The organism is Micromonospora sp. NPDC047557 (assembly GCF_043205095.1).
Taxonomy (GTDB): Bacteria; Actinomycetota; Actinomycetes; order Mycobacteriales; family Micromonosporaceae; genus Micromonospora.
Window position 1 is genome coordinate 283,663 of the sequence record NZ_JBIDDK010000001.1, and the last position, 56,918, is coordinate 340,580.

A 56,918-nucleotide genomic window follows, 5' to 3' on the forward strand; every position below is an offset into this window, starting at 1 on the left:
AACAGCGCACCGACCACGCGCGACTGCTGTTGGAGACGACCGACCTCACCGTCGACCAGATCGCCCACCGCTGCGGCTTCGGCACGACGGCCGCCCTACGCCAGCAACTCCACCAACGCATCGGCGTGGCCCCGTCGACCTACCGCCGCACCTTCCACCCCCGCCCCGAGCTGATCGAAACCTGAGCCGCCGCCCGCTGACTGCCAGCGTGCCCGGCTGCCCGCCGCAGACCCGCCCGCCACCGCACGCCCAGTCACCGCACCGCCGCTGGCGCACGCCCAGTCACCGCGTGCCCGCCGCCGCACGTCCGCCCACCGCACCGCCGCACGCCGCCGCGCCCACCCGCTCTAATGCGGGCCGGATACGCGAGTCCTTCCGGGGGCATTACTGCGATGAGCGATATACCTGTAAGTCATAAATATGACTCACAGGTATATCGCTCATCAGACCGAGACGCCGGAGGCCCGGCCACGCCGGACAGCGTGCCTGAACCCGGGGGCGCAGCGAACGGCGCCGCTCAACGGACAGCGCCGCTCAGGTGCGGAGCAGGTGCAGTTGGGCCTGGTGCTTCGGCAGGTGCACACGGGTGTGCAGGTCGAGGGTGCGGGACCAGGGCAGCGGCTCGTCGACGATGAGGTCGAAGCCCTCGCGGAGGTGCGTCTCGACCGGGGTCTCCGCTGCCAGGCCGAGCTGATCGACCAGCCCGCACAGCCGATCGCTGGTGCCGTGCAGCAGTGCGGTCAGGCCCCGCAGACCACCCTGCTCGGCGGCGAGCGCGTCGAGCTGCGGACGGTGGATGTCCTCTTCCAGCTCGTAGTAGGCGAATGGCGACCCGGCCAGCAACGCCTCGGTGGCCTGGATCATCAGCTCGTCGTTGGCGACCAGATGCGCGACGATCTGCTCGGCGCTGAGCTGCCCCTCCGGAGCCGGACCGAACTCACCAGCGTCGACCTCCGCGAACAGGGCGCCGTAAGCCCGCCGCAATCCCCCGCTCTCCATCCCCCCAGTCAACCCGCCCCGCCGGGAGTTAGCGGCGGGATTGGCGGGAGCGGAGGTAGTCGCTGACCACGTACTCGCCCAGGTCGTCGGTGTCCGGGGTGAACATGCGACCCCGGCTGCGCCGGGCCACCGCGTCGACGAAGCGGCGCAGACCCGGGTCGTCGCCGAGCATGAACAGGTTGAGGGTGGCGCCGTAGCGGCTGAGCTTGTCCACCTCGCGGACGGTCGCCTCGATCGTCTCCGGCAGCGGCGGCCAGTGGAACAGCGCCTCGCCGTCGTCCGGGTCCAGGTGGGCGGTCGGCTCCCCGTCGGTGACCACCAGGACCACCGGCTCGGCGTCCGGATGGCGGCGCAGGTGCCGGGCGGCCAGCCGCAGCGCGTGCTGAAGGTTCGTGCCCTGCTCCAGGTCCGGCTCCACCGCCGCCAGCTCCTGCTGGGTGAGGGTCATCGCCTCCCGGCCGAAGCCCACGATCTGCAGGGCGTCCTGTGGGAAACGGGTCTCCATCAGGTGCGCCAACGCGAGCGCCGTCTGCTTCATCGGCCCCCAACGGCCCTGCGAGATCATCGAGTACGACAGGTCGACGCAGAGCACCACCGCCGCGGACGCCCGCTTCTCGGTCTCCACCACCTCGAAGTCGTCCACGGCGAGCTGAAGCGGAACTGTCGGACCAGCTCGGCGGACCGCCCGGGTCAGCGTGCGGACCACGTCCAACGGCTGCTCGTCGCCGTACTCCCAGGGGCGGGACGCGCCGCTGACCTCGCCGGCGGCACCCGCCGAGCGTAGGTCGTGCTGACCGCGCGGCCCGGCGGTCAGCTCGGCGAAGACCCGCCGCAGCGCGGTCCCACCGAGGCGGCGCAACGCCTTCGGGCTCAGTGTGAGCCCGTCCGCGTCCCGGCTCACCCAGCCCTGCCGGCGCAGCTCCCGCTCCAGCTCACGCAACCGGCGGACGTCGTCGGCGGCGTCGCGGCCCAGCGTCCGGGCCACCGCGTCGACGTCCACGTCGTCCAGCGTGGCCCCGGGGTGTTCCTGGTCGAGCTGGTCCAGGAGGTCGTCCAGCTCGCCGATCTCACCCAGTGCCCCGGCCGCGTCGGCGTAGTCCAGCGGCTGCTCGCCCCGGACCCGCTCGCCACGCCCCCACCGCAGATCCGGTCGCAGCGCCCGCAGGTTCGCGTCGAGCGCGGACAGCTCCCCGGCGAGACGGTCGCCGAGTGACTGCTGCATGAGGCCGGCCAGCTCGGCGCGCTGCCGCTCGGAGAGCGAGTTCATCAGCCGCTCACCGGCCGCCGAGCGACGGGCCAGCACGTCGATCAGCTCGTCAACCGTCTCCGGCCGCTCCGGGAAGAAGTCACCGTGCCGGCGCATGAACTCGGCGAACGCGTCGGTGGTGTCCTCCGCACGGCCGTGCCGGGCCAGCAGGTCGTTCAGGTCCCGCATCATCTCGGCGAGTCGCTGCTGCGCCGCCGGATCGGCGGACGCGCGCACCGCGTCGCGCAGCCCGGCGAACCGCTGACCGAGGACGTCGTCGCGGAGCTGGTCGAGGATCTGCTGGTACGAGCGGCGGGCGTCCTCACTGGCCCACTGGTAGCCGGACAGCTCCTCGACCGCCCGCGCGGTGGAGCGGGGCAGGTTGTCCAGCACCGACTCGGCGAACCGCGCGCCGTCGTCGTCGCGGCCCCGCAGCTCGTCGCGCTCGGCGGCGAGCGCTTGGTCGAGCAGCGCCTGAGCCCGGGTCACCGCGCCGTCGAGATCGCCACGGCGCAGCGCCTCGCGGCGCAGCCGTCGCGCTCGGGCGGCCAGGTCGTCGAGCCCGCCACGCCCCTGCGGGCCACGGCGCAGCAGGTCGCGCAGCGCCTCCCGCAGGCTGCCGCCGGCCAGCACCTCGGCGCCGACGGCGTCCACCGCCTCACGCACGTCGTACGGGGGTGCGAGCGGGTCGGGCCCGCCGTTCCACTGCCCGTACCGGAACCGGTTGCCGGCCATGGTCAGCCCCGGCCGCCGTAGACGGTACGACCCGAGTCGGTCACGTCCTTGCCGAGCCGGCGGGTCAGGTGCAGCCCTTCCAGCACGAACTCGACGGCGGCGGCGGCCTCCTCCGGGGTGGGCGCGTCGCCCAGACCGAGCCGGTCCAGGACCTTGGCCAGGCCGGGCACGGTGCCCACCTGGCGCAGCAGCTCGGTGGAACCGACCAGCTCGCCGGTCTCGATCGCCGTCCCGTCCTCGACCAGGGCGGTGAACCCGGACAGGTCCAGGCCGGCCAGGTGGGCGCGGAACGTCTCGGCGGTGGCGGTCCGCAGCAGGTGGGCGAGGATCTCGATCTCCCGTCCCTCCTCGCCGCTCTCGAACTCCACCTTGCCGCGCAGTGTGCTGGTCACCGACACCGCGTCGCCGACCCGCGCCACCGCGGCCTCGGGCCGACCGTCCGGGTTGCCGGAGGCGGCGAGCAGGCCGGCGCGACGCAGCGCGGCACCGGCGACCGTCTCGGCGGCGGCGATCGCGAACCGGGCGGAGACGCCGGAGCGCGGGTCCACCGACGGGGACTCCCGCACCGCGCGGGCGAACCGGGCCAGCACCTCCAGCACGTGCTCCGGGACGGTGGCCACCAGGTCGGACTCCTGGCGGATCAGCGCCAGCTCCAACTCCAGGTCGACCGGGTAGTGGGTACGGATCTCCGCGCCGAAGCGGTCCTTGAGCGGGGTGATGATCCGGCCCCGGTTGGTGTAGTCCTCCGGGTTGGCGCTGGCCACCAGGAGCAGGTCCAGCGGCAGCCGCAGCTGGTAGCCGCGGACCTGGATGTCCCGCTCCTCCAGCACGTTGAGCAGCGCCACCTGGATCCGCTCGGCCAGGTCGGGCAGCTCGTTGACGGCGAAGATGCCCCGGTTGGTACGCGGCACCAACCCGAAGTGGATGGTCTCCGGGTCACCGAGGGTGCGTCCCTGGGCGATCCGGATCGGGTCGACGTCACCGATCAGGTCACCGACGCTGGTGTCGGGGGTGGCGAGTTTCTCGCCGTAGCGCATCGATCGGTGCAGCCAGCCGATCGGCAACTCGTCGCCGGCCTCGGCGACCTGGGCGACCGACGCGGGGGTGAGCGGGTGCATCGGGTGCTCGTTGAGCACCGAGCCGGGAATGACGGGGGTCCACTCGTCGAGCAGCCCGCCCAGCGCGCGGATCAGTCGGGTCTTGCCCTGGCCGCGCTCACCGAGCAGCACCATGTCGTGCCCGGCGAGCAGAGCCCGCTCGACCTCGGGCAGGACGCTGTCGTCGTAGCCGACGATGCCGGGGAAACGGGTCTCGCCGGAACGCATCCGGGAGAGAAGGTTGTCGCGGAGTTCCTGCTTGACGGTGCGGTACTGGTGACCGGCCGCGCGCAGCGCGCCGAGCGTGCCGGGCAGGTCGGCCGGTGGAACCGGGATTACCGGGGTAGGCGCAGTCACCCGAGTAACGCTAGCTCACATTCGCGGGGGCACCCCGGGCATCGAGGGGCACCCCCACTGCCACCCTCAGCCCCGTCCGCAGCGCCCGCAGGCTCCCCGGCGGCGCAGGTGGTACGCGTAGGTTGCCGCCGCGAGCGCCACGCCCCACAGCGGCCAGAGCAGCATCGGCGCCCCGGTCAGGCTGACGCCGCCGCCGGTGAGTTCCCAGAACCTGGGGTTGCTGAGCAGTCCCAGGCTGGCCGCGGTCACCGCGATGGCGACCAGGATGGCCGGCACCACGGCCAGCAGCACCGGCACCCGGCGACCGGCGAGCCCGACCATCCAGCGCGGGAACCGCTCGCCCCAGCCCTGCACCAGCCCGAGGGTGAGGATCGCGCCGACGGTGGCGAACGCGGCCAACCCGAACCCGGCCCAGACCATCCCGTTGTCCTGCATCTCGGTCAGGAACTCCCGGGAGATGCCGAGCGGGATGCCAGCCGCCCAGGCGAACCGGGTCGACGCGTACGTCAGGGGGATCGCCGCCGCGATGCCGGCGGCCCACCGACCCCAGCGCGCGGCGGCGGCCGGGGTGGTCCACCCCCGGTCGGTGTCGTCCCGCCCACAGCCGACGCAGGCCCCGGCGGTGCGGCGCTGCCAGACGAGCACCGCTCCGGCCAGCAGCAGCCCGCCGGCCAGCGCGGCGAACCGGCCGAAGAGCGCCCAGTTGAAGACGTCGGAGTAGTCGACCGGCGGCCAGCCGAACGGCGCGCCGACGATCAGGATCGGTAGGTAGCCGAGGACGATCAACACCCGCGCGTCCGGGACGACCACGGCGAGTCCGAACGCCACCGCCCAGCCGTAGCCGGCGAGCAGCGCCCGCAGCGGACCGGGCGGGCGGACCGCCGGGCGGCTCATGGCCAGGGCGGCCACCGCGGCGGTGAGCAGGACGCCGGCGAAGAGCGGGGTGGCCAGGTCCACCGGCACCAGGCGCAGCAGGTTGACGTCGCCGCCGTGCGTGTCGTTCGCGCCGAACGGGTAGCCGGCGCCGGTGAGCGTGCTGACCAGGGCGAGTACGCCCCACAGGCCGAGCCAACCGGCGGCCAGCGGGGCGAGCCGGTCCGGCCAGCGGGAGTCGGAACGGGGTCGGGATGCAGTGATCGTCGTCATGCTCTCAGCCTCGACCGACAGCCTGTCGAATCCCTCCCGGCCGGCGGTGAACCCGCTCCCCCGGGTGGGGGACCGATCAGCCGGACGGAGTGACGAAGCCGGACTCGTAGGCGGCGATCACGGCCTGCGTGCGGTCCCGGACGCCCAGCTTGGCCAGCACGTTGCCGACGTGCGTCTTGACCGTCTCCACCCCGACCACCAGGTGCGCGGCGATCTCCGGGTTGGACCGGCCGGTGGTCATCAGCCGCAGCACCTCGGCCTCCCGCTCGGTGAGCCGGGCGGCACGCAGTCGGTCGCCACCCGCCGGCCCGTACGCCCCGACAAGCTGGCGGATCGCGGCCGGGAACAGCAGCGACTCACCCGCCGCGACGACCCGGACCGCCTCGACCACCTCCGCCGGCCGGGCCCGTTTGAGCAGAAAGCCGGAGGCGCCGGCGCGCAGCGCCTCGTAGACGTACTCGTCGTTGGCGAACGTGGTGACCACCAGCACCCGGGGCGGGTCGGCGGAGGTGGCCAGCAGGTGCCGGGTGGCCTGAATGCCGTCGATGCCGGGCATCCGCACGTCCATCAGCACCACGTCCGGGCGGTGCCGGGCGACCAGGGGCGGTACCTCGGCGCCGTCGGCGGCCTCGGCGAGCACCCGCAGGTCGGGTTGGGCGTCGATGATGGCCCGCAGCCCGACCCGGATCAACTCGTCGTCGTCGACGATCAGCACACCTGTGGTCATCGCGCGTCCTCGTAGGGCAGGCGGGCCCGGATCAGCCAGCGGTCGCCGTCCGGTCCCACGGTGAGTCGACCGCCGAGCAGCAGCACCCGTTCCCGCATGCCGTCCAGACCCCGACCGGACCGCCCCGTGTCGGCCCGGTCGGGGCGGCTCATCGTGTTGACCAGTTCCAGCTCCAGCGCGTCCGGCCGCAGGTCCAGGCGCAGTGTCACCGGCCCGTGGCCGTAGCGGGCGGCGTTTGTCAGTCCCTCCTGGACGATCCGGTAGCCCTCCCGGGAGACGATCGCGGGCAGTCGCGCCGGGTCGCCGACGCGCTGCGCGTGCACGGTCAGCCCGGCCGCGCGGGTGTCGGCGACCAGCCGGTCCAGGTCGGCGAGGGTACGTTGCGGCGCCGCCGAGGGGCGGTCGCCGCCGGTCTCGCGGAGCAGCCCGAGCACGTGGTCCAGCTCGTCCATCGCGGTCCGTCCGGCCTCCTCGATGGCGGTGAGCGCCCGCCGGACGAACTCCGGATCGCTATCGAGCACCTCGCGGGCCGCGCCGGCCTGGAGGGTGGCCACGGTCAGCGCGTGACCGACCGAGTCGTGCAGTTCCCGGGCCAGCCGGTTGCGTTCGGCCAGTCGGGTGGCCCGCGCTTCCAGCGCGGCGATCCGTTCGGCCTGCGCGGGGCCGAGCAGCACCGGCGCCATCGAGACGGCGAGCGCGCCGAGCCCGGCGACGGCGTAGCCGAGGCCGACGAGCAGGGCCACCCCGGTCAGCGTCAGCCAGCCGCTGTCCCGTCCGTCCAGCGGCCCGAACCGCTCCTGGCTGGTCAGCTCGGCGCCCACACCGAACTGCTGGGCGATGAACGCCAGCGCCATCGGCAGGGCACCGAACAGCGCGATCATCACCAGAGCGCCGATGATGAGGTGCGTGGCGATCCAGAGCGCGCTGCGCAGGCGGCTCTCCCGGTCGCCGCGGCGCCCCGGCGCGGGGTCGGGCAGGTCGACGCCGAGCAGCGCGCGTGCGGCGGCGATCTCCAGTGCCCGGCTGCCGTCCAGCAGCAGCGGCACCACGGCGATCAGCGCCGCGATCACCAGGAGGGCGTACACCAGTGGGCGGGGGATCGTCGAGTCGGTGAGCAGTTGCGCGAAGGTCACCGCGAGGACCCCGTACGGCAGCGCCAGCACACCACCGAGCAGCAGGAACACGCCGCGTCGCCAGGTGCTGCCGGCCACCAGCGGGGCCAGTGCCGCGCGCAAGGTCATGCGGTCATTCTGCTGCCGTCACCCCGAGGTGCGACTCCCCCGCACCGGGGAGATCTCAGCGGTGGTCGGCGACGTACGCCTGCGGGTCCTTGTCGCGGAACGGCAGGTCGCGGCCGTTCTTGTGCTCGCCGTAGAAGGTCAGCCAGCGCTGGCCCAGCTCGGCGCGCAGTTCGAAGCTGGCGTGCCGGCGGAAGTCGGGCAGCGCCTCGTCCTCCTCCTCGGCGAGGTGCTCGCTGTTCTCCCGGCGGGCCGTGCCGACGGCCTCCCACCAGGGCTTCGAGCCGACCGGGTGCAGCTTGGACTCGGCGATGGCGTCCCGGATCTTGTTGTGGTCGCCGATCGCGTCGGCGGTCTCGTCCTCGCCGTCGTCACCGTGCTTGACCAGGTGCGGGTAGAGGATCGCCTCCTCCGCCTCGGCGTGGATGTCCAGGTGCAGGGCGAGTGCCTCCCAGATGGCCAGCAGCTCCTGCTCGTCGCGGGCGTCGTCGAGGCGGGCGAAGCCGCGCCGGAAGGAGGCGTGGTCGTCCAGGATCAGTGCGGTGATGTCGTCCACTGTGCTCATTTCTCCGTCGGGCCGGCGATCCGGCTACGCAGCATCCGGGGCACCGCGGCGAGCCCGGTGACCGGGCGGAACCGCTTGGCGGCCTCGGCCAGCGCCGCGTACTCGTCGTCGGTGAGGTCGAGGTCGGCCGCCGCGGCATTGCGTTCCATCTGTTCCACGCTCGACGCGCCGGGAATGGCCAGCACGTTCGGGTGACGCAGCAGGTACGCCAGCGCGATCTGGCTGGGAGTGGCGTCGTGTGCCTCGGCGACCTGGCGCAGCGTGTCGATCAGGACGGCGCCCCGCTCCAGGTTCTCCGGCAGGAAGTACGGGTTGGCGCGGCGGACCGCCCCGGTCGGCGGGTTCTTCGCGTCGTACCGGCCGGACAGGAAGCCCTGCGCCAGCGGGCTGTACGCGATGACGACCCGGCCGGTCTGCCGCGCGTACGGCAGCAGGTCCTGTTCGGGCGCGCGGTCCAGCATGCTGTAGCGGACCTGGTTGCTGAGCACCCGCCGGCCGAGTGCGGCCTCGGCGACCTGCCAGCGGCGCAGCCCGTAGTTGCTCACCCCGACCTCACCGACCAGCCCGACGTCCTGCAGAGCCCGCATACCGCGCATGGTGGTGTGGTCGGCGACCAGCGGGTTGGGCTGGTGCACCTGGTAGAGGTCGATGCTGGTGACGCCGAGGCGGGCCGCCGAGGCGACCGCCCGCTGCTGCACCACCGCGGCCACCGGCAGCACGGGGAAGATCTTGCTGGCGACCATGACCTTGGGCCGGTCGTCGCCGAGCGCCGCGCCGAGGATCCGCTCGCTGCGCCCGAACCCGTAGATCTCCGCGGTGTCGAAGACGGTCACGCCCAGCTCGACGGCCCGTCGGACGATCTGCGCGGCCCGCTGCTCGAAGTCGGGGCCGTAGCCCCACTCACGGGAGCCGAACTGCCAGGTGCCGAGGCCGATCTTGGAGAGCGGTTTGGGGGTGTCGAGGGCGATGAACCGCATGGCCTCGAAACTACCCGGTTGTCCCGGTTTCCACGCCCGATCCCCGGCACCACTGGCCGGAGCTACGCTCATGATCGTGACCTACCTCGCCGCGGATGACCGCTACGACACCATGACCTACCGGCGCAGCGGACGCAGTGGCCTGCGGCTGCCCGTCGTCTCCCTCGGGCTCTGGCACAACTTCGGCCCGGACCGCCCGTTCGACCGCCAGCGCGACATCGTCCGACGCGCCTTCGACCTGGGCGTCACCCACTTTGACCTGGCCAACAACTACGGCCCGCCGCCCGGTTCGGCCGAGGAGAACTTCGGCCGGCTGCTCGCCACGGACCTCAAGCCGTACCGGGACGAGCTGGTCATCTCCAGCAAGGCCGGCTACCTGATGTGGCCCGGCCCGTACGGCGAGTGGGGCTCGCGCAAGAACCTGATCTCGTCGCTGGACCAGTCGCTGGGCCGGATGGGCCTGGACTACGTCGACATCTTCTACTCGCACCGCTTCGACCCGGACACCCCGCTTGAGGAGACGATGGGCGCGTTGGACGCGATCGTCCGCTCCGGCAAGGCGCTCTACGTGGGCGTCTCGAACTACAACTCGGAGCAGACCGCGCGGGCCGCCGCGATCCTGCGCGAGCTGGGCACGCCGCTGCTGATCAACCAGCCGTCGTACTCGATGCTCAACCGCTGGACCGAGGCCGACCGCCTGCTCGACACGTTGGAGGAGGTCGGGGCCGGCTGCATCGCGTACAGCCCTCTCGCTCAGGGTCTGCTGACCGATCGCTACCTGGGTGGCATCCCGGCCGACTCGCGGGTGCGCACCAGCGTCTTTCTCAACGAGAGCGACCTCAGCGACGAGAAGATGGCCACCATCCGAGGGCTCGGCACGGTCGCCGAGCGGCGCGGCCAGTCCCTCGCGCAGCTCGCGCTGGCCTGGGCGCTGCGCGACCCGCGGATGACCAGCCTCATCATCGGTGCGAGCAGCGTCGAGCAGTTGGAGACCAACATCGCCGCGGTCAACAACCTCGACTTCACCGCCGAGGAGCTGGCTGAGATCGACCGGCTGCTGAGCTGAGCGTCGTCGGGTCGAGCGGCGGGCCGGATCACCAGATCCGGCGCCGCCCGGCCCGGTGGTTGCGGACCTCGCACTGCCGTCCCACCGGCGCCGCCGCGCCGCGTCGTCGCCGGCCCACGCCGACCAGGGCCAGGACCAGCACGACGGCGGCACCGGCCAGCACGGGCCACCGCGCGCCGAGGTCGGTCACCGACGCCACCGGCACGCCCGGGTCGGCCGCCGCCGCCACCGCCGCCGGGTCGGTGGCGGCCGGCTTGCTGGCGGCGGTACGCGGAGCAGCCGGGGCGGCCTTCGTCGCGCTCTTCGTCGCGCCGCTCCGCGCCGTGCGAAACACGACATCCGAGCAGGAGTAGTAGGTGTCCGGGGTGTTCGAGTTCTGCCAGATCGTGTAGATCAGGTGCCGGCCGCTGCGGTCCGCCGGCAGCCGGCCCGCCAGCTGGTACGCCCCGCCCCGCACCGGCGGGTCGGTCCGGGTCAGAAACGGCCGCGACTCCAGATCCGACCAGGTCAACGGCTTGCGGGGGTCGTAGTCGGGCTTGGTGACGTAGAGCCGGAAGGTGCCCCGGTGCTCGATGGTCGTCCGGTATCGGAAGGTGAACGTCGCGCCCGTGGTCAACTCGGTGCTCGGCCAGTCGGTGCGGGGCAGGTCCAGCCCCCGGTACGCGGACAGCCCACCGCTGCACAGCTCACCGTCCGGGATCCGTTCCCGGTCCCGACCGTTGATGGCCGAGACGCGTACGTTGTCCCATTCCCGGACCGCCGCGCCCGCCGCCACCGCCGCCCGACAGGCCGCACTGGCGGCGTGCCGGCCCTCGGGCCCACAGGCCGCCGCCCGGCTGATCGGGTCGGTGGGGGCGCCGTGCGCCCAGGCGGGCGCCGCGCCCAGCGGTGCGGTCGCCACGGCGACCAGCACGGCGGCGAGCACTCGACGCACGCTCATGGCTTGACCTCCCGCGCAGTGGTACGGACGCGGGACGCCAAAGGTTCGACCGCTCGGGGCCCGGGAATCGCCGGGTGGGCCTCGGCGTTTCGATAGGCGGTACGGATTTCAGGCCAGACCCCCAGGCCGAGGAGGCAGACATGAAGGTACGTAGCTCGTTGCGTGCGCTGAAGCAGAAGCCGGGTTCGGTGGTGGTCCGTCGTCGCGGCCGGGTGGTCGTGGTGAACCGCGCGAACCCGCAGTGGAAGAGCCGTCAGGGCTGATAAACCCTATATCGTACATATAGCCAAGAACGCCCCGACCGGAAGGCATCCGGTCGGGGCGTTTTCGCGCGCCCCCGCAGGTCGGTGGAGGCGGCGAAGGCCCAGGGGATCCATGGCCGGTGAGCGCGGATCGGTGCTCGGGGCGGATGCCGCTCGACGGGCCGCATCCGCCCCGGCACTGCTTACCGCACGACGTACGCGCGGATCACGGTAACCGTGGCGGTGTTTCCCGTGCGGTCGGTGGCGGTCGCGCGCAGCGAGACGTGACCGCCTGCCGGGTTGATCACCCGCAGCGTCCGTCGGTCGGCGCTGACCGGGGCGGGCCGCCAGGTCTTCCCGTCGTCCACCGAGAACTGCGCGGTGAGCGTGCGGTTGGCGGTGGCCGCCGAGCCGGCCAGCGGCGTCACGGTGACCGGCACGGTGAAGGCGCCGGCCGGCGCGGCGTTGTTGCTGTCCAAGGGCGGGCTGAACCCGACAGTGGACAGCGGCAGCCGGGTGTCGCCGTTCGCCGAGGAGAACGTCCACGCACCGCTGACCGCAGTGCTCAGCCGGTGCGGCGCCGGACTGGTGGCCGACATCTCCAGCCGGTAGTCGCGTCGCTCCGGCGGCACCGTGAACGTGCCGTCCAGGGATGCGGTCTCGCCGACCAGGGCACCATCGGCGTACAGGGCGGTCCGCGCGTTGCCCGTCAGGTATCGCTGGCCCCAGTGTCCGGAGCCCTCGCCGAACAACGGGATGCTGGCCCCGATCGTGTCGTCCTTCCGGAAGACGGTGTCGAAGTCACCGTCGGCGACACCGGGATCCAGGGGCGCGAAGACGGCCCTGTTCCAGTCCTGCTGGTAGACCCGACCGGCCGTGAACGCCTGCGCCGGTCCGGCCGTCTGCGTGATCCGTTCCGGCCCGTACTCCGGGTCGGTCTGCACCTGCTGCTCGAAGGTGGTGCTCCACTGCACACCGCCCTGCGTGCCGAGATATTCGGTGCGCTCGAACGGCAGCGAGAATGGCAGGCCGACCGTGCCGCCGTTGACCGTGCCGACGACCGGCCAGTTGTACTTCGCGCCGGTGGCGCCGTCGGCCTCGCGGGCGTAGCGAGCCTTCACCGTGGCCAGCTCGGCCGCGGTGACCTGCTTGTCGAAACCGGTGTAGAAGACCCCTTGGCGGGTGTACGAGGTCTCGTACGTGTAAGGGCTGTCGCGGAACCCTTCGGCGTCGTTCTTCCACCTGGCGAAGACGCTGGAGATCGAACTTTGGAACCCGGTCAGCGCCTGCGCGGAACCGATCTGGCCGACGTACAGGTCGCCGGGTACCACGGATTCGCTCGTAAAGCCGGCATTCCGCGCCGTCCAGTACGCGTCGACCTTGGCCGTGGCCTGCCGGGCGTCCGCGCGTGGAACCCTGATGGTGACCGGACGGGCCGCACGGGCGTCAAGGGTCACGGTCCTCGTGGCGTCGGCCACGAAGCTGGTCTGCACCAGCATTGTGGTGTCCGCCTGGCCGTAGACATTGCCGATCAGGCCGTACGTGCCCTTTGGCAGCCGCACCGTCTGCGCCTCCTCGCCGTCGAAGAGCTGGTACGAGCGAGGGGTGTCCTGCCCGATGAGCAGGTCCCAGTAGTTGCGGTTCAGCAGCCCGTCCCGGTCGAGGTGGCGGAACGTGATGTCGTAGCTCTCCACCTCGCGCTCGACCGCCGTCGGGGTCTCGACCCGGACGCCGCCGGGGGCGGTGGCCACGACCCGGGCGCTCCGGATCCCGTCCGGACCCCCGACGCGGGTGTCGGACGTGACTGTCGTCGTCGCGGTCCCGCCGGCCGGCACGGTCAGGCTGGACGCGGCGACCGTGAAGGTGTCCGCGTCGCCCTCGACGGCCACGGCCAGGGTGACCGGCGCGGTTCCGCCGTTGCGGTAGGTGAGGGTCCTCGTGACAGGCGTGTCGTCGGTGTGCGGCCACTCCTGCTCGCCGAAGCTGACACTGCCCTCGTCCACCGAGATCGTCTGACGCACCGCCCGGGCGACGTCGAGCCGCCCTGCGCCCTGGCCGAACACGTCGATCCCCTCGCCCGGTTGCGCGGCGCCCATCAGCAGCGTCTTGCGCTGACGCGATGACCAGCCGGGGTGCTGCTGGGTGACGATGGCGGCCGCGCCGGCCACCATCGGCGCGGCCATCGAGGTGCCCGACAGGCTCGTGTACCGGTCGGAGACCGGGGCACCCGCATGTCCGGCGGCGGCCCGCGCCGCCACGATGCCCACACCGGGTGCGGTGATGTCCGGCTTGATCGCCCGGTCACCGAGGCGCGGACCACGGCTCGAGAAGCCGGCCAGGCGATCCTCGTCATCGACCGCGCCAACCGCCAGTCCGGCGTCGGCGGTGGCCGGCGATCCAACCGTCCCACTACCGCTCAGGCCCTGATTGCCGGCCGAGAGGACGAACAGCGTGCCGTACGCCGCAGTCAGGTCCTCAACCGCCTGCTCCAGGGGGTCGATCTCGGGGGAGTCGCCGCCACTGAGGCTCATGTTGACCACCGGGGCCTTCTGGGCGGCCCACTGCATCCCGGCCAGGATCGCCGACTCGTCGCAGTAGTTGCCCTCGCACACCTTGCCCACGACGAGCTTCGCGCCCGGCGCCACACCCCTGTACTTACCGCCCGAGGCGGCGCCGCTGCCGGCGATGATGGAAGCGACGTGCGTGCCGTGGCCGTCGATGTCGTCCGCCACGGAACCCTCGAGGAAGTTCTCGTTCGCCACGATCCTGCCGGCGAAGTCCGGGTGTCCGGCGTCGATTCCGCTGTCGAGCACCGCCACCGTCACGCCGGTGCCGTCCAGACCCTGCTGCCAGGCAGCCGGCACGCCGACCTGCGCCACTGCGGTGTCGAGGGTGAGCGTGCGCTTACCGTCCAACCAGACCTTGTCGACGCCTGGGCTCAGGGACCGGCCGGCCGCCGCGTCCCGGGTCAACGAATTCCACAGGTCGGCCTTCTCGGCGCGCGACGCACGCACCGCAAGCATCCCCATCCCGGAAATGTCTCGACCCACTCTGGCGCTCGTACCGACAGCTGCCCGCGCGCTCGCGCTCTTTTCGTACGCGAGAAGCAGGGGCAGGTCCCGGTCGCCGGTGTAGCCGAACTCGGTAAGTGCGGTGAGGTCGAACAACCGCTTGTCCAGCCGACCCTGGCGCAGCAACGGCAGCGCGTCGACCGGGATCACGAGGCGGTGACCGTCACTTGTCTGATTCACGAAGCGGACTCCGGCACGACCGGGCGCACGCTCGATGGCGGTGCCGCCCTGCGCGGAGACGACGACCCGGTCACCTGTGATCAGCGTGACGCTTACCGACTCCGCTGCGCGACTCCCCTTCTGCGCCGCAGCCGGCACTGCCTCGGCCCCGGCGGGCGTGGTGGCACCGAGTGCCGCCGCGATGGTCCCGGCCAGCAGAGCGGCTGCGACATTGCGTCTACGAATCACGAATTCTTCACCGACAAGTCAGACATGGGCTTCCCTCTCAGGAATCACGGAGAACGTGGGACGCGAAGACGCCGGTCCGGTACGGATCGAGTCCGTACCGGACCGGCTCCCGGGTCAGCTCACGACGGACCGGCAGTTCATCGGGGCGTCCTTCGGCACCAGGGCCCAGGCCACCTTCGCGTAGTCCCCGCCCTTGTGAACCGGGAAGACACTGAAGTGCAGGATGCTGCTCTTCGGCATCTTCGCCGGCGTGATCACCCACTCCGAATCCCCGAACACGCCGTCCTCGTTGGCCCCGTCGATCCGCTCGAACCTCAGGACGTCCTTGATCTGGGGCAGTTCCTTGCCCTCTGGCGTACACAGGACGCCGGCCTTGACGACTGTCGCGACGCCGGCGTCGGCCAGCGCCTTCTCCAGTGCCTCGGGATTGATCACCTGCTTGGACTTCAGGCGCACCTGCACCGATCCGTCCGCCTGCTTGACCACCGAGAACGCCGCCGGTTCCATGGCCGGCGCCGTAGCGACTCCGGCCGAGGCCGCCGGCGCGTCGGTGCCGCCGGCCGCGGTGTTGCCGGCCGGGGACGAGCCGGAGAGGCCGGAGCCGATCGGCAGAGCCAGCGCGAGGGCGAGGGCGGCCAGCGCGGCGAGTCCCCCACCGGCCGCCACACCGAGCACGCCACGGTTACGCCGCCGCGCCCGCCCGCGCTCCTCGATCGCCTCGACCGGACGGTCCATCCGCACGCCGGAAAGAGTTTGTCTCATCGCGTTGAGCACCTCATCCTCGTTCATTTCGAGTCCTAACTGGTCACGGGCACGAATTGCGCCCGCAGGGTCGCTGTGGCGCGAGACAGGTGGACGGCTACGGTCCGCGGTGAGATGCCCAGTTCGTCGGCCACGGTGTTGGTGTCCAGGTCAAGCCAGACCCGCAACACGATCACCTCGCGTTGCCGTTTCGGCAGCCCACGAATGGCGGTCAGCATCGCCTGGTCGACGTCGTGAACGTCGTCGTCCGGCCGGGGCAGATCGTGGCCGTCGAAGGCGACCTCGCGCCGACGCCGCCGCCACCAGGACACCCGGACGTTGAGGGCGGTGCGCACCACCCACGCCGTCGGTGCCGGATGCCGACTCACCTTTCGCCACGACGCCCAGGCCCGCGCGAACGCCTCAGCGACCAGATCCTCCGCCAGCGCACGATCACCCGTACTGGCCACCACGGCACGCAGGCAGTTGTCCCGGCAGCGCTGGTAGAAGTCCGCGAAGTCCTTCCGTTCTTGCTCCACACCTGGCACACGCATGAGCACGGTGAAGCATTTACCGCAGCCGGAAAAAGATCTGCACGAGGCCCTCGACGGGCCTGGTAGGCGGGCCCCGCAACACCTCGCCCCGACCGACGAGCGGTGGAGTCGGGTCGATGGCATCATGCCCTGGACCGGGCATGTTCATCGATTCCAGGGGGCGACGGTGCGCGGAGAAGACAGGTCAGCGACCCGACGGCGTACGCGGAGATTCGTGGCCGGCGCGGTGGGCGCGTTGGCGGTGCTGGCCGCCGTTCCGGCGCCCGCCCGGGCCGCCAGTTGGACCCCGGTCCAGGTGGTGTCCGAGCCCGGCTGGAGCGGGCAGGACCAGCCCTTCGTCGCGGTCGACCGGGACGGCGACTCGCTGCTGGCCTGGGCAGGGTGCGACAGCAACGCGAGCGGCTGCTACGACCAGGTCAAGGCGCAGACCGTCTCCGCCGACGGCGTGTGGGGCCCGATCCAGACCCTCTCATCGCTCGGCGCCTCGGCGTCCTGGCCCAAGATCGCCTCCGATGACGATGGCGACTCCGCACTGGTGTGGACGCAGGACAGCCTCGTGGTGGGCCGCCGGGTGTCCGCCACGGGCGAACTGGGCCCGCTGCAGACGATCGCCACCTGGAGCGCAAGCAGTCCGGCTGTCGCGGTGGACCCCACGGGTCAGGCGCTGGTCACCTGGACGGAGCACCGCGACGGCGGGTTCATCACGAAGGCTCGTTCCTTCGCCGCGGACAGCTCACTCGGGCCGGAGCTGACCCTCGGCGTGGGCGCCGACCAGCCCGTCGTGGCCATGGACCGCACCGGAACGGCCCTCGTCGCCTGGACCGAGAACTACGAGCGGGTGGTCGCGCGGCGGGTGCGCCCGGAGGGTGTGTCCGCCCTGCGCGCCATCGCCGGGGCGGCCACCGACATCCGGTACGGCAGCGTCTCGGTCGCCCTGGACCGCGACGGGGACGCGGTGATCAGTTACCGGTGGTCGAAGGCGGGTGCGCCTCCTCGCCTGCGGGTGCGCCACTACAGCCACACCGACACGCTGGGCAGCGTCATCAGCGTGTCGCCGGCCACCCACGAGTTGACCCTGCACGACGAACTCGCCGCCGACCTGGACGGCGACGCGGTGCTGACCTGGGGCCGCTGGACCCCGGAGGGCAACCAGGTGTTCGGTCGCTCGATCTCCAGCGCCGGCACCCTCGGCGCGGTGACGAGGCTCGGTGTCGGCGACTGGCCGAAGGTCACCCTGGACGACGACGGGGACGGCCTGGTCACGTGGAACTCGCCCAGCCCGGACTTCTCGACCACCCGGGTGCAGGCCAGGACGGTCGGGCCGGACGGCGCGTTCGGCGCGGCCGAGATCCTCTCCCCGGACGGGCGCTTCGCGCAGCCCGCGTCCAGCCCGACGGGCCGCTTCTCAGTGATCTGGCAGAAGGGCTCCTACCCGTCCGACATCCGGGTGCGCTTCGGTCAGTAGACGATCCGGCACAGCAGAACGCCCTGGCAGGGAATGATCCCCGCCAGGGCGTTTCGCAAGGGTGGAGCCGAGGGGACTCGAACCCCTGACCCCCACACTGCCAGTGTGGTGCGCTACCAGCTGCGCCACGGCCCCTTGCTGTCGTCCCGGTCGCCCGGGCACTGGGAAACTATACACAGACCGGCCCGCATGGTCATCTCGCGGGGGTCCCGGCCCAGCCGGGTCAGTTGAGGGCCACGTCCGGCGGGAAGTGGGCGACGGCGGCCATCATGCCGCCCTGCCGGCGCAGCACCATCGGCCACAGGTCGTCCGGTCGGTCGACGAAGGCGTCGCCGGGCAGAGCGTCCAGCAGGAACCAGGACCCGTCGGCGATCTCCTGCTCCAACTGCCCGCTGCCCCACCCGGAGTAGCCGGCGAAGACCCGGATGCCGCCAATGCTCTCCCGCAGCTTCTCCGGGTCGACCGAGAGGTCGATCGTGCCGACCGCGCCGGAGACCTGGTGGAAGCCCTTGAGCCGGCGCAGCGGTTGCCGCATCCGGGCCAGGCAGATCGCCGAGTCGGGTTGCACCGGGCCGCCCTCGAAGAGGACCGCCGGGTGGCGGGCCAGGTCACTCCAGTCACCCAGCACCTCGGCGACCGGCACCTCGGTCGCCCGGTTCAGGACCACGCCGAGCGCGCCGCCCGGCTCGTGGGCGACCAGCAGCACCACCGTACGGTCGAAGTTCGGATCCTTGAGCGCCGGAGTCGCGACCAGCAGCCGCCCGGTCATCGACTCCATCGCTCGTCCGCCGATCGCCTGGCCCTCTCCCTGCATCCCACCTACCCGTCAACCGTGAGCCCGCACCGGGGATCCGTCATTCGCCGGATCCGCACGGTGCATCGGGATCAGCCGCGCTGTCAACGCCATGCCTGGCACCATAGCCTGCGTCCCGGGTGCTGGCTAAGGTCTGACCGGCGGGTGATCGGACAGTTGCGACGGAGGCTCCATGGCACCGACGGCGGACCTCGCGGTGATCGGCGGCTCGGGGCTGTACGCCCTCCTCGACGGCACCCCTCATGAGCTGGCCACCCCTTACGGTCCACCCTCGGACGCGGTGACCATCGCGGAGGTGGCCGGGCGGCGGGTGGCGTTCCTGCCCCGGCACGGTTCCGACCACCGGTACCCGCCGCACCGGATCCCGTACCGGGCCAACATGTGGGCGCTGCGGTCCCTCGGCGTACGCCAGGTGTTGGCGCCGTGCGCGGTCGGTGGGCTGCGTCCGGAGCTGGGGCCGGGCACGTTCGTGGTGCCGGACCAGCTCATCGACCGCACCAGCGGGCGGGTGCAGACCTACTACGACGAGGGCGCGGTGCACGTGCCGTTCGCCGACCCGTACTGCCCGCGGGGCCGCCACGCCCTGCTCGCCGCGGCCGCCGGCCGGGACGTCACGGCGGTGGACGGCGGGACGGTGGTGGTGGTCGAGGGCCCGCGGTTCTCCACCCGCGCCGAGTCCCGCTGGTTCGCGTCGATCGGCGGCACTGTCGTGAACATGACTGGCCACCCGGAGGCGGTGCTCGCCCGGGAGATGGCGCTCTGTTACTCGTCCATCGCGTTGATCACCGACCTGGACGCCGGGGTGCAGGCGGGCGAGTCGGTGACCCAGGACGAGGTGTTCCGGGTCTTCGCGGCCAACACCGAGCGCCTGCGGGACGTGCTGCTGGACGCGGTGGCGGCGCTGCCCGCCGAGCAGGACTGCGCGTGCGGCCGGGCGCTGGACGGCATCAAACTGCCCTTCGCGCTGCCCTGACCTGCGCCGCACGCGGCCCGGTGGGCGAGCCGGACCCCCGACGGCCGGGAAACGCCCGAAAGGTCCGTCACATCCCGATAGATTCGGCTGATCGGGAGGGCGGCCACGGTCGCCCCTGCGCGCGACACGGAGGCAGGTGACGATGGCAACGGTCCGGGACGCGACGTACGACGTGCTCCGCACCCTCGGCATGACCACCGTCTTCGGCAACCCCGGCTCCACCGAGGAACCGTTCCTGCGGGACTTCCCGGCCGACTTCCACTACGTCCACGCGCTGCAGGAGGCCACGGCGGTGGCGATGGCCGACGGGTACGCCCAGGCGGCCGGCAGGCCAGCGCACGTCAACCTGCACACCGCCCCGGGAATGGGCAACGGCATGGGCAACCTGGTCACCGCCTGGCACAACAAGACCCCCCTAATCGTCACCGCCGGCCAGCAGACCCGGGAGATGCTGCTGCTGGAGCCCCGGCTGACCAGCCGACGGGCGGTCGAACTGCCCGAGCCGTACGTCAAGTGGAGCTACGAGCCGGTCCGCGCGCAGGACACTCCGGCGGCGCTGCTGCGGGCGTACGCGACAGCCGTGCAACCGCCCGTCGGGCCGGTCTTCCTCTCCCTGCCGATGGACGACTGGGCCCGGCCCGCCGAGGCGCCTCCCGCGTCGCGCACGGTGGCGACCCGCTTCGGGCCGGATCCGCAGCGGTTGGAGACGTTCGCGCGTGTGTTGGCCGACAGCCGCGACCCGGTGCTGGTGTTCGGGCCCGGCGTGGACCGCTCCGGCAGTTGGCCGGCGGCCGTCGCCCTGGCCGAGCGGCTGGCCGCACCGGTCTGGTCGGCCCCCGCACCGGAACGGGCCGTGTTTCCGGAAGATCACCCGCAGTTCCGCGGGGTCCTGCCGTTCGCCATCGGGCCGCTGGCCGAAGCGCTGCGGGGGCACGACACCGTCCTGGTCGTCGGCGCCCCGGTGTTCCGCTACTACCCGCACGTCCCGGGCGACCACCTGCCCGAGGGCGCCCGCCTTCTGCACGTCACGGACGACCCGGACGAGGCCGCCCGAGCCCCGGTCGGGGACAGCCTGCTCGGCGACCCCGGGCTGACCCTCGCCGCGCTGCTCGACCTGGTGCCGGCCGCCAACCGACAGCCGCCGACGCCGCGGGCCGCTCCGGCGCCGCCGGAGGTCACCGTCCCGCTGAGCGCCGACGCGATGTTCGCCGCGCTGGCCGCACACTGGCCGGCCGACGGCGTGCTGATCCAGGAGTCACCGTCCAACCTGTCCGCACTGCGCCGCCACCTGCGCATCACCCGGCCGGCGTCGTACTTCACGATGGCCAGCGGCGGGCTCGGCTACGGCCTGCCGGCCGCGATCGGGGTGGCGCTGGCCGAGCGGGACACCGGGCGTCGCCGGCCGGTGGTGGCGGTGATCGGCGACGGCTCGTTCCACTACTCGGTGCAGGCGCTGTGGACCGCCGCGCGCCTGGCACTGCCCGTGGTGGTCCTCGTCCCGGTCAATCAGCAGTACGCGATCCTCAAGGCGTTCGCCGAGTTCAAGGACACTCCCGGGGTGCCCGGCCTGGACCTGCCGGGGCTGGACATCACCGCCATCGCGGCCGGCTACGGCTGCGCCACCGAGGTGGTGCAGACCCCCGACCAGCTCGGTGCCGCCCTCGCCACCGGCCTGCGCGCCGAGGGACCCACGGTGCTGCCGGTGCCGATCAGCACCGACGTTCCCACGATCCTCTGACCGAGCCCGCGCGGGCGGTCAGCGGCAGAGGCCCGGCGGCCGTCACCTGGCGGCGATGGTCAGCGGGGCGCCGGTGAAGACGTCCAGCACCGGCCGCGCCCCCAGCGGGGCGGCCAGGGTGACGGTGACCGGCTCCAGCTTGAGCACGTCGGTGCAGACGCCGGTGGACCGGGTGACCGCGCCGCCGACCACGACCACGTCCGGCCGTTCCGACACCAACGGGGTGATGTCGGTGTCGCAGGCGCCGACGCCGAGCCGGACGGTCAACCGTGCGCCGTCCACCGCCACCATGTCCTGGGCGGCCACCAGACCCTCCGGCAGCGGCTGGGTCGGCGTGGGCGCCGGAGGGACGGGCGTGACGGCCGTCGGCGCGACGGCGAGCTGGGCCACCGGGGTGGCCAGCTCCTCCACCGTGAACAACCAGGCCGGGACCTGCGCCTCACCTCGACTCGTGCGCACCGGCACGGCACCGAGGGTCACCCCGGTGACGGTCAGCGGAAGGCAGGCAGTCTCCGTCGTGCTGGTCGCCCAGCCGTCCGGCCCGGGCTCGACCGTGGGACCGCCGGGAGTCGGCAGCCCGGGCCGCTTCGGCCGCCCCGGGCAGGGCAGCGGGTCACCCCGGTCGAGCTGCCGGTACGCCTCGGCCGCGCTGACCAGCGGCAGGGTCAGCCGCCCGTCCGGAAACCGGATCTCGGCACCGACGCGGGTGGGCGGGATGGCGACCTGGGCGCGGTACCAGCCGGACCGGAAGGCCGTCTCGGTGTCCGGCGTGAAGCGCGGGTCGCCGGTGAGCACCGTCGGCCCCTGCAGCGGGACGTAGCCGTCACGCCAGCCGGGACCGGGCCGCCACGCCGCGGCGACCGCGCTGGCCCGCTGGTCGAAGGCGCGATGCGCCGTCGTGGTGGGCGCGGCGGCGGGCTCCGCGCCGGTCGCGGCGCAACCCACCATGGACAACAGCGGCAGTACGAGCAGCAGAACACCTCGACGCATGCCAGGTTCGACGGGACCGCCGCCGGGCGGGTTCCCGCCCCGGCTCAGGTCTCGCCGCCCAGATCCGTCTGGTACGCCTGCCAGAGCAGATTGGCACCACGCCGCCGATGCCGGGCCAGCGTCCGCAGCAGGTGCCCCGCCCGGCGGCGCAGTTCGTCGGGGCCGGCCTCGGACCGCTCGGCGACCCGCTGCACGGCCAGGATCGCGGCGACGACCGCGGTGTGCTCCCGGGTCAGCAGCCGGATCCCGTGGTCGAGGCGGGGCGAGTGGGTGAGCAGCTCCCGATAGAGGCCGGCCGGTCCTTCGGTAACCCGGACGTGCTCGGCGAAGCCCTGCCCGACCGGACGCAGGCGGAGCAGCACGATCTCGCGCCAGCGCGGCTCGGTCGTGGCGACCGCGACGGCACGGGCCAGGGCGTGCAGGTCGCCGGCGAGCCCGGCGGGCCCCGGCTCACCGGGGAGCCCGGCCGGATGCGTGCGGGCGGCGGGCGGCCGGGCGGTGACTGACGGCTGCTGGACTCCACCGGTGACCATGGCACCTCCCGCGCGGGGCTGCTATCCCATACCGTGATGGTGAACCCGCCCGTTCGCCCTGTCCAGAGGCGTTTCCTGCTCATCTGTCCCACCGGTAACACCGGTTGCCTTCGGCCTCACCGGCACGACGGGCGCCGCCGTCAGCGGGCCGCTCAGGCGCCCGCCAGACGCCGCAGATCGGCGGCGACGGCGCGGGCCTCGGCACTGGTCTCTCCACCGGGTCGACCTGCCGCGAACGCGTCGGCGAGCGCGCGCAGCTCGGACGGCGGCAGGACGGGCAGACCCATCCCCCGCAGCGGGATGGTGACCCGACGCCCACTGGCCCGATCGGTGACGACGATCCCCGGCGACCGACCCGCAGGAACCGACGGGTCGGCCCCCACCTCCCCATGGGAACGGGGGTCGACGCGAGCGATGGCGAGATCGACGGTACGACTGCGGATGGCGCCCCGCACCCGCACCCGGCTGCCGTCCAGCCAGGCGGCCGTACGCAGCACCCGCAGCACCAGGTAGACGCCGAGCAGGACGAACGGCAGCCCGCACAGCCCGAGGAACGGTCCGGGCCCTCCCGAGCCGCTCGCGGACTCCCGCAGCGCGGGCGGCAGCATTCCCGGCGGCAGGTCGCGGGCCTCCTCGTAGGAAGCGAACCCGTCTCCCGGGCCGGTGAGGCGGCGCACCAGCCCGCCGGCGAGCAGGGGCACCAGCACGAACGCCGCACCGATCGCCGCGACGAGGACCCCCGTCACCACTGCGACCGTGCGCTGGCCGGCTGACGCGCCGACCGACAGGCGCAGCTGCTCGTTCGTCACAGCGGCAGCGTAGGCGGCGGGGACCCGCCCGCAGTGCCCGGCGTCGGTGTCGCGGCGCGACGGGCAGCCCAGCGCGGGCGGGCAGCCCAGCGCGGCGAGCGGCCCAGCGCGGCGGGCGGCCCAGCGCGGCAGGCCAGCGCGCGGTGATCCACTCCAGGTCGCCGATGTGGGGGTGTCCGGACGTCTGGATACCCGCAAGGTCGGCGATGTGGAGTGGATCAACCGCCTCGGCTTCCGAGGTCGCCCGGCGGATACGACGATGCGCCCCGGCCGGTGGGCCGGGGCGCATCGTTTCGAGGTGGTGGAGGTGCCGGGAATCGAACCCGGGTCCTTCGCCGGTTTGTCAGGGCTTCTCCGAGCGCAGCTCGCTGTGCCTCTACTCGGCCCCACCGCTCACGCGAGCAAGTTGGTGTGACGGGCCCAGTCGCTGATTGATCTCGCCGCACGGACCCCGCGACCGGGTCCGATTGGCCAGCCTTCTAGCTGATGCCGGCTACTGGGACGAAGGCGTTCCCAGGCCGACAGACTTAGCTACTCGCCTCAGGCGGCGAGAGCGAAGTCAGCGCGATTGTTCTTGGCGCTTATAAGTTTCCGACGACCGATTCTCGAGACGACGTCGGCTTCCTCGGCTCGCTTCCCCTGTCGCTGCGTACGAAGTCGAAACCAGTCACCCCCTCGACAGGCCGCCTTTGTGGCGGCACTGACAAGACTAACGCCTGCCGCAACGGCTTTCATCCCGAGCCCCGGGTCGGCACGCCGAGCCGGACAAACGGGATGAATCAGTCGTCCATTCCCTTGCCACGTCGACCGGACACCCGGGCGATCTCCCGGTCCGCGTCGCGCTTGGCGAGGTCCTGGCGCTTGTCGTACGACTTCTTGCCCTTGGCCAGGGCGATCTCGACCTTGGCCCAGCCGTCGGAGAAGTAGACCTGCAACGGGACGATGGTCAGACCACCCTCGCGGGTCTTGCCGACGAGCTTGTCGATCTCGCCCCGGTTGAGCAGCAGCTTGCGCGTACGCCGGGGCTCGTGGTTGGTCCAGGTGCCCTGGGTGTACTCCGGGATGTGCATCGCGTGCAGGTACAACTCGCCGTCGCGCTCCTGGGCGAACGCGTCGACAAGCGACGCCCGCCCGGCCCGCAGCGACTTGACCTCGGTGCCGGTCAGCGCCATGCCCGCCTCGTACGTGTCGAGGATCGCGTAGTCGTGGCGGGCCTTCTTGTTGGAGGCGACCACCTTGCGCCCCTTTTCCCGTGGCATCGGCGCCACCCCCTCTCCCGGAAACGTCCGTCGCCGGGCTCACCCCGGCCGGACAACCGATCATGCTACCCGAATGAGGCTTATTCGGGCTCTGGCCGTCGGGCAGGTCGTGCCATCGTGAGGACCGCCCGAATAAGCCTCATTGACAAGGACCCTCCCGCGCCGTTTATTCCGGCTGCGGGAGGGTCCCCGGGTGACGACGGGACGACCCGTACGCTGCTTAGACCCGCAGGTAGAAGCGCAGGGTGATCCAGGCGGTGGCGGCGCTGACGAGGCCACCGACGCCGGCCATCAGCGGGAAGATGAACAGGATGTCACCCCAGCTGATCGGCGACAGCAGGCCCTGCAACGCCTTGAGCGACCCGTCGAAGAGCAGATATTTCGCCGCGACCAGGGCCACCAGGCCGAGCAGTGAGCCGATCAGGCCGGCCACCACGGCCTCCAGCACGAACGGCGCCTGGATGAACCAGTTGGACGCGCCGACCAGCTTCATGACCGCCACCTCACGCCGCTTGCTGTACGCGGCGACCTGGATGGTGTTGGCCACCAGGAGCAGTGCGGCGATGGCCATCACGATCGCGGCGGCCAGGGCGATGTTCTGGATCGCGGTGAGGACGTCGAAGATCTTGTCCAGCAGTCGACTCTGGTCGACGATCTCGTCGACACCCTCGGTGTCCTTGTACTGGTCGTAGATGTTCTTGTACTGCTCCGGGTTGTTCAGCTTGAGCCGGAACGACTCCGGCAGCTGGTCCGGCTTGACGGCGTTCACCAGGTCCGGCGCGTCCTGGTACATCTCCTGGAACTTCTTGTACGCCTCGTCCTTGTTGACGTAGATGACGTCCTTGACCAGGGGGTCGTTCTTCAGCTTGGCGTCCAGGTCGGTGCGCTGCTGCTCGCTCACCTCCTGACTCAGGAAGATCGAGACCTCGATGTTCTTGTAGTAGAGGCTCTTCATGTCGTCAACCTGGCGGTACATGAGACCGCTGGCGCCGAGCATGGTCAGCGAGACCGCCATCGTGATGATCATCGCGATGGTCATGGTCACGTTGCGCCACAGTCCGACCAGTACCTCGGACAGGACGTATTTCACGCGCATCGGGATTTCCTCCGGGTCTCCGGCATGAAGTGTTCGTCGTCAGGCTGCGAGAGGGGTGAGCGCCGGCTCACCCGTAGACGCCGCGGGCCTGGTCACGCACGATGCGACCGCTCTCGATCTCAATGACGCGGCGACGCATCTGGTTCACGATGTTGGAGTCGTGGGTGACCATCACGACGGTCGTGCCGGTGCGGTTGATCCGGTCCAGCAGACGCATGATCTCGATCGAGGTGTCCGGGTCCAGGTTTCCGGTGGGCTCGTCCGCCAGCAGGATCAGCGGACGGTTCACGAACGCCCGGGCGACGGCGACCCGCTGCTGCTCACCACCGGAGAGCTCGTGCGGATAGCGGTGCTCCTTGCCACCGAGTCCGACCAACTCCAGCACCTCCGGCACGACCCGGCGGGCAACCGCCTTGGTCTTGCCGATCACCTCGAGGGCGAACGCCACGTTCTCGTACGCGGTGCGGTTCGGCAGCAGCCGGAAGTCCTGGAAGACGCAGCCGATCGAACGCCGGAAGTGGGGTCGCTTCCAGGAGCGCATCGACGTGACGTCCTTGCTGTTGACGATGACCCGCCCCTTGTTGGGGGTGACCTCGTGCAGCAGCATCTTGATGATTGTGGACTTGCCGGAGCCGGATGGACCGATGAAGAAGACGAACTCGCCCTTCTCGATCGAGACGGACACGTTGTCGAGCGAAGGCCGGGACGCCTTCGGGTACGTCTTCGTCACTTGCTCAAGCTGAATCACGGGTGGTGAGTCTACGCGGTGTAACAACTGAGCCAAGCCCCACGCCCCGCAGAAGCGGCGCGCGTCGTCGAATCAGGCCCTCACCTGGAGATCGACGAAGCGCTCCGCCCGCGAGTCGTCACGCACCGTCGCCGGCGAGCTGCCGCTGCTTACGCCAACGGATGCCGGCCTCGATGAAACCGTCCAACTCGCCGTCGAAGACCGCGCTCGGATTGCCGGTCTCCTGCTCGGTTCGGAGATCCTTCACCATCTGATACGGGTGCAGGACGTAGGAGCGCATCTGGTCGCCCCACGAACCGGCCGCGTTCTCCTTGAGGCCCTCCAGCTTGGCCTGCTCCTCCTGGCGCTTGCGCTCCAGCAGCCGGGCCTGGAGCACCCGCAGCGCGGAGGCCTTGTTCTGCAGCTGGGACTTCTCGTTCTGGCAGGTCACCACGATGCCGGTCGGGATGTGGGTGAGCCGGACCGCCGAGTCGGTGGTGTTGACGCTCTGCCCACCCGGGCCGGAGGAACGGTAGACGTCGACGCGTACCTCGTTCTCCGGGATGTCGATGTGGTCGGTCTGCTCGGTCACCGGCAGCACCTCCACGCCCGCGAAGCTGGTCTGCCGGCGACCCTGGTTGTCGAACGGGCTGATCCGGACCAGCCGATGGGTGCCCGACTCGACGCTGAGCGTGCCGTACGCGTAGGGCACCTTGACCGCGAAGGTGGCCGACTTCAGGCCCGCCTCCTCGGCGTACGAGGTCTCGTAGACCTCGGTCGGGTAGCCGTGCCGCTCGGCCCAGCGCAGGTACATCCGCAGCAGCATCTCGGCGAAGTCCGCCGCGTCGACGCCACCCGCGCCGGCCCGGATGGCGACCAGCGCCTCCCGGGAGTCGTACTCGCCGGACAGCAGGGTGCGGACCTCCATCTCCTGGATGGATTTGGTCAGGCCGGTGATCTCCGTCTCGACCTCGGTCAGCACGCCCGGGTCGGACTCGGCCTCGGCCAACTCCAGCAGCACCCGGGCGTCGTCGAGCTGGGAGCGCAGACTGCCCAGCTTGCTGATCTCGCCGTTGACGTACGACAGCTGCGAGGTCACCTGCTGCGCCTTGGCCTGGTCGTCCCACAGGTCAGGGGCGGACGCCTCCTGCTCCAGGCGGGCCTTGTCCTCGTGCAGCCGGTCCAGATTGAGGACGGCCTCGATGTTGCGCAGGGTCGCGTCGAGTTCCTTGAGCTGTTCGGCGTAATCGGCAGCGGTCACGACAGACAAGCGTACTGTGCCGGGAGCAGCACAGCTCGTTCCGTGTCGGCGAACCCGCCGGAGATCACCCGACGGGGGCGGACTTCAGCCACGACAGGGCCGCCCGGTGGTAGGCGACGGCGAACTCCAGCGCGCTGGCGTCGTACGTCTCGCCGTCCCGTTTGGCGTTCTTGACCTGTTCGCGTACCTGAGCGAGGGCCTCGGTGTGGTATTCGTTGGCCGAGGCGTACAGGCTCTTGAGCTGGCTGGACGAGTGCAGGTTGCCGAAGGCCATCCGGAGCGCGATCGGGTTGCGGATGGTGTCCCGCCCCGGGTTCTCTGCCAGCCAGCGGGAAAATGTCCGTTTCCCGCTTGCGGTCAGCGCGTACGGCTGGCTCATTCGTGGGCCCGGCTTGCCGAGCCGCACGTATCCCCGCTCGGCCAGCACCGGCAACTCGCGGTAGACCTGACTGCGGGTCATCGACCAGTAGGGCGCCAGCCGGCGCTCTGCGGCGGCCATCAACTGGCCGCCTGTCATGGGACCCTCGTGGAGCAGCCCGAGCAGGGCCGCCGCCGTGGGGTTGACTCCGGATTCCGCCATGGCCGTTACGCTGCCACTTTGCGCTGCCGGCGTCCAGGATTTGGCAGTTTGCCACCCGACAGGACTTCCTATGTGCACTGTCGGCGGCAGACTGTCCGTTGAGGACTATCGATGGATTGCGGCCCCTCGGCCGACCGCTGGCGGCGCTGCGCACGCCGCCAGCGGGTCGCCGCAGGTCAGCCCATGTGGGGGTACGTGTGGTCGGTCGGCGGCACGAAGGTCTCCTTGATCGTCCGCGGCGACACCCAGCGCACGAGGTTGAGCCAGGAGCCCGCCTTGTCGTTGGTGCCACTGGCCCGGGCACCGCCGAACGGCTGCTGCCCGACCACCGCGCCGGTCGGCTTGTCGTTGATGTAGAAATTGCCGGCCGCGTAGCGCATGCGCTCGCCGACCGCGTCGATCACCCGGCGGTCGGTGGCGAACACCGACCCCGTCAGCGCGTACGGGGCGATCGACTCGGCCTGCGTGACCACCTCGTCGAAGCGCGCGTCATCGAACACGTGCACGCCCAGGATCGGCCCGAAGTACTCGGTGGTGAACGTCTCGTGGGCGGCGTCGGAGCACTCGAAGAGCGTCGGCCGGACGAAGTATCCGACCGAGTCGTCGGCCGTGCCGCCGGCGAGCACCCGGCAGGTGTCGTCACCCGCGATCAACTCGAGCGCCGCGGTGTGCCGGGCGAACGCCTTGTCGTCGATCACCGCGCCGCCGAAGTTGCTGAAGTTGGTGACGTCGCCGTAGGTCAGGGAGTCGGCGGTGGCGGCCAGGCGGTCCCGCAGGCCACCCTCCCAGAGCGAGCGCGGCACGTACGCCCGCGAGGCGGCCGAGCACTTCTGGCCCTGGTACTCGTACGCGCCGCGGATCAGCGCGGTGTGCAGGGCGTCCACGTCGGCGCTGGTGTGCGCGACCACGAAGTCCTTGCCACCGGTCTCGCCCACCAGCCGCGGGTAGCCCCGGTAGCGGGAGATGTTGTCGCCGACGGTCCGCCACAACTGCTGGAAGACCTTGGTCGAGCCGGTGAAGTGGATGCCGGCCAGATCCGGGTCGGCGAGCACCACGTCGGAGACCTCCTCGCCCCGACCGGTGACCATGTTGATCACGCCGGGCGGCAGGCCGGCGGCCTCGAACAGCCGCATGGTGAAGTGCGCGGCGAACTGCTGGGTGGGGCCCGGCTTCCAGATCACCGTGTTGCCCAGCAGCGCCGGCGCCGACGGCAGGTTGCCGGCGATGGCCGTGAAGTTGAACGGGGTGACCGCGTAGACGAAGCCCTCCAGCGGGCGGTGGTCGAAGCGGTTCCAGACGCCCGGCGAGGACGCGGGCTGCTCCTCGAGCAGGCGGCGGGCGAAGTGCACGTTGAACCGGAGGAAGTCGATGAACTCGCAGGCGGCGTCGATCTCCGCCTGGATCGCGGTCTTCGACTGGCCGAGCATGGTGGCGGCGTTGAGGGTGTCCCGCCAAGGGCCGGCGAGCAGCTCGGCGGCGCGCAGGAAGATCGCGGCGCGCTCCTCGAACGGCAGCGCCCGCCACATCGGGGCGGCGTCCTTGGCTGCCTTGATCGCGGCCCGTGCGTCGTCGTGGGTGGCGTGTGCGGTCACGCCGAGCACGTGGGCGTGCTTGTGCGGCTGCACCACGTTGATCGGGTCGCCGGCCGCCATCCGCTGCTCGCCGCCGATGGTCATCGGCAGGTCGATGCGCTCGGCGGCCAGCTCGGTCAGCCGCCGCTGGAGCCGATCCCGGTCTCCGCTGCCCGGCTCGTAGTTGCGAACCGGCTCGTTGCGCGGCTCGGGAACGGAGAACACGGCATCCATCAAGGCTCCTGGCGATCTCGACAGCGGTGGCGAAACCGGACCCGCGGGCACCGACCGGACGGCCGGACGCCGGACGCCGCGCGGGGTGGCCGAGCAGCGGCGGGACCTCCCGCGATTGTTTCACGCGAAGGTGCTGGCCCCGCCGCCACCGTCTCTGGATAGCGAAGGACCGGCTGGCCCTCCTCCCCTTACCGGTCGCGGTGGTGGGGCTGGGGCGAGCGTCCCCGGCTCCGGGCGGTCAGGCTTGATCCCTCCGCCGGGGACGCTCGCCCCAGCCCCGACGTTGGTCGCGGTCCGTGGGCCCGTTGCGTTTCCTTCGGCGGTACGTCGCTGGCGCGTACCCGTCGGGTGTGGCGCGTTCGGTGGGGGTCGCGGCGGTCCGCGTACCCTGAATGGTCGGTGACCTGGCACCTCGAAGGGGAGACGATGACCAAGCAGCCCGGCCGCGTCCCAGCCGCGGAGTCGAACCAGCCGGCAGTCGACGCGGCCTCCCCCGGCGGCCGACCGGTGTCCGCGCCCGGCGCGGCCGTGCTCGCGCTGCTGGCGCTCGGCTGGCTGGCCGCCATGCTCTGGTCGACCCGGGAGGCCATCACCTCGGCGGCGGCCGGCATCACCGCGATCAGCCTCTCCGCGTTCGCCCTGCCCGGTGTGATCTCGGCTGCGCTGGTGGCCGGGGCCGCCACCGCCCTGGCCGGGGGCAACCTGCTGACCCGGCGGTACGGCGACGGGGCAACCCTGCGCTTCGTCGGCGCGATCGGCGCGGGCATGCTGGTCGGGCTGATCGCCGCGCTGGCGATCAACCTCACCTACTTCGACACCTCAACCACCAACGTGATCGCCGGGACCACGGCGGCCGCCGCGATCATCGGCGGGGCGATCGCCGGCGCGCGAACGGCCCCGGCGGTCGGCGCGGTGGTGACCGCCGCGCTGGGCGCGCTGGTCTTCGTGGTGGCGTTCAGCCGTGCCCGGGACCCACTGTTCGACCTCTTCGGCGCGGGCGACACCCAGCAGTCGCTTGTCGACGCGGCCAAGTGGGTGTCGCGCACCGAGTCGCTCATCGCCGGCCTGCTGGCCGGGCTGCTCGCCTTCGGCTACCTCACCTGGGCGCGACGGCGAGCCCTGCGGCGCGATCCGCAGACGCCCGCGCTGCGCTGGCCGGCGTACCTGCTCGCCGGCGCCGGGCCGGGCCTGCTCCTGCTGCTCGCCGAGGTGATCATCCGGATCGGCGGCCGGTCGCTGCTGGACCTGGCCAGCGCGCTCAGCGAGGCGGACGCGGTGGCGCAGACCTCACTGGGCACCTCGCGGGTCGACAACGGCATCTGGATGCTCTTCGTCGGGGCGCTGACCGCGCTCATCGCGTTCGGCCGCACGCTCGGCCCGGCGCACACCGACGACGACCCGGCCGTGGTCGACGATCCCGGCACCACGCCGCCGGCAGCCGAGAACGAGACCGACGCCGGCACTGGCACTGGCGAGGACGAGGCGGACACGACCGGTCTCGACGCCGTCGACGTCGACCCGGCTCGGGCCGACCCGGCCCGCTGACCGCTGCCGGCTGGCCTGCTCGCTGCCGGCTCAGTCGGTGGCGCGCAGCAGCAGGTCCAGCTCCGTCACGTCGTACCACTCCAGCTCGTGATCCTCGGCCCCGTCGACGGTGAACTGGGCGTCCGGGTCGCCGGCAGCGGCCTCGGCCACGACGTCGGCCGCGGCGGCGACCTCCTCGACGGCGTCCGCGCCGTCCACGTGGATCGCCGCGACGGCGCCCACCGGCACGGTGTCGGCCAACGTCACCATGCTGGATCCCAGCTCACCATCGCCACGGCCGAGCGCGGCGGGCGGCAGGTCCACCGAGACGACCACGCGGCGGCGGGGCGCGGCCGGATCGGCCCTGAGCAGGTGCAGCGCGTCCTGGGCGGCCCGGGTGAACGCGACGTACTCCAACTCCTCCTCGTCACCCTCGGCGTACCACTCGCGCAGCGCGGGCGTCACCGCGTGCGCCCGGTCGGCGGTCAGCCCCTGCTCGCGCAGGCGGGCCAGCATGGGTACGGTCGCCGGCACGTACACCCGGACAAGCTCGTCGGTCACCGGTCGTCTCCCCGCTCGGTCCTGTGCCGGCGGCAGCCGGCACGGGCGCAGATCATGCCGCACGCCGTGACCGTCATACACCCCGGCTCCGGCCGGTGGAAGTTTCCCGCCGGTGTGTCCGGCGCTGGTTGGCCCGCCGCCGGGCCGGGGATGCTGGGCGGTGAGCCCTACCGATGGCAAACTGATGCAAACGACGTCAACCCCGGGAGTTTCCGTGGAGCCGAGGTTCCTGCTGCTCTCCGACGTGGCCGCCGAGCTGAACGTGTCGGACTCGCAGGTCTACCACATGGTCCGCAGCGGGGAACTGCCGGCGATCAAGATCGGCGGACGCGGTCAGTGGCGGGTCGAGCGCGCCCGGCTGGAGGAGTACATCGCGCAGAAGTACGCCGAAACCGCCGACTGGGTACGCGGTAACCCCCTCATCGACCGCGATCCGGAGTAGGTCCGGGCAGCGCCGCCCGACGCGCGTGCCACCTGCCGCCCCGACCTGCGTGATCCACTCCGTATCGCCGACATGGGGCTGTCCGGCCCGCCGGGATACCGCGATGTCGGCGAACCCGAGTGGATCATGCCCGTGGACGACGCGTCCGCCGTCGCAGGCATTGACCGAGGCCGTTCTGTCGCGCAGAATCGAGTCAGTCGGAGGCAAACGAAGGCAAACGCAAGATCAAAGGGAGCAGCGATGAGCGAGCGGCGACCCGGTCCCTCCCGGCCACCTGTGCGCCTGCGCCCCGTCCCGCCCATCGATCCGCCGTACCCGGACGAGACGTACTGGCCGGGGCCGACCCACGGCCAGCTCGCCCTCGACCTGTTCGCCTCGACACGACCGGATCCGGTCCGGCCGGCGGAGCGTCGCGCGGCCCCACGCCGGACGCCCTCGCGGCCGGCCAGCCACCCGGGTGCGCCACTCCCACCGGCGACCGCCCCCGAGGCGACCCGGGCCGCACACCGCTTCGTCGGCACCTGCCTGGAGGTGGTCAACGGCTACCGCTCGCCGGCCCAGGTACGCCCGCTGCTCGACCCGGGTCGGGCCGTCGAGCTGCTCACCGAACTCGCTCGGGCGACCGGGCGGGCCGGGCCGGTTCGCCGTCGGGCAACGCGGCCGGCTCTGCGGCTGCTCCGGCTGCGGGTGTGCGAGCCTCGGGAAGCCGCAGTGGAAGCGGCTGCCGTGGTGAGCGGCGCCGGTGGCCGGAGCTGGGCCATGGCGCTACGCCTGGAACACCGGCGAGGCCGCTGGCTGTGCACGGCCCTGCACGTCCTCTGACAACCCGGTGCCTGCTCTGCGTTGATCGACTCGACTTCCAGGAAAGCGCGGTATCAACCTGGCGCTGACACCCCACCTTGCAGGAAGCCGAGTTGAACTCCCTCCATCCCGCCTCCTGCCACCCGGCCACGGGAGTCGGAGGCCGGACGTGGCGGGATGCGGGGTGGAGACGCCGATGGGCCCCGGCCTCGTCGGCCAGGGCCCATCGGGACGTGCGGTCGGTCAGTTGCCGCCGTTGGGGGCACCGTGGCAGCGCTTGTACTTGCGGCCCGAGCCACACGGGCACGGCGCGTTGCGGGACGGGCCGTTGCCGGCGTCGCCCTGGTTGGGGACCGGACGTCGGGACCCGGCGGTCGGAAGCGTCGGGCCACGCAGCCCGGAGGCCGGCCGCTGCGGGGCCGACGGCGCGCTCCGCCCGGGGGCTGCCGGCGCACTCTGGACCGGCCGGCCCACACCCAGCGCCGGCGCCTGCTGCTGCTCCTGCTCGACGCTGACGGCGCCAGGACTGGCTTCACCGTCGATGGTCGGAGCCGAATACTGCAGGCCCTGCCGCTGCGGCGAGCGGTTGAGACCCTTGGCCCGGATCTCCACCGGCTTGTCGAGCAACGTGACCTCTTCCGAGTCGGCGGCCGGCTCCGGCTCGGTGACCTGGACGTCCACGTTGTAGAGGAAGCCGACGGTCTCCTCCTTGATGCCCTCCATCATGGTGGCGAACATGTCGAAGCCCTCGCGCTGGTACTCCACCACCGGGTCGCGCTGGGCGTACGCCCGGAGGTTGATGCCCTCCTGGAGGTAGTCCATCTCGTAGAGGTGCTCGCGCCACTTGCGGTCGATCACCTGGAGCAGCACCATCCGCTCGAGCTGGCGCACCCCCTCGGTGCCGAGCTGCTCCTCGCGGCGGTCGTACGCGGCGTTCGCGTCCTCCTTGAGGCGGGCGACCAGGAAGTCGGCGTCCATGCCGGCCCGGGAACCGCCGGCCTCCTCCTCCAACTCCTCGATCGTCACGCCGACCGGGTAGAGCTGCTTGAGGCTGGACCAGAGCTGCTCGAGGTCCCAGTCCTCGCCGTAGCCCTCGGAGGTGGCGCCCCGCACGTACGCCTCGACGGTGTCGTCGATCATGTTGCGGACCTGGTCGGAGAGGTCCTCACCGTTGAGCACCCGCAGCCGCTCGGCGTAGACGACCTGGCGCTGCTTGTTGAGCACCTCGTCGTACTTCAGAACGTTCTTGCGGATCTCGGCGTTCTGACCCTCGATCTGGGCCTGGGCGCTCTTGATCTGACGGGTGACCATCTTCGACTCGATGGGCACGTCCTCCGGGATGTTGAAGCGCTCCATCACCGCCTCGACCGCGCCGGCCCGGAAGCGTCGCATCAGCTCGTCCTGCAGGGACAGGTAGAAGCGGGACTCGCCCGGGTCGCCCTGCCGGCCGGCGCGACCGCGCAGCTGGTTATCGATCCGCCGGGACTCGTGCCGCTCGGTGCCCAGCACGTACAGGCCACCGGCGGCGGCGACCTCGTCGGCCTCGGCGTCGCAGGCCTGCTTCCAGGTGGGCAGGACCTCCTCCATCGCCTTGGCGTAGTCCTCCTCGTTCTCCAGCGGGTCGAGACCGCGCTGGCGCAGCTCGTTCGCCGCGAGGAACTCGGGGTTGCCGCCGAGCAGGATGTCGGTGCCGCGGCCGGCCATGTTGGTGGCCACGGTGACCGCGCCCTTACGCCCAGCCTGGGCGACGATCTCGGCCTCCCGGGCGTGGAACTTGGCGTTCAGCACGTTGTGCGGGATGCCCCGGCGGCGCAGCAGCTGGGAGAGGATCTCCGAGTTTTCCACCGAGACGGTGCCGACCAGCACCGGCTGGCCGATCTGGTGCCGCTCGGCGATGTCCTCGATGACGGCGTTGAACTTGGCCTTCTCCGTCTTGTAGATGACGTCCGGCCGGTCCTCGCGAACCATCGGGCGGTGGGTCGGAATGGTCACGACGCCGACCTTGTAGACCTTGTTGAACTCGCTCGCCTCGGTCTGCGCCGTACCGGTCATCCCGGACAGCTTGTTGTAGAGGCGGAAGTAGTTCTGGAGGGTGATGGTGGCCAGGGTCTGGTTCTCCTGCTTGATCTCCACCCCCTCCTTGGCCTCGATCGCCTGGTGCATGCCCTCGTTGTAGCGACGGCCGTGCAGGATGCGCCCGGTGAACTCGTCGACGATCAGGACCTCACCGTCGCTGACGATGTAGTCCTTGTCGCGCTTGTAGAGCTCCTTGGCCTTGATGGCGTTGTTGAGGTAGCCGACCAGCGGGGTGTTCACCGACTCGTACAGGTTGTCGATGCCGAGCCGGTCCTCGACCTTGGCGACGCCGCGCTCGGTGACCGCGATGGTGCGCTTGGAGTGGTCGACCTCGTAGTCGCCCTCGCCGTCCGTGCCGGGCTGGAGCCGGGCCACGACGCCGGCGAACTCGCCGTACCAGCGGGCGGAGTGCTCGGCCGGGCCGGAGATGATCAGCGGGGTGCGTGCCTCGTCGATCAGGATGGAGTCGACCTCGTCGACCACCGCGAAGTTGTGCCCGCGCTGCACCAGCTCGTCCTTCGACCAGGCCATGTTGTCGCGCAGGTAGTCGAAGCCGAACTCGTTGTTGGTGCCGTACGTGATGTCGCACTCGTAGGCGGCCTTGTGCTCGCTCGCCGGCCGGTTGGGCAGCACCACGCCGACGGTCAGCCCGAGGAACTCGTGCACGCGACCCATCCAGGCCGCGTCGCGCTGGGCGAGGTAGTCGTTGACGGTGACCACGTGCACGCCGTCGCCGGAGAGCGCGTTGAGGTAGACGGCCATGACCGAGGTCAGCGTCTTGCCCTCACCGGTCTTCATCTCGGCGATGTTGCCGAAGTGCAGCGCGGCGCCGCCCATCACCTGGACGTCGTACGGCCGCTGGCCGAGCACCCGGGCGGCCGCCTCGCGGGCCACCGCGAACGCCTCCGGCAGCAGGTCGTCGAGGGTCTCACCGTCGGCGAGCCGCTCCCGGAACTGCTCGGTCATGCCGCGCAGTTCCTCGTCGGTGAGGTTGACGTAGTCGTCCTCGATCGAGCTGACGGCGGCGGCGATGGCCTTGAGCCGGCGCACCATGCGGCCCTCGCCGGCGTTAAGGACCTTTTCCAGAATCGACACGGATCAACGCTCCCCTAGACAGTCTCGAACCATCGTAGGCGCTCCATCGGCGCGATGGTCACTGGTGGCGGCGGTCCACCCTGCCGAACCCGACATAATTCGCGCACGGGATGCGCCCGGGACGTAATCCGGTTACGCCTTCGGCGAACGTTCCGGCACGATGCACGGGTGGAGCCTGTGGAGATCGTCGAGGCCGGCGTGCTGCTGCGACCCTGGCGGGAGGCGGACGCCGACGACGTACACCGCGCCTGCCAGGATCGGGACATTCAGCGTTGGACCAGCGTGCCGCGCCCATACCTTCGCGAACACGCCCACGGTTTCGTCACGGAGCTGAGCGAGCGGGCCTGGGCGGACGGCACCGGGGCACCGTTCGCGGTCTGCGACGCGGCCACCGGCGAGCTGCTCGGCTCGTGCGGGCTGATCTCCGTCGACGATGCCGGCACCGGGGAGATCGGCTACTGGACGGCCCCGTGGGCGCGCGGCCGGGGCGTGACCGTCCGGGCCACCCGGGCGGTCGCCCGCTGGTCGTTCGAGAAGCTGGGGCTGCGCCGGCTGCTCTGGCAGGCCGAGGTGGGTAACCACGCCTCCCGACTGGTCGCCCTCCGGGCCGGGTTCCGGATCGACGGCCGGCTGCGGCTGGCGAAACCGGCGCCGGACGGCGGCTCGGACGGCTGGATCGGCTCGCTGCTGCCCGGCGAGGTGCCCGAACCCGGATCGTCCGGGCCGGCCGGCCCCGGCACCCTGGTCGCCCGCCGGGCCGCCGTCTTCGGCCGCCCACAGCCGACCCTGTTCGCCACCTCGGCGGCCGCTGAGCTGCGGCTGCGGCCGATGGAGGAGCGCGATCTGGACGCCGTGGTGCAGACCTGCCGGGACCCGGAGACGATCCGGTGGACCACAGTTCCGGACCCGTACGACCGCTCCGACGCACAGGGGTACCGGGGCTACGCCCAGGACGCGTGGGCCCGTGGGGACTCCGGCTGCTTCGTGATCGCCGACCCGGACGACAGGTACGTCGGCACTCTGGACCTGCGGCTCTCCCCCGCCGACCCGCTGCTCGCGGACGTGGGCTTCATGACCGCTCCGGCGGCCCGCGGCCGGGGCTACCTGCCGGCCGCCCTGATCGCGCTGAGCGCCTGGGGTTTCACGACGCTGGGACTCGCCCGGATCGAATGGAAGGCGAACGTGGGCAACACCGCCTCCCGGCGGGCCGCCGAGAAGGCCGGCTTCACGTTCGAGGGGACCGCCCGGGGCGGGGTCCAGCACCGGGGTGAGCGGGTCGACGCCTGGGTGGCCGCGCTGCTCGCCGGGGATCTGGCATGACCGGGGCACCGCGGGTCGTCGAGGCCCACGGGGTGCGGCTCCGGCCGTTTCGGGCCAGCGACATCGCGGACCTGGTCGAGGGCTGCGCGGACCCGCTCAGCCAGCGGTTCGTGTCCAGCATGCCGGCCCCGTACACCGAGGTGGACGCCCACTGGTGGGTCGAGGCCGGCGCACCGGCGGTCTGGGCCGGCGGCGGCGCCGCCTACGCCATCGCGGACCCGGCCACCGACCGGCTGCTCGGCGGGGCCGGGTTGAGCAACCCGGTGCCCGGCCGGAGTCAGGCGGAGATCGGCTACTGGCTGCGGCCGGCGGCGCGGGGGCGCGGGGTGGCCACGGCCGCGACCCGCGCGTTGAGCGAGCACGCCTTCGGCGCCGGGACGCTCCGCCTCGAACTGCTCACCGAGCTGGAGAACGCGGCCAGCCAGCGGGTCGCCCTGGCCGCCGGCTTCCGGTACGAGGGCCTGCGTCGGTCGGCCGGGCAGCGCCGGGACGGCGGCCGGCACGATCTGCTGACCTGGGTACGCCTCGCCGACGATCCCCCCGGCCCGACCCCCCGGCTGCTGCCCGACCTGCCCGACGGGGTGCTCACCGATCAGGTGGTGGCGCTGCGCCGCCTCGCGCCGGGCGACGCGGAGATGATGTACGGGCTGCACAGCCGGCCGGAGGTGGTCGCCAACCAGGCCCCGCCGGTGCCACCGACGCCCGAGGCGATCGAGCGGCGCTGCCGGCTCGCGGAGAGCGCATGGCTGACCGGCGACATCGCCCGGCTGCTGATCGTCGACGTGGCCACCGGCGAGCCGGCGGGCAGTTGCGGCCTGTCGTACACCGAGGTGACCAGTGGTGAGGCGTCGATCGGCTACGCGCTGCTCCCGCGCTGGCGGGGGCACGGCTATGCCACCCGGGCGGTCCGGCTGCTCGCCGACTGGGCGTTCGGCCTGGCCGGTATCGCCCGGCTGACCGCCGGCACCGTGCCGGAGAACACCGCCTCGCATCGCGTGCTGGAGCGGGTCGGCTTCCAGCGCGAGGCCCTGCTACGCGGTCGCCTGCCCGGCCTGGCGGGTGCTCGCCTCGACGACCTGACGTTCGCCCTGCTGCCGGCCGACCTGCGCTGACGAGGCACGGGGTTGCGGCGGTCGCCCACCACAACCCCGTGCTCGGCGGGTCAGGCCCGGCTCAGGTGTCGAGCGAGATGATGCCGTAGTCGTAGGCGTGGCGTCGGTAGACGACGCTGGGGCGGCCGGTCTCCTTGTCCTGGAACAGGTAGAAGTCGTGGCCGACCAGCTCCATCTGGAACAGGGCGTCGTCGATCGTCATCGGCTCCGCCGGGTGCACCTTCTCCCGGGCGATGTGCCACGGCTGGTCGTGCTCCTCCTCGACCCGCTCCGCGACGGCGGTGCCGGCGCGGGCGCCAGCGCCCGGCGCGGACAGCGGGGCGGCCACCAGATCCGTGACCGGCAGGGCGGCGGTGGCGGCGGCGACGGAGATCGGCGCGTGCCGACCACGGTGTACGCGGCGGCGGTCCGCCGCACGGCGTAGCCGGGTGTCGAGCTTCGCGATGGCGGCGTCGAGCGCGCTGTAGAAATCGTTCGTGCAGGCCTCGGCCCGAATCACGGGGCCACGGGAAACGCAGGTGATCTCCACCCGCTGGCAGTGGTCGGCCTGGCGCGGATTGCGCTCGTGAAACAGCTCGACATCGACGCGGATAATCTTATGGTCGTAGCGTTCGACCTTTGCGAGTTTCTCGGCTACGTGTACCCGGTAATGGTCCGGCACTTCGACGTTGCGGCCCTTGACCACGATGTCCACGTGACCTCCTTTGTTCGGACGTCTTCGATCCGGTTGCCCGGCCGCGCGCCGTGGGGAGACCCGCTGGCGTCGACCGGTCAGTACGGCTACGCCTCCTCTCACCGCCGGGGGCGGGATGGAACGACCTCCTACCCCTGACAGCGAAACGCTAACTCCTGTTCGCCCGGCAGTCACCCCATGTTGCCAAGACCGCCCGGGATTTTTCGCACCTCATACACCAACGGGTGAAACGGAAACACGGTCGGTTACAACTGGTGCCTTTTCTCGGTCGCGGCGAGCACCGCGGCGACACCCGGTGGCCGCCCGCTCGCGGTCAGCACCCGGGCCGCCGCGGCCAGGGTCACGCCGGTGGTGACGATGTCGTCCAGCAGCACCACGACGGGGGCGCCGTCCGTCCGGCGACGCCCACCCGACGCGCCGGACCGGGGTCGGAACGCCGCCTCGGCCGCTGCGGCGCGGCCCGCGCTGTCCAGCGTCACCGAGTCCGGCCGGGGCAGCGCGCGCAGCGGACGGTGCACCCGCGCCGGCCAGCCGCCCCGACGCAGCCGATTCGCGCAGTGCCGGGCCAACCGGTCCAGGTGGTCGCCGTAGCGGGCTCGGGCCGCCGCGGCGGTGTCGGGCACGGGCACCAACTCCAGCGGGCGGACGCCGCCGACCGCCGCGACGACCACCTCGGCCAGCAGCGCGCCCAGCGGGCGGGCCAGACCGTGCCGGCCATGCTCCTTGTACGCCAGCAGGGCCTCACGCAGCGGGCCGGCGTACGGACCCAGGGCGACACAGGGCGGCAGCCCCGGCGGGGCGGGCGTGGGGCGGACCGGCCGGGGACGCAGCACGCCCAGCGCCGTCACGCAGTCGGGGCAGAAGCCGTGCCGCAGGACGGCGTGCCGCCCGCGGCAGCCGGCACAGTCCGCGGGCAGGACCAGGTCGGCGAGGTCCGCCCAGAGCCCGCGCACGGCGTCAGTAGAGGAAGAACGGGGCGGACGGGTTGCTCGGCCGGACCCCGGCCGGCGGCGCGGGGACGTCGCGCACACTCTCCGGCTCGATCCGTTCGAACGGGCTGCTGCGGTACGCCACCTTGTTCGCCTCGTACATGTACGCCCCGGTGGGCACCCGCACGCTGCGGTTGGTGGGGTACGCCGTCAGGTGGTTGACCTTGGCGCCCACGTCGGTGCGCAGCGGTGTCTCCAGTGCGCCGTCCACGCTGATCTCGTAGATCGCCGGCTGGCCGGCCGACCCGGCCACCACCAGCCGATCCTCGCCGATCCAGTCCACCGCGGTCAGACCGGTCAACGAGGTGACCAGGGCCCGGGGCGGGCCAACGGACATCCCGCTCCCGGCGCCGTCCAGGTTGATCGCCGCGACGTAGAGCCGGCCGCCGGCGACCAACGCGACCCGCTGACCGTCCAGCGCGGCGGCGACCGCGGTGACCTGCGGCGAGGGCAGGTTCAGCGGCACCTCCGACATGCGGGCGGCCTCGTCGAAGCGGTAGAGGCGGCCGTCGGCCACCACCAGCCCCTGCGCCGGGCGCGAGTCGACGGTACGCAGCCACACCGGGCGGCTGATCGAGGCGTACTCCGTGCCGCCGCGGTTGAGCGCGGCCACCGTGTCCGCGCCGGCGCCCACCGCGAGTCGCTGCCGGTCCTTACCGCTGGTCACCACCATCGCGGCGAGGACCCGGTTGGCGCCCCGCGCGAGGCCGGCAGACACGATGTTGCGGTTGACCTCGGCCGCCAGGGGCACGACACCGCCAGGCTCGCCGACGAAGTCCAGCGGACGGATCGCGCCCTCGTAGACGCCGAACCGCTGCGGACCCTCCCGCACCGGGTAGAGCGGCTGGGCCAGCCGGCGCTCGTTGAGGTCCTGCACGGGCTGCGAGTTGTTGCGGATCTTCAGCTCCAACTCGCCCGGCAGGTCACCCAACGACCAGGCGAGCTGCGTGATCACCTGGTCGACCCGGTTCTGGTCGTCGCCGGACATGTCCAGGTTGACCTCCCAGCGGTTGTTCGCGCCGGTGGCGTTGTTGATCAGCTCAGTGCCGTCGGGCAGGCCGACGACGCCCGGCCGCAGCCAGTCGGACGGGCCGCCGACCAGCCACCGCACGACCTCGTTGACCCGGCGCTCGTCCGGCACCGCGAACGGCAGATAACGCTGGTCGGGCACCAGCCGGGTGCGGTCGGAACTCCAGAAGTAGATCGACTCGTCCTGGTAGTACTGCTGGAGGGCGACGTCACTGAGCAGCAGCACGTTCGGCGGGTCGAGGACGTACTGGCCGGCGCGCTCGTCGTTGTCGGCGCCGCCGAGCGCGGCGCTGCGCAGCCGGAACTCGTACTCGGTCTCGGTCGCCACCGGCGGTGCCAGAGTGCCGTTGGTCCGCAGCACACCGATCTGCTGCACCGAGATCTTGACCGTGGTGGTCGAGTCGCTGTTGAAGGTGAAGACCGACTCCCGCAGCCGGACCACGGTCAGCGCGACCTCGCTGCCCTTCTTGTCCTGCAGGCGGAGCCTGTGCTCCGGGGCGATGAACGCCTTCACCCGCTCGTACGCCCGGTCCGGCTCGCCGGCGGCGGCGGACAGGAAGTTACGCACGAACGCCTCGTTGTCGCTGCCGCTGGCCGTACGCGACGGAGGTTCGCTGCTTCGGCCGTTGCTCGACCCGGCCTCGGTCGCCGTGCCGGCCTTGCCGTCCACCCGCACGTCGGACGACGCCGGGATGCCGCAGCCCGCGCTGAGCAGCAGCGCCACGCCGAAGGCGCCCAGCAGTGGTCGAGCCCTCACGAGCGCACCTCCGCCCGCTGGCCGTCCCCCGCCGGCGCGGGGCCGATCGCCAGCGCTCCACCGGTGCCCGGCCCGATGGCCAGCGGGCCGCCGTCGCGGGGGCCGCCGAACGGCAGCGCCGCGTCGGCGGGCACCAGCCGCAGCGGCGACGTGGTGAGCCGGTCACCGGCGCGGGCCGGCAGGGTGAGCCGGAACTGGGCGCCCTGCCCGGGCGCTCCCCAGGCTTCCAGCCAACCACCGTGCAGGCGGGCGTCCTCCAGGCTGATCGACAGACCCAGCCCGGTGCCGCCGGTCTGCCGGGCCCGGGACGGGTCCGCCCGCCAGAAGCGGTTGAACACCAGCTTCTCCTCACCCACCTTCAGCCCCACCCCGTGGTCGCGGACCGTGATCGCCACCGCGGTGTCGTCGATGCCGAGGGTGATCAGCACCGGCCGGGCCTCGCCGTGCTCGACGGCGTTGCCGACCAGGTTGCGCAGCACCCGCTCGACCCGGCGGGGGTCGACCTCGGCGATCGCCGGCGTGCTCGGCAGGTCCAGTTCGATCTCCACGCCCACCCGCTCGGCCAGGCCGGCCAACCGGTCGACCACCCGGTGCACCACCGGCACCAGGTCGGTCGGCTCGGCGTCCAGCATGGCGAAGCCCGCGTCGAACCGGCTGATCTCCAACAGGTCGGTGAGCAGCTCCTCGAAACGGTCCAGCTCGGCCTGGAGCAGTTCGGCGCTGCGGGCCACCGCCGGGTCGAACTCGTCGCGCTCGGCGAAGATCAGGTCGGCGGCCATCCGGACCGTGGTCAACGGGGTCCGCAGCTCGTGCGACACGTCGGAGGTGAACCGGCGCTGCAACCGGGACATCTCCTCCAGGCGCAGGATCTGCCGTTGCAGGTTGGTCGCCATCTGGTTGAACGAGGCGGCCAGCAGCGCGAGGTCGTCCTCGCCGTTGACCACCATCCGCTGGTCGAGAAGGCCGGCGGAGAGCCGCTGAGCGGTACGCGCGGCGACCCGGACCGGGTTGACCACCAGCCGGGTGACCAGGGCGGCGAGCAGACCCAGCAGGACCACCAGGGCGATGCCGGTGGCGACGACTGTGGCTCGGGCGTCCGCGGCGGTGGCGTCCTGGCGGGTCAGCGGCACCAGGTAGTAGAGCTCGATCTGCCCGAAGCGGGTCGGCACCGGCGAGCCGTAGACCAGGTACTTCGTCGGCTCGCCGGTGAGCCGACCGGTCTGGATCTGGCTGGCCACCTTGCCGCTGGCGACCGCGGCACGCAGCTCCTTGCTGATCAAGGGCTGGACGTTGACCGCCGGCGCGGTGCGGGTCTGGATCATGGTCGGGTAGTCGGCGGCGGTGATGGCCACCACCACGCCACTGGTCTGCTGCGGGTCGCCGCCGGCCAGGTAGTTGACCGTGCCCTCGATGGTCTCCTGAAGCTGCGCCTCCTGCGGCTGACCGTAGAGGGAGACCTGCTTGGCCGCGTAGCCCGCGCCGCCCTTGACCCGCAACTGGACGTCGGTGCGGGCGTTGTCGAGCAGGATCGTCGTGATCTTGTCAGCGATCAGGTACGCGAAACCGCCCACCAGCAGGCTGGAGGCGACAAGCGTGATGGTCACCACCCGGACCTGGAGCGAGCGGCGCCAGGTCTGGTGCGCCCGGGCCACCAGCCGCGCGCCCCGGCCACTCAGGGCGCGCCACAGGTCCCGGCCGGCGTTGAGCCGGCGGGCTGCCGTGGTCTGGGGGTGCGGGGGCGGCGAGGTCGACACAGTGTGACCAGGCTATCCGGTGCCCGCCTTGTAGCCCACGCCCCGCACGGTGAGGATGATTTCCGGCCGCTCCGGATCTGGCTCGATCTTGGCGCGCAGCCGCTGCACGTGCACGTTGACCAGTCGGGTGTCGGCCGCGTGCCGATAGCCCCAGACCTGCTCCAGCAGCACCTCGCGGGTGAAGACCTGACGCGGCTTGCGGGCGAGCGCGACCAGCAGGTCGAACTCCAACGGCGTCAGCTTCACCTCCTCGTCGTTGCGGCTCACGGTGTGGGCCGGCACGTCGATGGTGATCTGGTTGCCGGGCGGGCCGATGGTCAGCATCTCCGGCGCCACGTCCTCGCCACGGCGCAACCGGGCCCGCATCCGGGCCACCAGCTCCTTGGGCTTGAACGGCTTCACCACGTAGTCGTCGGCGCCGGACTCCAGGCCGAGGACGACGTCCACGGTGTCGCTCTTGGCGGTCAGCATGACGATCGGCACGCCGGATTCGGCACGGATCGACCGCGCCACGTCGATACCACTCATTCCGGGCAGCATGAGGTCGAGCAGGACGATATCCGGCCGACTGTCACGAAAGGCGGCCAACGCCCGCTCGCCATCGGCCACGAACGAGGGCAGGAAACCCTCACTGCGCAGCACGATGCCGAGCATCTCGGCGAGTGCGGGGTCGTCGTCGACCACCAGAACCCGGGCTCTCATGGGATTAATATTGCATCCCCGTTCAGTTCGGTGGGACCGGCGTCAGCCGGCACGGATAGCGCCATGATCCCCCCTCGACGCGGTTCAGCGCCACCGCAGCTCGGACGGGTCGCGGCGGCGATCAGCCGAAGAGCGCGCGGCCCCAGTGGTCCCCGCCGTCGCGCACTCCGGGCGGGCAGGCGAACAGGCCGCTGGAGACGTGCCGCAGATATTCGTTCATCACGTCATGGCGGGCCAACTGGGTCTGGATCGGCACGAACTGCCGGCGCGGGTCCCGCTGGTAGGCGATGAAGAAGAGGCCGGCGTCGAGCCGGCCGAGACCGTCCGAGCCGTCGACGAAGTTGTAGCCGCGCCGCAGCAGGTGCGCGCCGTTGTTCCGGCTCGGGTGGGCCAGGGCGACGTGGGCGTGCTCGGCGATCAGCGGCTTGCCGTCGTCCCCGCGTGCCGCGAAGTCCGGCTCGTCGAATTCCTTGCCGCGCCCGAGCGGAGCGCCGCTGCCCTTGGTCCGACCGACGATCTCCTCCTGCTCGGCCAGGGAGGTCCGGTCCCAGGTCTCCACGAGCATCCGGATCTTGCGGGTGACCAGGTACGACCCACCGGTCATCCAGTCCGGCCCGTCGCCCGGCTGCACCCACAGCTGGTCGCGGAGCAGGTCGGTCTCCTCGGCCTTGAGGTTGGCCGTGCCGTCCTTGAAGCCGAACAGGTTGCGGGCGGTCGCCTGGTCCCGGGACGTCGACGACGTACGGCCGAAGCCGAGCTGCGACCAGCGGACGCTGACCACCCCCATGCCGATCCGCGCCAGGTTGCGGATCGCGTGCACCGCCACCTGGGGGTCGTTGGCGCACGCCTGCACGCACAGGTCGCCACCGGAGATCGGGGCCTGCAACGCGTCACCGGGGAACTTGGGCAGCTCGGCCAGGGCGGCCGGGCGGCGGTCGGCGATGCCGAAGCGGTCCCGTCCGTCGGCGTCGCGGAACAGCGTCGGGCCGAAGCCGATGGTCAGGGTGAGCTGCGACGGCGGGAGGCCGAGCGCCTCACCGGTGTCGTCCGGCGGGGCCTCCGGCATGCCACCGACCGCGCCGAGCACCCCGGCGTCGCGGCCGGCCGTCATGCGCGCGGCGGCGGCCGTCCACTCCTGGAGCATCTCGACCAGGCGGGCCCGGTCCTTGGTGATCACGTCGAAGGCGACGAAGTGCAGCCGGTCCTGCGCCGGGGTGACGATGCCGGCCTGGTGCTCCCCGTGGAACGGAACCGCGTCCGCCGGGTGGTCGCTGGCCGCCGCCGGGCCACGGGAGTCACCCACCAGCGCGCCCGCGCCAGCGGCCACGCCGGCGACTCCGGCCACCCCCGCGCCGGCGAGCGTGATGGCCCGCCGGCGCGTCAACCTGCTTGCGCTCATCGACTCGACTCCCCCTGCGTCCCGGTCACCGGGCGACGACTGCGGCGACCTTGCTGATCGGCTCGGCGAGTGCGTTGATGCCGTCGGAGAGCTCCTTGAGCTCAGCCTTGCTCAACGCGGTGTGCAGCTTCCACCCGTCGCCGTCGCGGTGCTTGCCGAGCTGCGCCTCGACGTTCGCGAACTCGGTGTCGAGCTGCTTGACCAGCTCCGGCGAGCGCTGCTCCAACGCGGGCCGGAGGGCGGACAGCGCCGCCTTGGAACCGTCCAGGTTGGCGGCGAAGTCCCACAGGTCGGTGTGCGAGTAGCGCTCCTCCTCGCCGGTGATCTTGCCGCTGGCGACCTCGTCGAGCAGCTCCTTCGCGCCGTTGGCGAGCTGGAGCGGGGAGAGCTTCTCGGCGTTGGCCTTCGCCACGACCTCCTTGACGTCGACCAGCAGCCGGTCCGCGATCGGGCCGTCCTTGCTGATGTCGCCGGACTGCCAGAGGTCCTTCTCGATCCGGTGGAAGCCGGTGAACTCCATCCCCTCCTCGATGACCTCCTCGCGGCCGTCGATCTTGGGGTCCAGGTCGCCGAAGATCTCGGCCACCGGCTCGATCCGCTCCCAGTAGGTGCGCGCGACCGGGTAGAGCGCCTTGGCCTTGGCCACGTCGCCGGCCTTCACGGCGGCGACGAACTCCTCGGTCTTCTCCAGCAGCGCGCCGGTCTGGCTCTTGACGTAGCGCTGGTAGTTGTCGGTGGCCCCGGCCAGGGCGGTGTCGGCGGTCAGCGGCTGCGCCGACCCGCTGACCTTGAGCGCGCCCCGGATGCCCTTGCCGCTCATCCCCGGCTTGCAGGCCGTCTCGTACGTGCCCGCCGGCAACTCGACGTGCAGCTCGCGGCTCAGCCCGGGGGCGATGTTCTCCACCTCGCCCATCACCCGGTCGCCGGAGGCGTACACGTAGAACTCGGTGACCTTCGCGCCTGCGTTGGTGATCTTGAAGGTGGCGGTCCCGGCGCCGAGGTCGGTCGTGCCGACCTCGCAGGCGGTGTCGGTGGCCTTGACCACGATCGCGCCGCCGGCCGCGCCCGCCTCATCCTTCTTGGAGTCGGAGCACGCGGCGACGCCGGTCGTCGCCAGCACGCCGGCAGCGGCCAGCGCGAAGAATCGGGTGGTACGCATCTGGGCTGTTTCTCCTCGTGGGGTCAGGCACGCTGCGGCGTTGCTGCCGCATCGGCCTCGGCCTCGGCGCCGGTGTCGGCCCCGCGCTCGGTGACGGTGGTGGTGCTCGTGGCGTCCGCAGACGTCGACCCGGCGACGGCGGGCGCCGAGGCCGCGGAGGGTGCCGCCGCGGGGGGCGCGGCCGGCGCCGCGGAGGCCGCGGCCGGTGCGGGGGTACGCCGGGTCGGGCGCAGGAAGAGCGCCAGGACCGGCACGGCGTACGCGATCCAGGCGATCGTCTCGAGCACGGTGGGCGCGGGCGTCACGTTGAACATGCCAGCCAGCAGCGCCGCGTACCAGGTGGTCGGGTCGAGCGTGCCTGTGATGTCGAAGGCCAGGTCGTTGAGGCCGGGCAGGACACCGGATTCCTGGAAGTCGTGCACGCCGTACTTGAGGATGCCGGCGGCGACCAGGATCAGCAGGGCGCCGGTCCAGGTGAAGAATTTGCTGAGGTTGATCCGCAGGGCGCTGGCGTACAGCAGCACGCCGAGCACCACGGCGGTGAGGATGCCGCCGATCAGCGCGAGCAGCGGCCCGCTGTCGCCGGCCGCGCCCTGGGCGGCGGAGTAGAAGATCAGGGCGGTTTCGAGGCCCTCCCGGATCACCGCGAGGAAGGCCATCCCGGCGACGGCGAGCGACCCGACGGCCAGTGCCTCGGTGAGCTTGCCGCGCAGCTCGCCGGCGATGGTGCGGGCCGCCTTGCGCATCCAGAAAATCATCCAGGTGACGAACACCACGGCCGCGACGGAGGTGATGGCCTCGAACAGCTCGCGGTCCTCGGAGCGGGACAGCAGCGAGGTCGAGGTGTACTCGATGAGCCAGCCGAAGAGCACCGAGAGCGCCACCGCAAGGCCGATGCCCGCCCACACCTGCGGCAACCGGTCCCGGCGCTGCGACTTCACCAGGAAGGCGACCAGGATGCTGACCACCAGGGTCGCTTCCAGGCCCTCCCGCAGGCCGATCAGGTAGGTGGCGAACATCCTGGCTCCGTGTTCATTAGGCACGCCTCAGCTAACTTAGGGCAGCCATACCTTCCTCCAGTTCCGGGGCCCCGTCAAGTCGTTCATGACAAGCTCACCCTCGGTGTGACCTGGTCTTCGGCGGCCGCCACGAACCGGTCACCGTCCGAGCGTGGGAGGATCCCTGCCGTGAAGGCTTTCCTGCCGTGGCTGGCGGTGCTCGCCGTGGTGCTGCTGCTCAGCGCGCTGCGCCTGCGGGCACTGGCCACCGTCGTGTCCCTGGGCTGGCTGGCCTGGTGCGCGTGGACGTGGTTCCGCCCCAGCCGCCGCGACTCCCGCTCCGGCTGACGTCCCGTCCCGCCCCGGCGGGAACGACGAACCGGGCCGGCTGCGAACAGCCGACCCGGTTCGGAGAGATGTCGATCAGTAGCGGTAGTGGTCCGGCTTGAACGGCCCCTCCTGCGAGACGCCCAGGTACGCGGCCTGCTCCTTGGTGAGCGTGCTCAGCTTGGCGCCGAGCGCGCCCAGGTGCAGGCGGGCAACCTTCTCGTCCAGGTGCTTGGGCAGCACGTAGACGCCGACCGGGTACTCCTCGGTCTTGGTGAACAGCTCGATCTGGGCGATCGTCTGGTTGGCGAACGAGTTCGACATCACGAAGCTCGGGTGCCCGGTCGCGTTGCCCAGGTTCAGCAGACGCCCCTCGGACAGCACGATGATGGCGTGCCCGTCGGCGAAGCGCCACAGGTCGACCTGCGGCTTGATGTTGATCCGCTCGACGTCCGAGCGCTTGGCCAGGCCGGCCATGTCGATCTCGTTGTCGAAGTGGCCGATGTTGCCGACGATGGCCTGGTGCTTCATCCGGGCCATGTGCTCGTTGGTGATGACGTCGAAGCAGCCCGTGGCGGTGATGAAGATGTCCGCCTGCTCGACCACGTCGTCCAGGGTCGCGACCTGGTAACCGTCCATCGCGGCCTGCAACGCGCAGATCGGGTCGACCTCGGTCACCACGACCCGGGCGCCCTGGCCGCGCAGCGACTCGGCGCAGCCCTTGCCCACGTCGCCGTAGCCCATCACGACGGCCATCTTGCCGCCGATCAGCACGTCGGTGGCCCGGTTGAGGCCGTCGATCAGGGAGTGGCGGCAGCCGTACTTGTTGTCGAACTTGCTCTTGGTCACCGAGTCGTTGACGTTGATGGCCGGGAAGAGCAGCGTGCCGGCGCGGTGCATCTCGTAGAGGCGGTGCACGCCGGTGGTGGTCTCCTCGGTGACGCCCTTGATGCCGGCGGCGATCCGGGTCCAGCGCTGGCCGTCCTCGGCGAGCGAGCGGTGCAGCAGCTCGAGGATGACCCCGTACTCCTCGGAGTCGGCGGACTCGACCGGCGGCACGACGCCGGCCTTCTCGAACTCGGCGCCCCTGTGGACCAGCAGGGTGGCGTCGCCGCCGTCGTCGAGGATCATGTTCGGGCCCTGCCCGTCCGGCCAGGCGAGCACCTGCTCGGTGCACCACCAGTACTCCGGAAGGGTCTCGCCCTTCCAGGCGTACACCGGGACGCCGGCGGGGGCGTCGGGGGTGCCGTTCGGGCCGACGACGATCGCGGCGGCGGCGTGGTCCTGGGTGGAGAAGATGTTGCAGGACGCCCAGCGAACCTGCGCGCCGAGGGCGACCAGCGTCTCGATCAGGACTGCGGTCTGGATGGTCATGTGCAGCGAACCGGTGATCCGGGCGCCGGCGAGGGGCTGCGCCTCGGCGAACTCCCGCCGGATCGCCATCAGGCCGGGCATCTCGTGCTCGGCGAGCTGGATCTCCTTGCGCCCGAACTCGGCGAGCGACAGATCCGCCACCTTGAAGTCGCCCTCGGCGAGCGTGCTCGGCCGGGCCTCGGACGGCGTACCGCTGGCGGCCGCCGGGAGGGTGCTGGTCATGAAAGCTCCTGTCGAACGATGTCTGCGCCGATCCTCCACCTTACGCGCGCTGGCGACGGGCGCCGGGGGACGGGCTGCGGACAGCGCACGGGGCGGTCGGTGGTGGACAGACCCGCTGCCCACTTCCGCCCGCCCCGTGCATCCCCCCGGTTTGGTTCCCCGCACGTTGTCGGACCGTCGTCGCGATAACGCTGCGTACTCATAGAGTCACATTCAGCCAGGGGCGCGTCAAGCTATTCCGGGAAAGTCGGACTTGTGTCGGACTCAGCGCAGCCCCGACGTCGCCACGTACGCCTCACCGTCACCGCTGATCCGCAGCGGCTCGCCGGCCGCCGTGCCGATCGCCGCCTGGCCGGACGCCAGCGTCAGTGCGCCCGCCCCATCGTCGACCGTGACCGAGCCCGCCGCGCAGAGCACCACCCGGGGGCCGGGCAGCGCCACGGTGACCTCCGGCACGGCCGCGCCGACCCGCACCCGGTGCAGCGCGAAGTCGTCCACCGGCACCGGCCAGCAGTCCACGCCCGGGGCGACCGACTGCGCGGCACGTACCGGATCGTCGAGCACCTCGAAACGCAGCACCCGCAGCAGCTCCTCGACGTCCACCCGCTTCGGGGTCAGACCCCCGCGCAGCACGTTGTCGCTGGCCGCCATGATCTCCACGCCGCAGCCGCTCAGGTACGCGTGCAGGTTGCCCGCGGGCATCCAGATCGCCTCCCCCGGCACCAGCCGCAGGTGGTGCAGCAGCAGCGCCACCAGCACGCCCGGGTCGCCCGGATAGGCGGTCGCCAACCGGCGGGCCAGCTCCGCGTCCGGGCCGTCGGCCGCCGACGCCAGGGCGGTCCGCAGCAGCCCGTCGCGCTCGGCGACCGGCCAGCCGAGCAGCGTCCGCACGGCCGTACGCAGCCCCGCCGGCCCGTCCCGCAGCGCGTCGACCACCGGCCCCAACGCCGGTACGCCGAACGCGGCGAGCGCCTCGGCCGACTCCACCGGGTCCCGGAAACCGCACAGCGCCTCGAACGGCGTGAGCGCGACCAGCAACTCCGGCTTGTGGTGCGGGTCGGAGTAGTTGCGCTCCCCCGCCGGCCGGCCCGCCTCCGCCGCGAAACCCGCCCGGGCCTGCTCGGCATCCGGGTGGGCCTGCAGGCTCAGCGGCGCGTCGGCGGCGAGGACCTTGAGGAGGAAGGGCAGCCGGGTGCCGAACCGGTCGGCCACCCGCTGGCCCAGCCACTGCCCCGGCTCGTCGCGCACCAGGTCACAGAGGCTCACCCGCAGGCCGGCGCGCTCCACGTTGGCCGGGGCGCCCGGGTGGGCGCCCAGCCACAGCTCCGCCTCCGGACCGGCGCTGGGCACCGGCCGACCCTGCAACAGGGCGATGGCTGAGCGGGACCCCCAGGCGTAGTCCCGGATGGGTCCGTACAGCGGTTCCACAGTCTCAGCTCCCGGGCCGCCCGACCGCCTCACCCGACGCGTCCTCGGGCTGCGGTACGGCGGTGTCGGCCGCGGCGCCGGTGCCGGCCGCCGCGGCGGCGGCGCTGTAGATGTCCGGCTCCAGGTAGATCACCCGGGCGATCGGCACGGCCGTACGGATCCGCGCCTCCACGGCGTTGATGCCACGGGCCAGCTCGTGAGCGCTCTCGCAGGCCGGCACGCCGATCTTCGCGGCCACCATCAGCTCTTCCGGGCCCAGGTAGAGCGTCTTCATGTGGATGATCCGCTCCACCTCGGGACCCTCGGTGATGGCCCGCTCGATGGCGGCCAGGTCCTGCTGCTCGGCACCCTCACCGAGCAGCAGGCTCTTGGTCTCGATGGCCAGCACGATGGCGATGACCACCAGCAGGATGCCGATCATCGCGGTGCCGGCGGCGTCCCACCGACCGTTGCCGGTGATCAGCGTCATGCCGACGCCGAAGAGCGCGAAGACCAGACCGACCAGCGCACCGAAGTCCTCCAGGAGCACCACCGGCAGCTCCGGCGCCTTGGCCCGCCGGATGAAACGCACCCAGGACTGGTTGCCCCGGATGTGGTTGGACTCCTTGATCGCCGTTCGGAAGGAGAACGACTCCATGGCGATCGCCGCCAGCAGCACCGCCACCGGAAGCCACTGCCACTCGGTGATGCCCTCCGCGTGCGACCACTTGTGATACGCCTCGTACAGGGCGAACAGGCCGCCGATGCTGAACAGCACGATCGACACGATGAACGCGTAGATGTAGCGCTCCCGGCCGTACCCGAACGGGTGTTCCGGGGTGGCCGCGCGCTTCGCCCGCTTCCCGCCGAGCAGCAGCAGACCCTGGTTACCGGAGTCGGCGACCGAGTGGACCGCCTCGGCCAGCATCGACGAGGACCCGGAGAGCAGGAACGCGATGAACTTGGTGACGGCGATGCCGATGTTGGCCAGCAGGGCGGCGACGATCGCCTTCGTCCCGCCGTTCGCGCTCACGCCGCCACTCCGCTTCGCGGCGTGGTGACGTACGTGACGCGCCGCCCCCTGCGTTCGTTCACTGGTTCGACAGCTCCTTCATCTCGGTGATGGCCGGAACGGCCATCGGGTCCAGTCCGTGTGCCAGAGCAAGATAGATCGACGCGAAATCCGGTACGGCGATCAGGGAGGCCAGCCGCTCCAGAGCCGACCCACCCTCGGCGGTCACCACGTCGCAGCGCACACCACGGCGCTCCGCGAGGGTCTGCACCGCGTCCGCGCGGCGCTCCTCGACCGCGAGCGGCTCGTCCGTGTCGTCCTCGGCGTTGAGACCGCCGTCGCGCAGCAGGACCAGCCGCAGCCGGGTGCCCTCGCCGTCGTCCTCCGCCGGGTCGGCGAAGATGTCCCGCTCCCCCTCGGCCAGGCCGCCGAAGACGCCGTCCAGCAGCCCGACCCGGCCCCGCCCGGCCTCGCCCAGCGCCCCGGTGACCACCGGGTAGCGGGCGTTGGCGGACAGGGTGTCGCCGAAGCGGCGGGCCGCCACGGTAGCCAGCGGGGACGAGCCCCAGACGATCGGGATCGAGCCGGCCAGCCCCAGCGCCAGCGACTTGGCCGGGTTGACGAACGACTCGGCGGCGGAGCGGCAGCGGTCGGCGTCCGCGTCGAGCCGGGCCGCCGTCTCCGCCAGGTCCGCCTCGTTGACCTTCACCAACCCGAGCGAACGCGCGGCGAGCAGGACCGGCACGGTGAGCGCCCAGAGACTGGCCCGGGCCGGCGCGCGTCGCGGCACCGGGATGAACGGCGCGCGGGCCCGCTCGGCCACCGACTGCAACTGCGAGTCCGGGGCGCCCACCGCGACCAGCCGGGCGCCGCGACGGTGCGCGGCCTCGGCGGCGCCCAACGCCTCCGGGCTCCGACCGGACGCGCTCACCGCGATCACCACGTCGGCGGCGCCCACCCAACCGGGTACGCCCGAGCTGCGGTGCCCGATGATCGGGACCGGGCAGCGCGGCCCGGCGACCGTGGCCAGCACGTCACCGGTACGCCCGGCGGTGCCGATGCCGGCGATCACCACGGCTCGGGGACGCCCGTCGTCGGCGAGCACCGCCAGGTTCGCCTCGGCGGCCAACGCCGCGCTCTCGCGCACCTGGGCGCCGGCCGACGCGGTGTGCCGCAGCATGCCGCCCGGGTCGTGCTCGGCCAGCGCGTCCGGGTTGTCGAGCAGGGCCTCGTCGGCGTCGCGACGCCCACTGACCCCGGCCGTACCGTCGATCATGACTGCTGTCCGGGGCCGCCACGCGCCTCGTCGAGCAGCAGCACCGGCACGTCGTCGCGGACCTCGAAGATCCGGCCACACTCCGTGCAGGTCAACGTCTGCGCCTCCGCGTCGTAGGTGAGCGGGGCGTGGTGCGTGTCCGGGCAGGCAAGGATCTCGAGCAACTGCGGATCCAGGGCCATGGCGCGGCTCCTTCCACGAGTGCGGGGTCACCGGCGGCGGTGCCGACCGGCGCAGGCGATCTTATCGGCGAACGCGGCCGAGCACCTCGTCCCGCAGCGAGACCATCCGCTCGCGGGTGGGCGCCTCGACGTTGAGCCGCAGCAGCGGCTCGGTGTTGGAGGCACGCAGATTGAACCAGGCGCCGTCTCCGAAACGCAGGGTCAGCCCGTCCATCTCGTCGGCCGTCGCGTCCGGGTACGCGGCACGCACCTCGGCCACCGCCGCAGCCTGGTCGGCGACCGTCGAGTTGATCTCGCCGGAGGCGATGTAGCGCTCGTACTCGCCGGCAAGCACGGACAGCGGCTGCGACTGCTCGCCGAGGGCGGCCAGGGTGTGCATCGCGGCGAGCATTCCGGTGTCGGCGAACCAGAAGTCCCGGAAGTAGTAGTGCGCGGAGTGCTCGCCACCGAAGACGGCGTTGGTGCGGGCCATCTCCGCCTTGATGAAGGAGTGTCCGACCCGGGCGACCACCGGCTCCCCACCGTGCTCGCGGATGATCTCCGCGACCGCGCTGGAGGTGATCAGACCGTGGATCACCGTGGAGCCCGGGTGCTTGGCCAGCTCACGTGCCGCGACCAGCGCGGTGATCGCCGACGGCGACACCGGCTCGCCGCGCTCGTCCACCACGAAGCACCGGTCGGCGTCGCCGTCGAAGGCCAACCCGATGTCGGCCCCGTGCTCGACGACGGCACGCTGGAGGTCGACCAGGTTCGCCGGGTCCAGCGGGTTCGCCTCGTGGTTGGGGAAGCTGCCGTCCAGCTCGAAGTAGAGCGGCACGATCTCCAACGGCAGGGGCGACAGGGCGGCGTCGCCGAGCACGGTGGGGACGGTGAAGCCACCCATCCCGTTGCCGGCGTCGACCACCACCTTCAGCGGCCGGATGCCGGAGAGGTCGACCAGTTTGCGCAGGTACGCGGCGTAGTCGGGAAGCAGGTCCCGCCGCTCGGCCGGGCGGGTCGGCTCACCCGCCGGGCGCGACGCCCCGGAGTCCAGCAGGGCCTGCGCCCGCTCGCGGATCTCGGCCAGCCCGCTGTCCTGGCCGATCGGCCGGGCGCCGGAGCGGCACATCTTGATGCCGTTGTACTGCGCCGGGTTGTGACTGGCGGTGAACATCGCGCCGGGCAGGTCGAGCGAACCGGAGGCGAAGTAGAGCAGGTCGGTGGAGGCGAGCCCGATCTCGATCACCGAGCGGCCCTCGGCCCGCACACCGGCGGCGAAGGCGGCGGCCAGACCGGGCGAGCTGGCCCGCATGTCGTACCCGACGACGACCGCGTCGCCGGGCTCGTCAGTGGTGTTGAGCAGCTGGGTGAATGCGGCCCCGAGCGCCTCGGCGACCCGTTCGTCCCACTGGTCCGGCACCGTCCCTCGGACGTCGTACGCCTTCACGATCTGGGACAGATCAGACACTAGTTCCGCTCCTTGGCCGCAGGTTGACAACGAACCTGAGCGTATCGGAGCGCTCCGGCCCGGCCCCGCTTAGCCGGGGAGCCGAGGCATGAACACGGTGTGATCGCCGCCGTCGGGCGGCGTGGGCCGGTCACCGGGCAGCGGTTGGGCACCCGGGCCAGCCGGAGCACCCGGCATCGGTTGCGTGGCGTCCGGGGTCGGCGGCACGGGTCGCGCCCCGTAGACCCCTCCGCCGGCGGGGCGGGGCGGAGGCACCTGGCCGGCGGTCGGCGGCTGCTGGCCGTACACCGGGCCGGGTTGACCGGGCACGGCGGGCGACCCACCGCCGGAGCGGTAGGTGGTGCCACCGGGGTTGCCCGGCAGCGGGCCGGGCTCGTCGGACGGCGTGCGGTCCTGCCGGGAGCGGCGCACCAGCAGCACGATGAGCAGCAGGCCGACCGCCACCATCGCGATGCCGAAGAACATGATCGGCGAACCACCGCCGGACTCGGCGGCCACCGCCGTCACGCTGGGCGCGGCCGATGTCGGGCCCAGCGCGGCCGGGTTCACCACCTCGCCGGCCGCCGCGACCTCGGTGGGGCTGGGGGTCGGGGTCGGCTTCTTCGACGGCGTCGGGGTGAGCGACGGGGAGAGCCGCCCGGTGACCTTCGCCGTGTCGGCGCCCTGCCCCAACTGCTGGCCAGCCGCGGTGAGAGCCACACCGGTCACGTAGAGTTGGCCGCCCGGCGCGTCGGCGGCGAACGCCACCCGGTACCGCACGGTGCTGCCCTTGCCCTTGCACAGGGTCGGCTTCGCCGGTGCGGTCTGCCCGGTCTCCACGTTGCCGTCACCGCCGCCGACGGCCACCGGAACCCAGTGCCCGCCCGTGTTCACCTGGACCGCCACCTGGCTCGGCTGGAGACCCTCAAGGCGCAGACCCAGGGCGGTACGCAGCAGGACGCAACCGCCGGAGCGCTTGCGCACCGCGACGTTCACCCCCTGCGCCGAGCCCCCGGCGGCGAAGCTGCTGGCCGACCCCACACGGACCGAGTCGTCGTCGGCCAGCGCGGGTGACGCACCGAGCATCACCAGGCCGACCAGCAGACCGCAGACCGTCGCGA

At 71.9% G+C, this 56,918-nt stretch carries 51 protein-coding genes, 1 tRNA gene and 1 other RNA gene (2 of these 53 only partly in view); 12 read left to right on the forward strand and 41 right to left on the reverse strand.

The window, feature by feature from the left end; genetic code table 11:
- Positions 1-185, forward strand: the 3' portion of a protein-coding gene (locus ACGGAQ_RS01255; RefSeq protein WP_393043511.1) for a GlxA family transcriptional regulator. The gene continues 823 nt to the left of window position 1, outside the view; only the last 185 of its 1,008 coding nucleotides appear in the window; its start codon lies beyond the left edge, outside the window; the stop codon is at positions 183-185.
- A 349-nt stretch (positions 186-534) separates the two neighbouring features.
- Here ACGGAQ_RS01255 and ACGGAQ_RS01260 read toward each other — a convergent pair whose 3' ends face one another.
- From ACGGAQ_RS01260 to ACGGAQ_RS01295, 8 genes are all read right to left on the reverse strand, one after another.
- Positions 535-999, reverse strand: coding sequence for a hypothetical protein (locus ACGGAQ_RS01260; protein ID WP_393043513.1), 465 nt, complete (start codon positions 997-999; stop codon positions 535-537).
- Positions 1,000-1,027: 28 nt separating this feature from the next.
- Positions 1,028-2,980, reverse strand: coding sequence for a VWA domain-containing protein (locus tag ACGGAQ_RS01265; protein ID WP_393043515.1), 1,953 nt, complete (start codon positions 2,978-2,980; stop codon positions 1,028-1,030).
- Between the two features lie 2 nt (positions 2,981-2,982).
- Positions 2,983-4,434, reverse strand: coding sequence for a magnesium chelatase (locus ACGGAQ_RS01270; RefSeq protein WP_393043517.1), 1,452 nt, complete (start codon positions 4,432-4,434; stop codon positions 2,983-2,985).
- Between the two features lie 66 nt (positions 4,435-4,500).
- Positions 4,501-5,580, reverse strand: coding sequence for a hypothetical protein (locus ACGGAQ_RS01275; protein ID WP_393043519.1), 1,080 nt, complete (start codon positions 5,578-5,580; stop codon positions 4,501-4,503).
- A 76-nt stretch (positions 5,581-5,656) separates the two neighbouring features.
- Positions 5,657-6,307: a response regulator transcription factor gene (locus tag ACGGAQ_RS01280; protein ID WP_266249167.1), complete on the reverse strand. Its 651-nt coding sequence runs from the start codon at positions 6,305-6,307 to the stop codon at positions 5,657-5,659.
- Positions 6,304-7,548, reverse strand: a complete 1,245-nt coding sequence (locus ACGGAQ_RS01285; RefSeq protein ID WP_393043521.1) for a histidine kinase — start codon at positions 7,546-7,548, stop codon at positions 6,304-6,306. Before ACGGAQ_RS01285 ends, ACGGAQ_RS01280 begins: the two co-directional genes overlap by 4 nt.
- Positions 7,549-7,603: 55 nt before the next feature.
- Positions 7,604-8,110: a hemerythrin domain-containing protein gene (locus ACGGAQ_RS01290; RefSeq protein WP_393043523.1), complete on the reverse strand. Its 507-nt coding sequence runs from the start codon at positions 8,108-8,110 to the stop codon at positions 7,604-7,606.
- On the reverse strand, positions 8,107-9,087 hold the full coding sequence (locus tag ACGGAQ_RS01295) for an aldo/keto reductase (RefSeq protein ID WP_393043525.1): 981 nt from the start codon (positions 9,085-9,087) through the stop codon (positions 8,107-8,109). The genes ACGGAQ_RS01290 and ACGGAQ_RS01295 overlap by 4 nt, the downstream gene beginning before the upstream one ends.
- A 70-nt stretch (positions 9,088-9,157) precedes the next feature.
- Here ACGGAQ_RS01295 and mgrA point away from each other — a divergent pair, with 70 nt between their 5' ends.
- Entirely contained in the window at positions 9,158-10,153 is a 996-nt protein-coding gene (gene mgrA / locus ACGGAQ_RS01300) for an L-glyceraldehyde 3-phosphate reductase (protein ID WP_393043527.1), read from the forward strand.
- A gap of 28 nt (positions 10,154-10,181) precedes the next feature.
- Here mgrA and ACGGAQ_RS01305 read toward each other — a convergent pair whose 3' ends face one another.
- Positions 10,182-11,093: a lytic polysaccharide monooxygenase gene (locus ACGGAQ_RS01305; RefSeq protein ID WP_393043529.1), complete on the reverse strand. Its 912-nt coding sequence runs from the start codon at positions 11,091-11,093 to the stop codon at positions 10,182-10,184.
- A gap of 140 nt (positions 11,094-11,233) precedes the next feature.
- Between ACGGAQ_RS01305 and ACGGAQ_RS01310 the strand changes: the two genes are divergently transcribed.
- The gene (locus ACGGAQ_RS01310; protein ID WP_030490864.1) at positions 11,234-11,356 is read left to right on the forward strand and encodes a 50S ribosomal protein L36; all 123 of its coding nucleotides are present in this window, start codon (positions 11,234-11,236) and stop codon (positions 11,354-11,356) included.
- Positions 11,357-11,538: 182 nt separating this feature from the next.
- On the opposite strand, the gene ACGGAQ_RS01315 is transcribed toward ACGGAQ_RS01310, so the two are convergent.
- The 3 genes from ACGGAQ_RS01315 to ACGGAQ_RS01325 form a co-directional block, all read right to left on the reverse strand.
- A complete protein-coding gene (locus ACGGAQ_RS01315; RefSeq protein ID WP_393043532.1) occupies positions 11,539-14,814 on the reverse strand; it encodes a S8 family serine peptidase in 3,276 nt (1,091 codons plus the stop codon).
- Between the two features lie 114 nt (positions 14,815-14,928).
- Positions 14,929-15,603, reverse strand: a complete 675-nt coding sequence (locus ACGGAQ_RS01320; protein ID WP_393043534.1) for a hypothetical protein — start codon at positions 15,601-15,603, stop codon at positions 14,929-14,931.
- Positions 15,604-15,611: 8 nt separating this feature from the next.
- Positions 15,612-16,094, reverse strand: a complete 483-nt coding sequence (locus tag ACGGAQ_RS01325) for an RNA polymerase sigma factor (RefSeq protein ID WP_393043536.1) — start codon at positions 16,092-16,094, stop codon at positions 15,612-15,614.
- Positions 16,095-16,323: 229 nt separating this feature from the next.
- Between ACGGAQ_RS01325 and ACGGAQ_RS01330 the strand changes: the two genes are divergently transcribed.
- Positions 16,324-17,574: a hypothetical protein gene (locus ACGGAQ_RS01330; RefSeq protein ID WP_393043538.1), complete on the forward strand. Its 1,251-nt coding sequence runs from the start codon at positions 16,324-16,326 to the stop codon at positions 17,572-17,574.
- Between the two features lie 62 nt (positions 17,575-17,636).
- Here ACGGAQ_RS01330 and ACGGAQ_RS01335 read toward each other — a convergent pair.
- Positions 17,637-17,709: transfer RNA gene (locus ACGGAQ_RS01335), tRNA-Ala, on the reverse strand.
- A gap of 88 nt (positions 17,710-17,797) precedes the next feature.
- Complete coding sequence (locus tag ACGGAQ_RS01340) at positions 17,798-18,388, reverse strand: YqgE/AlgH family protein (protein ID WP_234583082.1); 591 nt, start codon at positions 18,386-18,388, stop codon at positions 17,798-17,800.
- A gap of 172 nt (positions 18,389-18,560) precedes the next feature.
- Between ACGGAQ_RS01340 and ACGGAQ_RS01345 the strand changes: the two genes are divergently transcribed.
- Positions 18,561-19,361, forward strand: a complete 801-nt coding sequence (locus ACGGAQ_RS01345; protein WP_354859089.1) for an S-methyl-5'-thioadenosine phosphorylase — start codon at positions 18,561-18,563, stop codon at positions 19,359-19,361.
- Positions 19,362-19,503: 142 nt separating this feature from the next.
- Positions 19,504-21,099 (forward strand): benzoylformate decarboxylase, encoded by a 1,596-nt coding sequence (gene mdlC, locus ACGGAQ_RS01350; RefSeq protein ID WP_393043541.1) that lies wholly within the window; start codon positions 19,504-19,506, stop codon positions 21,097-21,099.
- A 42-nt stretch (positions 21,100-21,141) separates the two neighbouring features.
- Here mdlC and ACGGAQ_RS01355 read toward each other — a convergent pair whose 3' ends face one another.
- The 10 genes from ACGGAQ_RS01355 to pruA form a co-directional block, all read right to left on the reverse strand.
- On the reverse strand, positions 21,142-22,089 hold the full coding sequence (locus ACGGAQ_RS01355; protein WP_393043542.1) for a hypothetical protein: 948 nt from the start codon (positions 22,087-22,089) through the stop codon (positions 21,142-21,144).
- Between the two features lie 44 nt (positions 22,090-22,133).
- Positions 22,134-22,622, reverse strand: coding sequence for a hypothetical protein (locus ACGGAQ_RS01360; protein ID WP_393043544.1), 489 nt, complete (start codon positions 22,620-22,622; stop codon positions 22,134-22,136).
- A 152-nt stretch (positions 22,623-22,774) separates the two neighbouring features.
- Entirely contained in the window at positions 22,775-23,431 is a 657-nt protein-coding gene (locus ACGGAQ_RS01365; RefSeq protein ID WP_393043546.1) for a hypothetical protein, read from the reverse strand.
- A 299-nt stretch (positions 23,432-23,730) separates the two neighbouring features.
- Positions 23,731-24,106: a transfer-messenger RNA gene (ssrA, locus tag ACGGAQ_RS01370) on the reverse strand.
- A 104-nt stretch (positions 24,107-24,210) separates the two neighbouring features.
- A complete protein-coding gene (smpB, locus tag ACGGAQ_RS01375) occupies positions 24,211-24,690 on the reverse strand; it encodes an SsrA-binding protein SmpB (protein WP_124775313.1) in 480 nt (159 codons plus the stop codon).
- Positions 24,691-24,910: 220 nt separating this feature from the next.
- A complete protein-coding gene (gene ftsX / locus ACGGAQ_RS01380) occupies positions 24,911-25,786 on the reverse strand; it encodes a permease-like cell division protein FtsX (RefSeq protein ID WP_393043549.1) in 876 nt (291 codons plus the stop codon).
- 67 nt (positions 25,787-25,853) lie between these two features.
- Positions 25,854-26,534, reverse strand: coding sequence for a cell division ATP-binding protein FtsE (gene ftsE, locus ACGGAQ_RS01385; protein ID WP_007455859.1), 681 nt, complete (start codon positions 26,532-26,534; stop codon positions 25,854-25,856).
- Between the two features lie 118 nt (positions 26,535-26,652).
- Positions 26,653-27,774, reverse strand: a complete 1,122-nt coding sequence (gene prfB / locus ACGGAQ_RS01390) for a peptide chain release factor 2 (RefSeq protein WP_354859069.1) — start codon at positions 27,772-27,774, stop codon at positions 26,653-26,655.
- 64 nt (positions 27,775-27,838) lie between these two features.
- Positions 27,839-28,354, reverse strand: coding sequence for a PadR family transcriptional regulator (locus tag ACGGAQ_RS01395; RefSeq protein ID WP_007455856.1), 516 nt, complete (start codon positions 28,352-28,354; stop codon positions 27,839-27,841).
- Positions 28,355-28,530: 176 nt separating this feature from the next.
- Positions 28,531-30,159, reverse strand: a complete 1,629-nt coding sequence (gene pruA, locus ACGGAQ_RS01400) for an L-glutamate gamma-semialdehyde dehydrogenase (RefSeq protein ID WP_393043552.1) — start codon at positions 30,157-30,159, stop codon at positions 28,531-28,533.
- A gap of 426 nt (positions 30,160-30,585) precedes the next feature.
- Here pruA and ACGGAQ_RS01405 point away from each other — a divergent pair, with 426 nt between their 5' ends.
- Positions 30,586-31,704, forward strand: a complete 1,119-nt coding sequence (locus tag ACGGAQ_RS01405) for a hypothetical protein (RefSeq protein ID WP_393043554.1) — start codon at positions 30,586-30,588, stop codon at positions 31,702-31,704.
- A gap of 30 nt (positions 31,705-31,734) precedes the next feature.
- Here the strand turns inward: ACGGAQ_RS01405 and ACGGAQ_RS01410 are convergent, their stop codons facing one another.
- A complete protein-coding gene (locus ACGGAQ_RS01410; protein ID WP_393043556.1) occupies positions 31,735-32,244 on the reverse strand; it encodes a DUF6912 family protein in 510 nt (169 codons plus the stop codon).
- A 184-nt stretch (positions 32,245-32,428) separates the two neighbouring features.
- Between ACGGAQ_RS01410 and ACGGAQ_RS01415 the strand changes: the two genes are divergently transcribed.
- Together ACGGAQ_RS01415 and ACGGAQ_RS01420 are read left to right on the forward strand one after the other, a co-directional pair.
- On the forward strand, positions 32,429-32,686 hold the full coding sequence (locus ACGGAQ_RS01415; protein WP_393043558.1) for a helix-turn-helix transcriptional regulator: 258 nt from the start codon (positions 32,429-32,431) through the stop codon (positions 32,684-32,686).
- A 240-nt stretch (positions 32,687-32,926) separates the two neighbouring features.
- Complete coding sequence (locus ACGGAQ_RS01420) at positions 32,927-33,508, forward strand: Rv3235 family protein (RefSeq protein ID WP_393043560.1); 582 nt, start codon at positions 32,927-32,929, stop codon at positions 33,506-33,508.
- Positions 33,509-33,730: 222 nt separating this feature from the next.
- Here ACGGAQ_RS01420 and secA read toward each other — a convergent pair whose 3' ends face one another.
- Positions 33,731-36,658: a preprotein translocase subunit SecA gene (gene secA / locus ACGGAQ_RS01425; RefSeq protein WP_393043562.1), complete on the reverse strand. Its 2,928-nt coding sequence runs from the start codon at positions 36,656-36,658 to the stop codon at positions 33,731-33,733.
- A 168-nt stretch (positions 36,659-36,826) separates the two neighbouring features.
- Between secA and ACGGAQ_RS01430 the strand changes: the two genes are divergently transcribed.
- Both ACGGAQ_RS01430 and ACGGAQ_RS01435 read left to right on the forward strand, forming a co-directional pair.
- Positions 36,827-37,978, forward strand: a complete 1,152-nt coding sequence (locus ACGGAQ_RS01430; protein ID WP_393043564.1) for a GNAT family N-acetyltransferase — start codon at positions 36,827-36,829, stop codon at positions 37,976-37,978.
- Entirely contained in the window at positions 37,975-39,090 is a 1,116-nt protein-coding gene (locus ACGGAQ_RS01435) for a GNAT family N-acetyltransferase (protein ID WP_393043566.1), read from the forward strand. Before ACGGAQ_RS01430 ends, ACGGAQ_RS01435 begins: the two co-directional genes overlap by 4 nt.
- 61 nt (positions 39,091-39,151) lie before the next feature.
- On the opposite strand, the gene hpf is transcribed toward ACGGAQ_RS01435, so the two are convergent.
- From hpf to efeU, 8 genes are all read right to left on the reverse strand, one after another.
- Entirely contained in the window at positions 39,152-39,784 is a 633-nt protein-coding gene (gene hpf / locus ACGGAQ_RS01440) for a ribosome hibernation-promoting factor, HPF/YfiA family (protein ID WP_393043568.1), read from the reverse strand.
- 245 nt (positions 39,785-40,029) lie between these two features.
- Positions 40,030-40,737, reverse strand: a complete 708-nt coding sequence (locus ACGGAQ_RS01445) for a ComF family protein (protein WP_393043570.1) — start codon at positions 40,735-40,737, stop codon at positions 40,030-40,032.
- A 4-nt stretch (positions 40,738-40,741) separates the two neighbouring features.
- Positions 40,742-42,559 carry an LpqB family beta-propeller domain-containing protein gene (locus ACGGAQ_RS01450; RefSeq protein ID WP_393043572.1) on the reverse strand — a complete coding sequence of 606 codons (1,818 nt, stop codon included), beginning with the start codon at positions 42,557-42,559 and terminating at the stop codon, positions 40,742-40,744.
- Positions 42,556-44,313, reverse strand: a complete 1,758-nt coding sequence (gene mtrB / locus ACGGAQ_RS01455; RefSeq protein ID WP_393043574.1) for an MtrAB system histidine kinase MtrB — start codon at positions 44,311-44,313, stop codon at positions 42,556-42,558. The genes ACGGAQ_RS01450 and mtrB overlap by 4 nt, the downstream gene beginning before the upstream one ends.
- Before the next feature lie 12 nt (positions 44,314-44,325).
- A complete protein-coding gene (gene mtrA / locus ACGGAQ_RS01460) occupies positions 44,326-45,015 on the reverse strand; it encodes an MtrAB system response regulator MtrA (protein WP_007455837.1) in 690 nt (229 codons plus the stop codon).
- A 121-nt stretch (positions 45,016-45,136) separates the two neighbouring features.
- Positions 45,137-46,414: an iron uptake transporter deferrochelatase/peroxidase subunit gene (efeB, locus tag ACGGAQ_RS01465; RefSeq protein ID WP_393043577.1), complete on the reverse strand. Its 1,278-nt coding sequence runs from the start codon at positions 46,412-46,414 to the stop codon at positions 45,137-45,139.
- 25 nt (positions 46,415-46,439) lie between these two features.
- Positions 46,440-47,573, reverse strand: coding sequence for an iron uptake system protein EfeO (efeO, locus tag ACGGAQ_RS01470; RefSeq protein WP_393043579.1), 1,134 nt, complete (start codon positions 47,571-47,573; stop codon positions 46,440-46,442).
- A 23-nt stretch (positions 47,574-47,596) separates the two neighbouring features.
- Positions 47,597-48,592 carry an iron uptake transporter permease EfeU gene (gene efeU / locus ACGGAQ_RS01475; protein WP_393043581.1) on the reverse strand — a complete coding sequence of 332 codons (996 nt, stop codon included), beginning with the start codon at positions 48,590-48,592 and terminating at the stop codon, positions 47,597-47,599.
- Positions 48,593-48,760: 168 nt separating this feature from the next.
- On the opposite strand from efeU, the gene ACGGAQ_RS01480 reads away from it, so the two are divergent.
- Positions 48,761-48,919: a hypothetical protein gene (locus ACGGAQ_RS01480; protein ID WP_354859030.1), complete on the forward strand. Its 159-nt coding sequence runs from the start codon at positions 48,761-48,763 to the stop codon at positions 48,917-48,919.
- A 75-nt stretch (positions 48,920-48,994) separates the two neighbouring features.
- On the opposite strand, the gene ahcY is transcribed toward ACGGAQ_RS01480, so the two are convergent.
- From ahcY to ACGGAQ_RS01515, 7 genes are all read right to left on the reverse strand, one after another.
- The gene (gene ahcY, locus ACGGAQ_RS01485; RefSeq protein WP_393043583.1) at positions 48,995-50,494 is read right to left on the reverse strand and encodes an adenosylhomocysteinase; all 1,500 of its coding nucleotides are present in this window, start codon (positions 50,492-50,494) and stop codon (positions 48,995-48,997) included.
- 264 nt (positions 50,495-50,758) lie between these two features.
- A complete protein-coding gene (gene manA / locus ACGGAQ_RS01490; protein ID WP_393043585.1) occupies positions 50,759-51,922 on the reverse strand; it encodes a mannose-6-phosphate isomerase, class I in 1,164 nt (387 codons plus the stop codon).
- A gap of 4 nt (positions 51,923-51,926) precedes the next feature.
- On the reverse strand, positions 51,927-52,934 hold the full coding sequence (locus tag ACGGAQ_RS01495; protein WP_393043587.1) for a cation diffusion facilitator family transporter: 1,008 nt from the start codon (positions 52,932-52,934) through the stop codon (positions 51,927-51,929).
- A gap of 58 nt (positions 52,935-52,992) precedes the next feature.
- Entirely contained in the window at positions 52,993-54,189 is a 1,197-nt protein-coding gene (locus ACGGAQ_RS01500) for an SIS domain-containing protein (RefSeq protein ID WP_393043589.1), read from the reverse strand.
- The gene (locus tag ACGGAQ_RS01505) at positions 54,186-54,371 is read right to left on the reverse strand and encodes a Trm112 family protein (protein ID WP_007455824.1); all 186 of its coding nucleotides are present in this window, start codon (positions 54,369-54,371) and stop codon (positions 54,186-54,188) included. Before ACGGAQ_RS01505 ends, ACGGAQ_RS01500 begins: the two co-directional genes overlap by 4 nt.
- Positions 54,372-54,432: 61 nt before the next feature.
- Positions 54,433-55,818: a phosphomannomutase/phosphoglucomutase gene (locus tag ACGGAQ_RS01510; protein WP_393043591.1), complete on the reverse strand. Its 1,386-nt coding sequence runs from the start codon at positions 55,816-55,818 to the stop codon at positions 54,433-54,435.
- Between the two features lie 69 nt (positions 55,819-55,887).
- Positions 55,888-56,918, reverse strand: the 3' portion of a protein-coding gene (locus ACGGAQ_RS01515) for a hypothetical protein (RefSeq protein ID WP_393043593.1). Its footprint extends 28 nt past the window's final position; the window shows 1,031 of its 1,059 coding nt (coding positions 29-1,059); the start codon falls outside the window, past its right edge — the gene reads right to left on this strand; it ends in the stop codon at positions 55,888-55,890.

Bases quoted from the DNA above. Each gene is read 5' to 3' on its own strand.
- ACGGAQ_RS01260 (WP_393043513.1), bottom strand. From the start codon at position 999: ATGGAGAGCGGGGGATTGCGGCGGGCTTACGGCGCCCTGTTCGCGGAG.
- ACGGAQ_RS01265 (WP_393043515.1), bottom strand. From the start codon at position 2,980: ATGGCCGGCAACCGGTTCCGGTACGGGCAGTGGAACGGCGGGCCCGAC.
- ACGGAQ_RS01275 (WP_393043519.1), bottom strand. From the start codon at position 5,580: ATGACGACGATCACTGCATCCCGACCCCGTTCCGACTCCCGCTGGCCG.
- ACGGAQ_RS01280 (WP_266249167.1), bottom strand. From the start codon at position 6,307: ATGACCACAGGTGTGCTGATCGTCGACGACGACGAGTTGATCCGGGTC.
- ACGGAQ_RS01285 (WP_393043521.1), bottom strand. From the start codon at position 7,548: ATGACCTTGCGCGCGGCACTGGCCCCGCTGGTGGCCGGCAGCACCTGG.
- ACGGAQ_RS01290 (WP_393043523.1), bottom strand. From the start codon at position 8,110: ATGAGCACAGTGGACGACATCACCGCACTGATCCTGGACGACCACGCC.
- ACGGAQ_RS01295 (WP_393043525.1), bottom strand. From the start codon at position 9,087: ATGCGGTTCATCGCCCTCGACACCCCCAAACCGCTCTCCAAGATCGGC.
- mgrA (WP_393043527.1), top strand. From the start codon at position 9,158: ATGATCGTGACCTACCTCGCCGCGGATGACCGCTACGACACCATGACC.
- ACGGAQ_RS01305 (WP_393043529.1), bottom strand. From the start codon at position 11,093: ATGAGCGTGCGTCGAGTGCTCGCCGCCGTGCTGGTCGCCGTGGCGACC.
- ACGGAQ_RS01310 (WP_030490864.1), top strand. From the start codon at position 11,234: ATGAAGGTACGTAGCTCGTTGCGTGCGCTGAAGCAGAAGCCGGGTTCG.
- ACGGAQ_RS01320 (WP_393043534.1), bottom strand. From the start codon at position 15,603: ATGAACGAGGATGAGGTGCTCAACGCGATGAGACAAACTCTTTCCGGC.
- ACGGAQ_RS01340 (WP_234583082.1), bottom strand. From the start codon at position 18,388: ATGCAGGGAGAGGGCCAGGCGATCGGCGGACGAGCGATGGAGTCGATG.
- ACGGAQ_RS01345 (WP_354859089.1), top strand. From the start codon at position 18,561: ATGGCACCGACGGCGGACCTCGCGGTGATCGGCGGCTCGGGGCTGTAC.
- mdlC (WP_393043541.1), top strand. From the start codon at position 19,504: ATGGCAACGGTCCGGGACGCGACGTACGACGTGCTCCGCACCCTCGGC.
- ACGGAQ_RS01355 (WP_393043542.1), bottom strand. From the start codon at position 22,089: ATGCGTCGAGGTGTTCTGCTGCTCGTACTGCCGCTGTTGTCCATGGTG.
- ACGGAQ_RS01360 (WP_393043544.1), bottom strand. From the start codon at position 22,622: ATGGTCACCGGTGGAGTCCAGCAGCCGTCAGTCACCGCCCGGCCGCCC.
- smpB (WP_124775313.1), bottom strand. From the start codon at position 24,690: ATGCCACGGGAAAAGGGGCGCAAGGTGGTCGCCTCCAACAAGAAGGCC.
- ftsX (WP_393043549.1), bottom strand. From the start codon at position 25,786: ATGCGCGTGAAATACGTCCTGTCCGAGGTACTGGTCGGACTGTGGCGC.
- ACGGAQ_RS01395 (WP_007455856.1), bottom strand. From the start codon at position 28,354: ATGGCGGAATCCGGAGTCAACCCCACGGCGGCGGCCCTGCTCGGGCTG.
- pruA (WP_393043552.1), bottom strand. From the start codon at position 30,159: ATGGATGCCGTGTTCTCCGTTCCCGAGCCGCGCAACGAGCCGGTTCGC.
- ACGGAQ_RS01405 (WP_393043554.1), top strand. From the start codon at position 30,586: ATGACCAAGCAGCCCGGCCGCGTCCCAGCCGCGGAGTCGAACCAGCCG.
- ACGGAQ_RS01415 (WP_393043558.1), top strand. From the start codon at position 32,429: ATGCAAACGACGTCAACCCCGGGAGTTTCCGTGGAGCCGAGGTTCCTG.
- ACGGAQ_RS01420 (WP_393043560.1), top strand. From the start codon at position 32,927: ATGAGCGAGCGGCGACCCGGTCCCTCCCGGCCACCTGTGCGCCTGCGC.
- ACGGAQ_RS01435 (WP_393043566.1), top strand. From the start codon at position 37,975: ATGACCGGGGCACCGCGGGTCGTCGAGGCCCACGGGGTGCGGCTCCGG.
- mtrA (WP_007455837.1), bottom strand. From the start codon at position 45,015: ATGAGAGCCCGGGTTCTGGTGGTCGACGACGACCCCGCACTCGCCGAG.
- efeB (WP_393043577.1), bottom strand. From the start codon at position 46,414: ATGAGCGCAAGCAGGTTGACGCGCCGGCGGGCCATCACGCTCGCCGGC.
- efeO (WP_393043579.1), bottom strand. From the start codon at position 47,573: ATGCGTACCACCCGATTCTTCGCGCTGGCCGCTGCCGGCGTGCTGGCG.
- efeU (WP_393043581.1), bottom strand. From the start codon at position 48,592: ATGTTCGCCACCTACCTGATCGGCCTGCGGGAGGGCCTGGAAGCGACC.
- ahcY (WP_393043583.1), bottom strand. From the start codon at position 50,494: ATGACCAGCACCCTCCCGGCGGCCGCCAGCGGTACGCCGTCCGAGGCC.
- ACGGAQ_RS01500 (WP_393043589.1), bottom strand. From the start codon at position 54,189: ATGATCGACGGTACGGCCGGGGTCAGTGGGCGTCGCGACGCCGACGAG.
- ACGGAQ_RS01505 (WP_007455824.1), bottom strand. From the start codon at position 54,371: ATGGCCCTGGATCCGCAGTTGCTCGAGATCCTTGCCTGCCCGGACACG.